Source organism: Leptothoe spongobia TAU-MAC 1115, assembly GCF_018739885.1.
GTDB classification, from domain to species: Bacteria; Cyanobacteriota; Cyanobacteriia; order Phormidesmidales; family Phormidesmidaceae; genus Leptothoe; species Leptothoe spongobia.
The window spans coordinates 1-57671 of the sequence record NZ_JADOES010000026.1 but is presented as its reverse complement, the minus strand read 5'-3'; the positions used below and the strand labels follow the sequence as shown (position 1 = coordinate 57671).

At 43.8% G+C, this 57671-nt stretch carries 28 protein-coding genes and 2 pseudogenes (1 of these 30 running past the window's edge); 22 read left to right on the top strand and 8 right to left on the bottom strand.

Going from position 1 to position 57671, the window contains the following annotated elements; genetic code table 11:
- Positions 1–5213, top strand: partial view of a choice-of-anchor L domain-containing protein gene (locus IXB50_RS13620; RefSeq protein WP_215609524.1) — the 3' portion only. 3754 nt of this gene lie to the left of the window's left edge; only the last 5213 of its 8967 coding nucleotides appear in the window; its start codon lies beyond the left edge, outside the window; its stop codon occupies positions 5211–5213.
- A 75-nt stretch (positions 5214–5288) separates the two neighbouring features.
- On the opposite strand, the gene mobF is transcribed toward IXB50_RS13620, so the two are convergent.
- A complete protein-coding gene (mobF, locus tag IXB50_RS22635; protein WP_215609523.1) occupies positions 5289–8417 on the bottom strand; it encodes a MobF family relaxase in 3129 nt (1042 codons plus the stop codon).
- A 323-nt stretch (positions 8418–8740) separates the two neighbouring features.
- On the opposite strand from mobF, the gene IXB50_RS13610 reads away from it, so the two are divergent.
- From IXB50_RS13610 to IXB50_RS13600, 3 genes are all read left to right on the top strand, one after another.
- The gene (locus tag IXB50_RS13610; RefSeq protein WP_215609522.1) at positions 8741–9871 is read left to right on the top strand and encodes an acetate and sugar kinases/Hsc70/actin family protein; all 1131 of its coding nucleotides are present in this window, start codon (positions 8741–8743) and stop codon (positions 9869–9871) included.
- Positions 9871–10377 (top strand): hypothetical protein, encoded by a 507-nt coding sequence (locus IXB50_RS13605; RefSeq protein WP_215609521.1) that lies wholly within the window; start codon positions 9871–9873, stop codon positions 10375–10377. The genes IXB50_RS13610 and IXB50_RS13605 overlap by 1 nt, the downstream gene beginning before the upstream one ends.
- Positions 10378–10455: 78 nt before the next feature.
- Positions 10456–10845, top strand: coding sequence for a hypothetical protein (locus tag IXB50_RS13600; protein WP_215609520.1), 390 nt, complete (start codon positions 10456–10458; stop codon positions 10843–10845).
- Here the strand turns inward: IXB50_RS13600 and IXB50_RS13595 are convergent.
- Positions 10842–14414, bottom strand: a complete 3573-nt coding sequence (locus tag IXB50_RS13595; RefSeq protein ID WP_215609519.1) for a WD40 domain-containing protein — start codon at positions 14412–14414, stop codon at positions 10842–10844. The genes IXB50_RS13600 and IXB50_RS13595 overlap by 4 nt on opposite strands.
- Positions 14415–14661: 247 nt before the next feature.
- Here IXB50_RS13595 and IXB50_RS13590 point away from each other — a divergent pair, with 247 nt between their 5' ends.
- Positions 14662–14892, top strand: coding sequence for an NfeD family protein (locus IXB50_RS13590; RefSeq protein ID WP_163664565.1), 231 nt, complete (start codon positions 14662–14664; stop codon positions 14890–14892).
- Positions 14893–14941: 49 nt separating this feature from the next.
- On the opposite strand, the gene IXB50_RS13585 is transcribed toward IXB50_RS13590, so the two are convergent.
- Positions 14942–17260, bottom strand: coding sequence for a tetratricopeptide repeat protein (locus IXB50_RS13585; RefSeq protein ID WP_215609518.1), 2319 nt, complete (start codon positions 17258–17260; stop codon positions 14942–14944).
- Between the two features lie 271 nt (positions 17261–17531).
- Positions 17532–17729 carry a hypothetical protein gene (locus IXB50_RS13580; protein WP_215609517.1) on the bottom strand — a complete coding sequence of 66 codons (198 nt, stop codon included), beginning with the start codon at positions 17727–17729 and terminating at the stop codon, positions 17532–17534.
- A 235-nt stretch (positions 17730–17964) separates the two neighbouring features.
- Between IXB50_RS13580 and IXB50_RS13575 the strand changes: the two genes are divergently transcribed.
- Positions 17965–28776: a DUF4114 domain-containing protein gene (locus IXB50_RS13575; RefSeq protein WP_215609516.1), complete on the top strand. Its 10812-nt coding sequence runs from the start codon at positions 17965–17967 to the stop codon at positions 28774–28776.
- 611 nt (positions 28777–29387) lie between these two features.
- A pseudogene (locus tag IXB50_RS13570) lies at positions 29388–30299 on the top strand (transposase).
- A gap of 1258 nt (positions 30300–31557) precedes the next feature.
- Here the strand turns inward: IXB50_RS13570 and IXB50_RS13565 are convergent.
- Positions 31558–31803 carry a hypothetical protein gene (locus IXB50_RS13565; protein WP_215609515.1) on the bottom strand — a complete coding sequence of 82 codons (246 nt, stop codon included), beginning with the start codon at positions 31801–31803 and terminating at the stop codon, positions 31558–31560.
- 643 nt (positions 31804–32446) lie between these two features.
- Here IXB50_RS13565 and IXB50_RS13560 point away from each other — a divergent pair.
- The 7 genes and pseudogenes from IXB50_RS13560 (at position 32447) to IXB50_RS13535 (ending at position 41160) form a co-directional block, all read left to right on the top strand.
- Complete coding sequence (locus IXB50_RS13560; protein ID WP_215609514.1) at positions 32447–32704, top strand: hypothetical protein; 258 nt, start codon at positions 32447–32449, stop codon at positions 32702–32704.
- Between the two features lie 187 nt (positions 32705–32891).
- Complete coding sequence (locus IXB50_RS13555) at positions 32892–34865, top strand: 5'-methylthioadenosine/S-adenosylhomocysteine nucleosidase family protein (protein ID WP_215609513.1); 1974 nt, start codon at positions 32892–32894, stop codon at positions 34863–34865.
- On the top strand, positions 34862–36550 hold the full coding sequence (locus IXB50_RS13550; RefSeq protein WP_215609512.1) for a tetratricopeptide repeat protein: 1689 nt from the start codon (positions 34862–34864) through the stop codon (positions 36548–36550). Before IXB50_RS13555 ends, IXB50_RS13550 begins: the two co-directional genes overlap by 4 nt.
- Positions 36551–36598: 48 nt before the next feature.
- Positions 36599–37915: a tetratricopeptide repeat protein gene (locus IXB50_RS13545; RefSeq protein WP_215609511.1), complete on the top strand. Its 1317-nt coding sequence runs from the start codon at positions 36599–36601 to the stop codon at positions 37913–37915.
- 64 nt (positions 37916–37979) lie between these two features.
- Positions 37980–39449: pseudogene (locus IXB50_RS13540) on the top strand (tetratricopeptide repeat protein); the annotation flags it as partial.
- Positions 39450–39546: 97 nt separating this feature from the next.
- Positions 39547–39702 (top strand): tetratricopeptide repeat protein, encoded by a 156-nt coding sequence (locus IXB50_RS22800; RefSeq protein WP_246564492.1) that lies wholly within the window; start codon positions 39547–39549, stop codon positions 39700–39702.
- 141 nt (positions 39703–39843) lie between these two features.
- Positions 39844–41160, top strand: coding sequence for a phosphorylase family protein (locus IXB50_RS13535; protein ID WP_215609510.1), 1317 nt, complete (start codon positions 39844–39846; stop codon positions 41158–41160).
- Between the two features lie 377 nt (positions 41161–41537).
- Here the strand turns inward: IXB50_RS13535 and IXB50_RS22795 are convergent, their stop codons facing one another.
- Entirely contained in the window at positions 41538–41639 is a 102-nt protein-coding gene (locus IXB50_RS22795; protein WP_456319617.1) for a hypothetical protein, read from the bottom strand.
- 135 nt (positions 41640–41774) lie between these two features.
- On the opposite strand from IXB50_RS22795, the gene IXB50_RS13525 reads away from it, so the two are divergent.
- The 5 genes from IXB50_RS13525 to IXB50_RS13505 all read left to right on the top strand — a co-directional run bounded on the left by IXB50_RS13525 (position 41775) and on the right by IXB50_RS13505 (position 49762).
- A complete protein-coding gene (locus IXB50_RS13525; RefSeq protein WP_215609528.1) occupies positions 41775–42323 on the top strand; it encodes a hypothetical protein in 549 nt (182 codons plus the stop codon).
- Positions 42324–42325: 2 nt separating this feature from the next.
- Positions 42326–43294, top strand: a complete 969-nt coding sequence (locus tag IXB50_RS13520) for an AAA family ATPase (protein WP_215609509.1) — start codon at positions 42326–42328, stop codon at positions 43292–43294.
- Positions 43287–45173 carry a hypothetical protein gene (locus tag IXB50_RS13515; RefSeq protein WP_215609508.1) on the top strand — a complete coding sequence of 629 codons (1887 nt, stop codon included), beginning with the start codon at positions 43287–43289 and terminating at the stop codon, positions 45171–45173. The genes IXB50_RS13520 and IXB50_RS13515 overlap by 8 nt, the downstream gene beginning before the upstream one ends.
- Positions 45174–45244: 71 nt before the next feature.
- A complete protein-coding gene (locus tag IXB50_RS13510) occupies positions 45245–47152 on the top strand; it encodes a 5'-methylthioadenosine/S-adenosylhomocysteine nucleosidase family protein (protein ID WP_215609507.1) in 1908 nt (635 codons plus the stop codon).
- 51 nt (positions 47153–47203) lie between these two features.
- Entirely contained in the window at positions 47204–49762 is a 2559-nt protein-coding gene (locus tag IXB50_RS13505; RefSeq protein WP_215609506.1) for an NACHT domain-containing protein, read from the top strand.
- A 373-nt stretch (positions 49763–50135) separates the two neighbouring features.
- Here IXB50_RS13505 and IXB50_RS13500 read toward each other — a convergent pair whose 3' ends face one another.
- Positions 50136–52370 (bottom strand): tetratricopeptide repeat protein, encoded by a 2235-nt coding sequence (locus IXB50_RS13500; protein WP_215609505.1) that lies wholly within the window; start codon positions 52368–52370, stop codon positions 50136–50138.
- Positions 52371–52585: 215 nt separating this feature from the next.
- On the opposite strand from IXB50_RS13500, the gene IXB50_RS13495 reads away from it, so the two are divergent.
- Positions 52586–55483 (top strand): phosphorylase family protein, encoded by a 2898-nt coding sequence (locus IXB50_RS13495; protein ID WP_281413280.1) that lies wholly within the window; start codon positions 52586–52588, stop codon positions 55481–55483.
- Positions 55484–55545: 62 nt separating this feature from the next.
- Here IXB50_RS13495 and IXB50_RS13490 read toward each other — a convergent pair whose 3' ends face one another.
- On the bottom strand, positions 55546–56478 hold the full coding sequence (locus IXB50_RS13490; RefSeq protein WP_215609503.1) for a tetratricopeptide repeat protein: 933 nt from the start codon (positions 56476–56478) through the stop codon (positions 55546–55548).
- A 195-nt stretch (positions 56479–56673) separates the two neighbouring features.
- On the opposite strand from IXB50_RS13490, the gene IXB50_RS13485 reads away from it, so the two are divergent.
- Together IXB50_RS13485 and IXB50_RS13480 are read left to right on the top strand one after the other, a co-directional pair.
- Positions 56674–57102 carry a hypothetical protein gene (locus IXB50_RS13485; protein ID WP_215609502.1) on the top strand — a complete coding sequence of 143 codons (429 nt, stop codon included), beginning with the start codon at positions 56674–56676 and terminating at the stop codon, positions 57100–57102.
- A gap of 60 nt (positions 57103–57162) precedes the next feature.
- A complete protein-coding gene (locus tag IXB50_RS13480) occupies positions 57163–57633 on the top strand; it encodes a hypothetical protein (RefSeq protein ID WP_215609501.1) in 471 nt (156 codons plus the stop codon).
- Positions 57634–57671 lie beyond the last annotated feature (38 nt).

The following is a 57671-nucleotide window of genomic DNA, read 5'->3' as shown; positions in this document are numbered from 1 at the left end:
AACTCAATGCTGTAGTGGTTCGTGCAGGTGTTGGAGGTGGCATTTTAGGAGAGATTGGCTTTGACCTCGCTAATGATCTTGATGAAGATGGCAAAGTTCGTTTTGCTAGCGAATTTGGTGAAGGTTGCCTATTTGATGTTATGGGTGATCTTTCTGCCAGGTTAAGTGCATTCATTAAAATTGGGTTTGGTCCCTTCAGTTTTAAGAAGCGTAAAACTATTGCAAAAGTTACGCTTCTGGATTTTTCCACTGGGTGTCATAGTTCTGGAATTACCATTGATGGATTCTTCCTGGCAACGCCTGATGAAGATGAACTGCTGCTCAACATTGGAACCAGAGCGAGCGAGCGAGGAGAAGCACCCAATGATGATGTTTCAGAAGTCTTTGCAGTTAGTCTACCTGCTCCTGAGGACGAAGCCAGTTCTGGTCTGTTAAATGTCGCTGCCTTTGGAATTACGCAACAATTTGATTTGGATACTATTTCCTCCATTACTGGCAATGGCGATCGCGAAGACGACACCATTGTTATTGCCGATGATGTTTTGATCGTTGCTGATTTATCAGGAGGTCGTGGCGATGATGAGATTTTTGGGGGTGGCGGTAACGATACCATCAGAGGCAACCGAGATAATGATGCCCTGTTTGGGGGAGCTGGTGACGATCGCCTCTTGGGAGGTAGTGGCGAAGATTACCTTGAAGGTGGACCCGGTGCAGACATTCTTGATGGCGGTAGTGAGCCAGATAAAGGCAGTGATAAAGTCAGCTACATTAATTCTGAGGTTGGTATAGTCTTTCAACCTGATCCAGACCAACCTAACGAATTTATAGGGACAGGAGGAGAAGCAGAAGGCGACCGTCTCAAAAATATTGAATATATTGAAGGTTCCAACCATGACGATGTTTTACGGGGGGATGGCGATAGTAATACCCTCGAAGGACTCAACGGTAACGACATCTTATTAGGAGGAGATGGTAGAGATTTTGTCGTCGGTGGTGGTGGTGGAGACGTGCTCAACGGTGGTGCAGGCCGGGATAGCACTACCTACGTCACATCCTATGGCAACGTTTTCATTGATCTGGCCACAGGTATGGCTTTTGGCGGAGATGCTGAGGGCGATCGCCTGATTTCAATCGAGGATGTTCAAGGGTCAATTTTTGATGACATCCTCAAAGGCAATAATAAACGCAATCGTCTAGGTGGCCTTTTCGGTGATGACAGGCTTGAAGGCGCAGGTGGAAGAGATGAGCTTGCAGGCGACGAAGGCGATGACATATTAATTGGTGGACCAGGGGCAGATACGCTAGATGGGGGTGGTTTCCGTAACATTAACCCTGGCAGTGATTGGGTTTCCTACATTGATTCTAAAGCAGGGGTTGAGGTTAGCCTAAAAACAGGAAAAGGCTCAGGGGGAGATGCCGCAGGAGATGATTTATATTTTGCCAAAATTTTTATTCCAGATACTGATCCAGACGATCTATCAACCTCAGAATATAGCTCCTTTGAGAATTTAGAGGGATCAGCCCATGGAGACAAATTAGAAGGAGATATTGGCTACAACATTCTTAAGGGATTAGCTGGGGATGATGAACTCAGCGGAGGTGATGGTAATGACACACTAATCGGCGGTGCAGGGGCCGATCAACTGGATGGAGGAAACGGTCTGGATTGGGCTGATTATAGTGAGTCTTCATCAGCAGTAACCGTTAACCTGGCAACCGGCATTGGCTCAGGAGGAGATGCAGAAGGCGATAACCTCCTGATTAAAACCTCGGGACAATCTACGATAGAAAATCTGCAAGGTTCAGACTTTGGTGATGTGTTGGTCGGTGATGCAGGTGATAATGAGATCGCACCAGGACTTAGCCGTTTTACCGTGGATAAAGTTGATGGGGGTGAATCTGCTTCTGGAGGAGAGGATAGCGATCGCTTAATAATTGACTACTCTCGTCGAGATATTGGCAATGGAATTATTGGTGGCATTGATGAAGATGCAACAGAATCGGGATCCCTTTCCAGAACAATTGGCAGTAGTGGAGCAATCCTGGATTCTGTTGAATTTTCGAATATCGAGAATTTCCACATCATTGGCACGACCAAAGGCGACACTATCTATGCGGGTGCGGGAAATGACTACCTCTTACCCGGTGGTGGAGATGATGTCATCTATGGTGGCTTTGGGAGTAACCGGATTTTGGCAGAGGATGGAGATGATGTAGTTGTGGATCAGAATGGTAGCGATCGCTCTATTTTGACAGGCTCACCGGGTGATGATTTGATTGACTTGGATGGTGGAACTGGAATTGATACGCTCTCAATTAATCTGTCGGGAAAGCGCGATGCCGTTGGGAACAACCTTAATATTGTTTTGGTTAGTAATAACCCTCTACAAGAAAATCAAAACCAACGGTTTACAGCATCCGATGGAACTGTCGCCATCCGCAATTTTGAAGTTTTCAAAGATATTAAAACCGGAGATGGTCATGATCAGCTGATCCAACTGGGAAAAACCGACAACGTTTTCCAAGCAGGAGGAGGGAATGACATCCTCAATCCTGGCTCAGGTATTGATGTGGTCAACGGCGGCTCCAACCCCGATCAATCCCCAGATAATGATTTACTAATTCTGGATTTTTCAGACGAGGACACGGGAAGTGGTCTGGTTCCCGAAATTGCCTCATTGAATGCATCTTTAGGCGGTATTTATCGTCGCTATGCTAACTCGACAGATTTAACTCCGGTAGACCAGATTACTTTCAGTCAGATTGAACGTTTTCAGATTACCGGAACCCAGAATGCAGATATTTTGATTGGTGGTCAGCAGGAGGACCAGCTTGAGGGACAAGCTGGGAATGATCAAATCTTTGGTCACCGAGGCGACGATAACCTATTCGGTGATGCAGGCAGTGACCTCTTAGTCGGTAATCTCGGCGATGATACCCTAACTGGGGGCAGTGGTAATGATATCCTCGTCGATAATTATCTGGATACCCTTGACGGATTAGCTCAGGGCGGTGGTCAAGACTTACTACGAGGCGGCGGTGGAAACGATCAACTCAATAGCGGTGATGACGATGATCGACTCTTCGGCAATAGCGGTAACGACACCCTAGTAGGCGGTACTGGTAGCGATCGCCTCAATGGCGGTAATGGGGATGATCGTCTGATTGGCACAGAGTTTGCTGGAATTGCTATGCCTCCGGTAGATGTGGCTCCTTTGATTACCGGGGAACAGGATATCCTAGTTGGTGGTGTTGGAGCGGATGAATTCTGGCTGGGGGATAAAACAACAGTTTATTACAATGATAACCTGGACGAAAGTGGTGGTCGTAGAAGCTTTGCTCGGATTACAGACTTTAATCCGACAGAAGGTGATATTCTACAGCTTCAGGGGGCTGGGGAAACTTATAGTCTGGTGACCTTAGATTCTGTTACTGAAATCTACTGGCAGGATGGTTCACATCAAGAACTGATTGGAATTGTTGAAGAATTCTTGGACTTTAGCCTAGATGCTAATTATGTTCATTATGTAGATGCAATTGAATCAGAAACTTTCTTTGAAGTTGCATCTGAATCCAGTGATATTTCTGAATCGCTAACGATCGAGCCGATTTTCCCTGAGTTACGGGAGCCAACAGTTCCCCTTAACTTCCTGACTACTGAACTTCCTTCAGTGCAGGATATTTCCACAATATTATCCCTTCAATCCTCTACATCTATCAACAGTTTGACTAATTTTACAGAGAACTCTCCAACTAGTATTGCTGTTGAGCAAAATAATAATGGTTTTGAACTGCTTAGTCACTTGTTAGGTGGAGAAGATGCCTTACAGGGGATTAATGGGTTGAGCCAATTCCAGGTTGAGTTAATTGGAGATGCTAGAGCTTTCGGCATATTTGAAGGTGATCCCTTCGGGCTCCATTCTGGAGTAGTCTTGAGTACAGGGAAAGTTCAAGACTTGGTAGGAAGTAATAGGATTCATGGTGAATTTACTCCAGAAATAACTGTTCCTCTAACATTTGAGAAACTCGGAGAAGTAGGTGTAGGTCAAGAAGTCTTCGTCGCTGATCTCTCTAAGCTTGACATTGATATAAGTTCAATAAGACTCACTGATAGCAACAGCAGTGAGGGTGGTGGCACAGGATTTTGGAGTGGTTTTGATCTGGATGCTATCGTGCTGAGCAACACTCTTTTCAATCCTGAAACAGACAATCTTGCAGACATTGAAACCATAATTACATCTCTAGATGTGTTTGATTTCAGCCCCGCAGGCACTATTTTTCAGCCAGGAACTCAGCGACCTGGCGGTACACCACCCATAAAAACTGACTTGGAAGGTTCACTGCATAGTGTTGTCGATAATAGAACTGCAACTCTAGGGAAGTTCGATGGAGCATTTTCAGGTGATGAAGGAATTGGAGTTTTATCTTTAGGGGATGGTGGTGAAGCTGGCTTTAATTTAACCAGAACAATTTCTCCAAGCGAAGGTCCGCTTTATCTATATGTCGGCGAAGCAGGATCTTCAGATACTGGTGAGATTATCGAAGGTCTAATTACTGTTTCTAACCAGCCACTTGAAGGACTTAGTGACCTCAGCACTGACTTTGGCTTACCTGGTGCGGAAAATGATTCCATTTCCTTCAACGTTGAATTTCAAGCCGATGAAACAGCTGAGTACCTCTACTTCCAGTTCGTCTTTGGCTCTGAGGAATTTGTAGAATTTGGTGGTGATAGCCTCAATGACCAATTCAGCCTGAAATTAAATGGCATCAATTTTGCTCGTTTAAGTGATGGAGCTACAGCGGCTATTAATAATCTAGTTCCTTCACCAACTGGAATTTATAATCCAGATGTTGGCATCTATCACCCTGATTTTGTTGACAATCGAAGTGAGTCTGATCCTGCCTTCGATCAAACGAGGCTGGATGGATATACTGGAGTACTCACCTTCATGGCTCCCTTAGAATCTAGTGGTAAGAATACTCTAGAAATAACCATTGACGATATCAGAAATGGCCTTTTCGACTCAGCATTATTTTTGAAAGCTGATACGCTGGGGACAATTGAGCCCCTACTAATTCCTACAGAAGGAGTCTCGATTTCAGATAGATTCTCCCCATTAGAGAATGGAATGCCCGGTCTAGAATCTGGTGAGACTGTATTTGGAAATGCCACTATGTTTGATAGCATTAACAGCTTGTCAAGTTTTATTTGAGGGTTAGTGGTATAAGAGGTTTCGATAAAACCCTGTTGTTACCATGAGTTTGATCTATTGCATCAAATCAATTTCTCATTCCAACTCCACTTGCTTACCACGCCTCACTTGATGCAATTGAGTTTTCCGTACCGTCTGACGGCTAATAACTTTCCGCATCGTCTGATTGACATAGAGCATCGCTGGTTGCTTACCCTGATCTTGAATAATTTGCCGTACCATAGAACTACCCGCTGAAAGCATCAGCGCAATATCCTTCTGGGTCTGCCCATCCTTCAAAGCTCGCCGTGCAATCTGGATATCTAGCTTGACAGGATCATTAGCTGTAAGCCCCTGACTATATCGTTGCCAAAGGGCCAAATACTTCTCTTTTGCCGATGGCCGAGTGTTTGAATCAGGCAGAGGCGCTTTAACCCTCAATGGGTTAGACTCTTGCCGAGTAATCTCACTAGGAACAACAACTTGCTTCGACTCTGATGAATCTGTGATTCTTGTAGCTAAAGGCTGCTTAACAACTGGAGAAGCAATGCGACGACTTACCTGTGAGCTGGCTATCTCCTTTTCCATTACCTGGCTTAACGGAACATAGTCACTCGTATTTTCCTTCGCCTTTGATACCTCAGCCCACTGCGATAGCTCAACCTTATCAGCCGTATACAGTGCCAAATGATGCTTGGCTCGAGACACCGTCACATAAAAAGACTCCCGATTTGTCGTCGTGTTATCCATCAATGCCATTACCCGATCCGCCGTCTTACCCTGACTGCCATAGGTCGTACTCACCCAGGCATAGTCCACATACTGCCAACCGCTAAAATCTATCTGCTGTGTATTCCCCTCATTATCAATAAGCTGAGCAGTGCCATCAGGTGCCATTTGCTGAACCGTAAATCGCTGACCATTACGGCGTTTATTCGCCCGATTATTTTTAGTCCATCGCAGCTGATCACCGGGAGCTACCTGAACCTCCTGCCCCACATAAACCGACTTCAACGGACACCGTCTTGGCTCTACACCCATCACTTGCCCACTAGGGGTCTCCACCAATAGCCGCTGGTTTTCCCGATCCACTGAAACCACCGTATACTGCTGCCCTTTCAGTAACCCCTGCTTCTTATAATCCTGCATCGGCACCAGTACGTCTCCTGGCTGGTACACCGTCATATAGCCAGCCTGGGCTTTGGTTATGTTTTTCTGGCGTAGTCCCATAACCGTAAAAGCATCCTGCCCCAAACTTCCTTCAGCCTGAAGCCCAGCCCGTAAGGTTTGAGTCAATGCCAGCCGCTCCTGATTCGTACCTGCCAGAATTAATGTTTGCTCGCGTTTTTCGGGTAATAGTGCCAGATAATCCTGGGTCAATTGTTTACGTCTAAGATCAGCATTCTCAACTTCACGAATACATCCAGCCGCATCAAGAGTATCGATCCCCTGAACCATTTTGCCCTGGGCGATCAGCTGCACGGCTGTCTTCAGTTCCTGCCGCTGCTGTCGTAAGGTTTCATCCAGATAAGCGGTGGTAATACCCCCTGCCTGCAAACTTTTGAATGGGTTGCCCGCCTCAACGGCAGAGAGTTGCTTCGTATCACCTACCAAAATCACTCGGACCTGTTCGACAGTGGCACGGGTTATAAGCGATCGCGCATCTTTCATGCTGAGCAGTCCAGCTTCATCCACAATCCAGATAGCGTTTCCAGTTTCCCGATTTTGAGACGCCAGCAATGCTGCCACAGTTTCCGTCTGAATATCCAATGCTTGACCCAAACCATGAGCCGCTTCGGCACTAGGAGCAAAGCCTCGCACCTGATAGCCCTGGGCCTGGGCAATTTGCTTGAGAGTATTCAGGGCATAGGTTTTACCAGAACCGGCAGACCCTTGCCATGCAATGAACTGATCGGGAGTGGTGCAGGTGAGTTGGATAGCCTGCTGTTGCTCTTGGGTAAGGGTGGAATCGCTAACCGACGATTCCGAAAAGGCTAGCGGTTCAACCTTTTTCCTACCCTGCTGCATGAGTCGGATGGTATTGAGTTCCAGGTTTATGGCAGCTTGGGTTGTGAACTTCTGCTCTTCAACTTTGATGAGTTGGGGATTGGTTGCGATCGCACCCTCCAATTCCTCCCAATTCTGCTCCCCCAAATGATGTTCAAACACAAACCGTTCCAGGTGCGTCTGCCGAAAAACTGCATCTCGCTCACCACAATGTTGAATGGCAGGTTTTAGGTTTGACTTGGCTTTAATGGTTAATTGAGATTCAAGCTGACCAGTAGATGCTGGCGCGATCGCAACCCCCTCCCCCGGCAATTCAGGCAATTCAAACCCCTTCAACTGCACAAACGCTTTCCATCCCTTCAGAAGTCGCTCAGCACTGGTTACTTTTGGTTTATTCTTCCGTGTCTTTAGATTTGCCGCTTCCCTTAGCAGCATCTCCGACTGGATTTCCTTGCCATTGGCTGCAGTGGGTTTCTTCCCTTCAGACTCCCACTCTTCCAGTAAAGACAGAATCTGTTTTCGTCTGGTAGAAAAGGCTTTCAGCAATTCAGGGGCATAGCCTTTCAACTCAAACTGACCGTGGGCCTTGGGTTCAATTTCGTACCCCTGCTGCTTGAGCAAATGGGCTAGTTCATTCTGATAGAGCTGCCCCAGCAGCTTTTTATTGGCAATCGCCTGTTCATTACTAAAACTAAACCAGCGGCCATCAGTTAACTGAGTAGCATTTAGCACTACACAATGACTATGAAGTTGCGGCTCAACCTCCCGACTGGTGCCATGGGTAAAGACAGCCGTGATGAGATTTCCAGTCTTGATCCGCTGCCGTCCAGTATCTGTTGAAATTCTCGTCTGAGCATAGCGTTCTTCTAAAACAGAAAGCGCTTTTGCCACCGCCTGATGATGGGCTTTCACCACTCGCTCATCCTGTTGCACCAGGGCAGCAATGCTGACACTCTTCGGCGCACTAAAGGTAAAGTCCGTAGCTGCTCGACGCTTATCGATATTGACTTTACGACTGAACAAATTCTGACCATCCGGGGTCTGTCCTCGCAACAGCTGTTGAAAAGTCTCTGTATTGACATCGCCAGAGAGATTTAATTTCTTCGCACCATTTCCCAACCAGCGAGATGGGGAGACTCCCTCCTCCTGGCTGTAATAGTCCTCTTTTGAGTAGTAATGGACCGCTTGATGGGCGGAAAGATTACTCGTGGAAAGCACGGAAAGCTTAGTCTAAAACGACACAACAATCGAGCAAAACGAGTAGATGAGGTGAAAAACCTTGAATCCGTTGAGAGATGGGAGTTAGGGGGAAATTGCCAAAATTTTGGCGTCCTGTGTGGCCTCCCCGTGAAGCCCCGGATCGGGGCGTAACGATTTGCTGATTACAGACTATCTGCTCATGACTGACGTGAATCATGATTGACACGATTTGTCACGTAATAGCCAATTTATTTCTGAATTTAGAAATTAAGTTTCACGAATAGTCACGTTATTTGCTGCGATTCTTGCCACAATGGGCGAGTTGATTTAGGAAATTGCGTATGGTGACGTCTTTATGGCCTCCCAAATTGCTTTTGGCCTGCGACCTGGGTAAGTCAGGCGGTAAGTTTTTCTATAAATTGAGTCAGGGGCAAACCCAGGCGCTGTGGATGGATGCGGAAGTGGCGCAGCGGCCTGCTTCGGGCATTGGTCGGATTAATCATGGCGGTCGTCCTCAGGACAATGCTTGGTATCGCCTCGGGGATGAACTCACATTTGTGGGGAAATCAGCTCGTGCCTTTCTGGAGTACAACAGCTTTAAGGAAGATAAGTTTCTGAAGGCACCAGAACGGATTGCGGCAGCGTTGGGTGCGATCGCACATACAGAAAATCTCCCCTCCAAATTCGATGCCGTCGTCTGGATACTTCTCCCCATCAATGAACTGGGTACCCGTCAGCAGATCGCAGACCGACTAATGCAACTCTGCCAGGGCTTCCGATTCCACAATGAGCAGGACTATAAAGTACGCTTACAGCTCAAGTTTCGACCTGAAGGCTATGGCATCTATGTGCAGCGAAAACAGCAGCTTCAGCAGCAAGGCGTTGCCATTACTCAGCGCACCACCTGGGTGGAAATGCTTGGTCATCGCAATGGCACTCAACTCGCCTTTGAAACTGGCACGTTGAATGGGGCTAAATCTACCTCAAAGTTCCCTGGCTTTTGGGAGACCTTTGAAAAAGCGGCGACAGCAGCAGGTGTGTCAGATGCGGACTTTGAGGTTTTGCTAACTGCCTTGGACTCGGAAAATCCCAATCAGTATTCAGTGGCGAAGGGGCAGATGGTGAATTTTAGTGATGCTATGGCCCAGGTGGAAACGGCTTATTTAGCAGCGCTGGACCCTCACTTTAATGACCATTTGATTCCAAGCTTGGCCACAGGCAAGGGCGATGTAGTCTTAGCGGGTGGTGCGTCTTATCTGATGGAGCAAGGACTGCGGCAGTATTTTGAGTCGCGGGGGCTGGCTAATCGGCTATCCTTTGCCTGGGACAATCAGGATAGTCTGAGCCGATTGGTGCGGGAGCAATTACCGGAAACCCATGAGATGGGCTCCATCCCGATGCGGATGACGGACTGTTTTGGGCTGTTCCAGGCCCTGTTGGGTGAGATGACACAACTGCAAGGAGCGGCTTAATGGCGGAGGATAGCAAGTCTGACCGGGTGAAGTTTGTCTACAATGCTCAGTTTCCGGCGTCCACGGCGGTGGTGTTGAACTATCTGATTAATAACGATGTCTTCACCAGTCGCCAGGGTCGGCAGCGGGCGATGGATGCGATCGCAGCATTTTATCGTCCGCTAGCAGAGGAGGAGCGGGGGGAGATGAGTGAGGAGCAGGTGCAGGCGGTGGCCGGTGTCTGTGTGGAGCAGTTGGTAAAGCAGATTGATACGTTGTGCGATCGCTACCAGCTGCCTAATCCCATCACCGGTCGTCCAGGCTCATCGGCTATTTCGGGCGACCGGCTAGAGAGCATTCTGGAATCCGGCTTTCAGACGATTGCTGATGCCATTCGGGGCAGTGGATTATCGCTGGATAGTCCGCTGCCATCTCCGACAGATTTAGAGCAAGGCGTCGTGATGGATGGTAGTGAGCTAGGGGATATTGACGATTATGAAATCGATATCCCTGAGGATGTTTGCTAACGCTTCGTTTGATCAGCCATCCTACAGGGTGGATTTTTTCTAACCCTTTTGCAATAATCTCGTTTTCTCAGTCATATCGTGAGCGATCTACCTAACCCTCCAGACACCCGCACCGAGGCAGCCAAGGCGGCCCGAGAGAGTTACCTTGAGCTGGCGCGACGGGTGATCGGTGAGCCGACGATTGACTACACCCAGCTCTACCAACGGTTTATTCAAAATGAATGGTCTGCGATTAAGTTGGATGATGAGGTGTCGTTGGCGGCACTAAAGGCTGGAAAATCGCCGAAGGATGCCTGTATAGCATTGCTGCAGGGCCCCTATGTGCAGCATCAGGTCTATGTCAAAGATGTGCTTAGAGCTACGATGACTCGCTATGCGAAGGCAACCGTGGGGGAGGCTCAGAAGCAGTTCAAGGGGCGACGGCAGCTACGAATACAGAAATCGATAGAGTCAGAAATAGAACGTTAAGTCACGTTTTCTAAAAGCTCATTTTCATCGATTGCCCCTAGAATTATCATCGAGGTTCTTTGAGCATCCGTTAGACCTTTTACTCCAGTAATATTTGTGCCCTCATAAGGTCGAGGAATTGTGAATGATGCCAGGTTATTGCCTGTTGATACTTCCCAGATTTTAATGCCACCGTCATTGTGGCCACTGGCTAATATTTGTCCGTCAGAGTTCAAAGAGACTGAAAATATGCTGTAGTCTTCTCTCTCAAATATACGGAAATATTGACTTTGCTGAACTTTGAAGTTTTCTTTTGAATAGTCTGATGTGTTTTCCCAAAATAGTTTTCCATAGTTTTTCCCATTAGGTCTAAACATCATTGATTGAACCAGTTGAGAATATTCATCAAAGATGTAATAGCAGTCTCTCTTTTGAATATTCCACAGTCTGATACTGGTATCTTCGCTGCTACTTATGAGAGTTTTGTTATCAGAACTAAAAGCTACTGACCAAACCACAGATTCATGACCTTCAAAAACATGAATACATTTATGCTGCTGAGCATCCCATACTTGAACTTTTCCATCTGCCAAACCAGCAGCAAACATTTTGCCATTAGGGCTGAAGTTTAGTGCTACTATCCAATGCTCTTGCTCTTCAGATATTTTCAGGCACTTACCTCGTTGAATATTCCATAGCCTAATGGTGTAATCCTCGCTACCACTAATCAAAAACTGTCCATCAGGGCTAAAAGCTATTGAGCGGACTTCATTAGTATGTTCCTTGAGAACATGAATACATTCTCTTGTTTGAATATTCCATAGCCTAATACTAAAATCACCACCTCCACTTGCGATCATTTTATCGTCTGGACTAAATCTAACTGTATATATTCGATGATTATGTCCCTCAAAGGAGTACATGAACTGACGCTTTTGAAGATCCCATAACCTAATGACAGTATCTTCACTTCCACTGACCATGTACTTGCTATCAGAGCTGAAATCTGTTGACCAGACTTTATTGGTATACCCTGCAAATGTTTGGACACATTGACGTTTATGAAAATCCCATATTCGAATAGTCAAGTCGCCACCACTGCTAGCTAGAAAACTTCCATCGGGGCTAAAAGCTAACGAACGGACTTCATTGATGTGGTCTTCAATTGCACTTAAGCATTGCTGAGTGGAAAGATTCCATATTCGGATCGTACGATCCTCACTACCACTAACAAGGAAATTGCCATCGGGGCTAAAGGCTAAAGTCCGGATCCAATTAGTATGGCCTTCAAGTTCCAAGATGCATTTTTCTTGCTGAATATCCCATAAGCGAACTTTTCCGTCAAAACCACCACTAGCAATTAATTTATCATCTGGACTAAATGCAATAGATGCAACATCTCGACTATGACCAATCAGGATGGCTAAAAGAGAATGTTTTTGTACATCCCACAATCTAATTGTAGAATCACCACTACCACTAGCCAGTAGCTTGCCATCTGAACTAAAAGCAACTGACCAAACCCAATGTTCATGTCCTTCAAATAAATGACAGCATTGACCATCGTGAATATTCCAGAGCTTTACTAAAGAATCACCACCACCACTAACAAGAAAATTTCCACAAGGGCTAAAATCTAGTGACCACACGTGATTGGTATGCCCCTGAAAACAATGAATACATCGATAATCAGAAAGCTGCCACACGCGAATCATGTTGTCTTCACTACTACTCGCAAGGAGTTCATTGTCTGGGCTAAAGGAAATGGATCTAACCCACGCAGAATGGCCTTGTAACGTGGCTATTAGCTCTCGATTTTTCAGATTCCAGAGTTGAATATTATTTTTACTGTCACCACTAGCTATTATTTCTCCATTAGGGCTAAAACGAACTTGTTGAATCAAACCAAATGTCTGTAGAAAGTAACAATCGATAAGAGCACTATGAGATAAATCTAAAGGATGAGAGGTTATGCCTTTCAAGTAAACCTGTCTTAAAGTTAGTGCTGAGAAATCAGAATAACAGTTATCTAATTGATTCTGGCATACTAGATTGAGAAAGTTTCCTGCAGCATAGTTATCAAACAACTCAGTGTTTGCCCTAATTGCTTTCATATAGGGCTCAATGTTTTTGTTTTTGGCAGTGATATGCACTAAAATCGGATTAACAATTAATCTCAGCTGAGTTTCGCGAACATAGTCTTTCGCTGTAGCCTTCAGAATAGCGTGAGTTTTGAAAATAGAAAGATCACATGTTTTAAGCTCTTCTAAAAGCCTTGAGACAAATTTTTCTGTCACATATTCCATCAGCACATTTTGCAAAGTAAAACCTGAAATACCTCTTTCAATTAAGGATCGTTTTTTAAGGGAACTAAGTACCTCTAGCAGATTTGATTCAGAAATAGAAGCTAATAAATCTTCTCTTAGCACTTTAAGAGATGTGGCTTCTCTGTTAATGGCCAACCAATACATTACCGATTTTTCAAGAACTGATAGTCTCGCAAACTGGCTTTCAAGTAAGTCTTGAATATCCCCAAGAAGGCCAAAATTCTCATTTGAGAGAATCTCTAATCTACCTTCAAACAAGTTTCGAGCTGTATTTACGATAATTTTTAAGGCAAGTGGATTACCACTATAATGACCAATGATTTGGTTCCATTGAGTGGCATCTCCTTTGAGTCCTTCAGCCTTCAAAAAATCATAGCCAGCAATACTATCCAGTCCATTGAGAGATAGTGTTCGTACTGGTCGGTTCAGACCTTCATTTCTTTCTAATCTCTTTGGCTTCTCTCGGCTTGTAACTATTAAACAACTCTGATGACGTGATTCTCCTACACGACTAATCAAAGTACCATAACCTTCATAGCCTTCTAAATACTGCCCTGTGTTAACTCCTCCTTGTAAAATTGATTCAGCGTTGTCCAATACCAGTAAGCAACGAGACTCATTTAAATAATGAATTAACCGGGTAACTGCATCTCCAACAGTTTTGGGCAAATTCACGTCCTGTTGATTAGATAAAAACTTGATGAGATCAGCCAATATCTTTTCAACTGGTGGAGCTTCTCGTAAGCTGCGCCAAATGCAGTAATCAAACTCCTCATAAATGTTTTCCGAAAGCTTGATCGAAAGGGCTGTTTTTCCAATACCACCCATACCTTGAATAAGTATCAATCGGCATCGATCCTGCAGAATCCATTCCTGGAGTGTGGCTAATTCCTCAGTTCGCCCATAAAAAATGGATACATCTACAGCTTCACCCCAATCTACAGGTGTTTTAAGTTGATGATCAGAACTTTCTGGAACTGGGTTGGGCACACTGACTGTGCCTGGTTTTGTATAGTCAGCATCAGTTAGCTCCAGGCTTAGGGATCTAAAAAATCGGTCTAGGGTTTTGCGATCGCACCCCTTTTCCCTCTCCAGCACCTTGGCCACTGTACCTGGATCGAGTCCCGTCTTCTCTGCCAGCTCCTCCAGTGTGATTTTCTGGCCCAGCTTTTCCGTTTGTTCAAGCTCAGTAATAGCAGATTGAAGTTTCTGCTGGCCTTGAGCCGTTAAGATAACGCCACGTCTACGTCTCTGCATGGTCATAATTTAGAAGCACCCGGAAGTTAAGCAGGATTTTCAGGAAGTTAAGCAAGGTTGACCTGATTTTAAGCGAACTCATTTAAGCATTTCTACAAATTCAAGAAACTTCTAATGCCTTATTGCACGAAGGATAGAAGCTCTACATCAAAAAGTTTTCTAGTTTCTTGGCTTATCGTGTCCATTTTCCCTGGCAAGCTATGGCTCAGAATTGCAAAATTTATTCAAGTTACATAACCAAGGAGGCTAAACCATGAGCTTAACCATTTTCCCTAATAAAATTGAAATCTTTCATATTGCTGGTATTGGCAAGGTCTCGAAAACTATTAGCGCTCAGCATATAGGGCAAGTACGCTTCCAAGCAACATATTGGCGTGCGCGTCTTCATCAAACCAAAAGTTGCACACAGATTTTACCTGGCCATGAAATTAGAGTTATTGGTCGTGAGGGATTAACTCTGTTGGTTATGCCACTTGCAAAATGAAAAAGGTATTTAAGAACCCAAATGCAATTCGGTGAAGGAGACACCATGCCTAGGAAATCTCATATTCCCCAGTTATAAACCGTTTCACTTTTTCTATCTGTCTAGGAGCTTCTACTGCATAAAATAATTCTATTGCTTTTCGGAAGCTCGTTTCAGCACAAGTATAGTCACCTTTTTCCTTGTAGGTAAGACCTGCCTGATAATAAGCTTCTGCTAAATCGCAATCAGCTTCTAATTTCTCAAGAAGTTCAATGGACTCTAATACCATTTCTAAAGACTTATCAAGTTCACCTTGAATTCGATAAATTTCTGCCAAGCTATATTTAGCTTTTGCTTCAATCTGAGTAGATTGGCTTTCTTGTGAGAACTGAATTGCCTTCTGTAAAAAAGATAATGAACGTTCTAAACACTTAAAGGACTTATAAGCCATTCCAATAAAAATTAATCCATAGCCTCTTTGCTGTGCTGTCATATTATTTTCTGCAGAAAAAAGATTATAAGTTTCTTCTGCTTCGCTTAATAGTTTCAGTGTTTTAGATTTCGTATCCTCACTTAGATCGTACGCATCAATAAACGCCAAATAATAAAAGCTAATTAACTTTGCTCTTGGGAATTTTGCAATATCAGCGAGCTTGAGAGATTGTTGAAAGCAGTCACGTGCATCCTCAAGCTCCAGTAAGTCTGTCTTACAGATGCCAATTTGTAAGATTGATCTGACATAAGCATATCTCTCGTTCAAATCATCTGCTATTTGCTTTGACGTTTCATGGAAGTCAATTGCTTTTCTTATTTGGCCAAGCCTCCAAAAAGTATCACCTAGGGCATTAAGTAGGTGAATTTTTTGATGTAGATCTACATGGTTTACAATTTTATCTAAAGCATAATTAGCTTGTCTTAAAAGACCTAACCTATGTAGCGAACGAGTTAAATCTTCTTCTCGATCCCATTTGTTAGGTCGCTTCAAGAGAATCACATTACTAGCTTTGTCATAGTTTTGAACTTCAAAATAGTGATAAAAAGATTCTAGCGCAATCAAAGCTTCACCAATATTATCGATGCTTTGAATCGATTCAGTCCAAAATTCGGCAATTTTATGATTTGTGATTTCAAAATCTATGCCTTCTCTCAAATAGCTAATTGCTTCTGCTCTTATCACTGGATGCAACCAATATAAAGTTTCCCTATTTTCAATTAGTGAACGATCCTTCAAAGATTTAATGAGCCGCTTGTGTTGATTTTTGGGTATATCCCAAAGCAACGCAAAGAGTCCTGCCAATGTGATAGTTGAGACATCTTGATATCGGTAGCATCCCATTCGGCATAATAGTTTAAAGGCATCCGAATCTAGTTTTTGCAAACGTTCAAACTGCTCTCTGACCAAATCTTCTAAATCTCTCTCAATAAGTAAATCATCTCGATTCTCCTTCCAATAGATCTCTGTCTTACCTGAAAAATCTTCTGCGATTACGCTGCTGACAATTTCCATAGCTTTAGCATTACCGCCATAAGCATGATGGAGACTAGCTAAAGCATTAGTTTCTAGTGATAAAAGACGAGTTTGGAAAAAATAATTCCAAGCTTCAATATTTAGGCCCTTAAGCGAATAGTTATGAATAGTAAGACTTGATTCCCTTAAACGTTCTCGAGTTGTTATCAATGTTGTTGATTTTACTGCTGGATCTGAAAGCACACGTAGGAGTTCAACATAGCGGCGATGAGATGCAACAAATTTCCCTTTAGAATTTAATGCTGGCTCAAGATTATCTATTAACACTCCTATATTTTCCAATTGAAGTTTTCGCTTTAGCCTATCCAGTGAGATCAAAAACTCTCGCCCTGGGTCTTCCCCTAGCTGACGAAGTTTTTCTTCAAGTAAACTTTCAATCGAAGCAATATCTTTAGTTTCTCTAGCAATTGGAAATTCTAGAACGATATTAAACTCTTGCTGAAGATAGCGACGTGCAAGAGTTGTTTTCCCAGTTCCGCCTCGGGCCTGAATAACAATAATCTTTGCACCTTGGTTTACCAAAGCATTTAGGTCAGCCAAGGCTTCTTCACGTCCTACAAAGCTGGAGTCTATCATTTGGTCTGTTGACCTTTGCTGCGTATCCGATGCAGAATAGTAGTCATTCGCCTCAAGAACTAGACCAAATGATTCAAAACATCTTTTAAGAACACTTCGATCTGACCCACTTTGGTCTAAAACCTTGGTAACCGTTTTAGGGTCTAATCCTGTCAATTCACCTAATTTTTCACGGCTGTAGCGATTACCGTCATTATCTGCTAACTCTTGCTGACGGATTTGCACCTGAAGTTTCTGCAATCCTTCTAGTGTTAATACACGCGCCCGCTTTCGTTTAGCAGCCATTGAGAATAATGCCTTAAATTCAGAACTCTACAGCAAATCTTGGATCATCTGGAAGATAAGCCAATTAATCCTGATTTTAAGCAATCGGGCAAAGATCAATGCAAAAAATTTTGTAAGTTGAAGTCCCTGAATTTATTACAGGTTTGTAGCCAGTGTCTTAATTTCCTGGCCTAACGACCGCTTTTTCCCTGGTGAGAAACTCTGAAATCCTTAGGATGAAGTTAATTCAGCGTTATTGTCAGGAGCGTAATATGCAACTTCATCATTGCAGTTATCCAAATGTAACAACTAATGCCTCTTTAACATTTGCAACGCAGACATTAGCCTCAGTTAAAATTCCAAGCAAACCCATGACACCTCCTCCTAACCATGGAGATAGCCTATTCTGGACCATCATCGCCATTTCCATCTTGGTCAAAGCGATTTTTGCAAAGTAGTCGAGGGTAAGCTTGTATCGACTACTTTGCATAGGCAGCTGGCTTTAATAAAGGTTTAAGGCTATGGCACAAATATGCCCTTGTTCTTGCCTTAATTCACCCTGACTCGCTTCGTCAAAATCGCCATCACCTCATTGCTCAGAACAATGTTGACCTATCCAAAAAGGTATAGGACTTATAGGGCTTTCTCATTCTTTCTTAACACTGATTATCCGGATCATTCAAATTGGTTTTCGATCATTTACTTAGACGTAATCGTGAAATTACGTGGCTAGTGGTGCAGCATCAACGCTTGACCAACTCCCTGTAGATGACAATATGAATGAATTGGATGCGACCTTCTCTGATGAGGGTTTGTTACCGTTGTCAGAGAGTCCTGGTTTGCTAGGGACTACTCAAAAGAATGAGCAATTCAATACTTCAGCACATAGTAATACTGGCTTACTGAATGTGCCGACCTTGGAGCCGTTACCGTTATCCGCGGATGCAATCAGCGATAATCGGTTGACCGAGGCTACTGATGCTATTAATCCACAGACTATTTCTACGTCTAATGGTCCTGAAGAAGACGTACTGACAGGGATTGCCGATGGCAATTTGCTAGCCGATACTACGAATGAAATTGGCGATATCTTTGTTGTATCGGGTGATGTAGGCGAAACGGTAACGCTACGATTTCAGTGGACCTATCGAGACGCTAAACTCAATAACGAGATGGGCGTATTTGCCATTGATGCCAATGGCAAGGTTAATGACTTAGCCCCTGGTGAGGTTGGCTTTGCTCAAGCTGCCCTAAACAGTGGGTCTCGGCAGATACTATTTTCCCATGGACAGCAAACGGGTGCCTGGAAGGAGCTGAATTTCCAGGCTGGAGATAGGCTTGCATTTTATCTGGTCCAAGACAGTAGTACGGCAGACTGGCTGGCCCGTAATCCCAAAAATCAGGCGGATCAAGGTCCTATAGCCTTTTTCTCATTAGATGGGGTTAACCCAGATGGGGTTGATCATGTGCGCAGTCAATCTTTTGGAGAGGGCATCCAGAGCTTTGCTTGGGAAGATTTATGGGGCGGTGGAGATCGCGATTTTAATGATGCTGTCCTATTAGTTAGTGAAGCTGGTATAGGAATTCCTGGAGATATTGGTCAATCCGCGACCCTAACGGTAGATCTGCTAAGTCATTCTGCTCGGTTTCGTAATGAAATGGGCTTTTTCCTGGTGGATGATGCTAGGGGACGCATAGGCACTCTTAAACCTGGGTCCCAGGGATATGCAGCAGCAGCACTATCTCAAGCAAACCGGCAGGTGGTGTTTGCAAAAGGGCAAGATGCTGGTGCGGTTAGTCAATATCAGATTCCGGCAGGTAAGTTCCTCGGATGGTATCTAATCCAAGATGCGACAACCACAGAATTTTTAGCCCAGAATCCTAACAATCAGCTGGATAAAGGTCCCGTTGCGTTCTTTTCCTACCCAGGGGCGAATCCAGATGGACTGAGCCATGTGCACTTCCAGGCCGCTAATGAAATGGTTTGGGAGGATATGACCGGTGTAGGCGATCGCGACTACAACGACCTCATTTTCAGCTACGAACTCAAAGCGCCACAGGTTGCAGGTGAAATTATCCTAGCAGAGGGTGATAACTTCGAAGTCAGCCATCGGCAATCAATCACCATTTCAGATCAGCCTTCGACACTACAGTTTACGCTGGCGGATCTCGCCTTCGACACAACCGATAATGATGCCATTAACGATGCCTTTGAGGCTGCCCTGGTAGATAGCGAGGGGAATTCCCTAGTTCATACCATTACTGATAGTCGAGATGCATTTTTTAATTGGACCGAAGGGGAAACGCCCCAACTGGCCAATGGTGTTAGTCATGATGGACAAACCATCACTGTTAGCCTGGCAGGCATTGCGGCGGGTACTGAGGCCACATTGCTCCTACGACTGGTTAACAATGATGACGACACGACTACACAGGCTCGCATCAGGAATATTCAAACCTTAGCGGCTGATGTGCTGCCGTCAACTGAAAACAACCTTACATCTACACAACAACCAACAGCGGACCTGACAGAATCGTTGATCTTTGATGGGATTCAAGATGTGTCCACTAGCCTTACGGTTGACTATGGTCTAACGTCATTTAATGAAGAGACTGAGACCTTATTTACAGATTTTACGGTAAGTAATACGGGGCAGTATGAGGTTGACAAGCCATTGATTATGGCAGTTGCTAACATCAGCGACCCAACGGTGACGGTGTTAGGGGCAGATGGACTTACCCTCAATGGGCTGCCCTATTATGATCTCTCTGCCGAAATCAACGGTATAGCTCTAGCACCAGGAGAGGAAACTGATAATGCCACTCTTCGGTTTAAAAACCCCAACGAGATTCAGTTTACTTACGATCTTGTCTTTTTGGGAAGCATTGATGATAGTCCTCCTGAGATAACGGCTCAACTGGAAGAGGATACGGGAAGTGATGACACTGATGGATTGACTTCTAATCCGACAATTACGGGACAAGTTGTTAGTGAGCGCCCCATTACAGTATTGGAGGGGAGTTTAGATGACACCAACTTTATTGACATCAGTGACGCTCTTAATGGGGAAGATAACAGTTTTACCCTTTCGCTTGAACAGTATGAGCGGTTAACTGGTGGTTCCATGCCGGATGGGGACTATACGGTGACGCTGCGGGCTACAAATGATGTGAATCTGACGTCTAACCAGGCAGTGGTTACGTTTACGTTTGATCGGACACCACCACCGATTAGTTTTGAACTAGCTCCTGAAAGCGATACCGGAATAGTAGGCGATGGCACTACAACAGAGCGTCTTGTAACCCTGGTAGGTCAGACGGAGCCAGGATTATCTATTACTTTTGATAATGCTCAGCAGACAGTGGTTGCCGATGAGGAGGGGAGCTTTACTATCACGAATGCTGCAATGTCGGCAGCCGGAGCTGTTCCCTTCTCAGTGAGAACGGTTGATGCTGCGGGCAATCAGGGATGGACTCAGGAAATGCTCACCCGTGAGGGCATCAATGGGGCACCGGAGATTACGAGTACGCCAGAGACGACATTTGATGCGGGCCAGCAGGTTACGTATTCCTATCAGTTGGAGGCGACTGACCCGGATGGGGATGAGTTGACCTATTCGCTTATTGAGGGGCCACTGGAAGCAGACATTGATGAGACAGGGTTACTTACCTTTACTCCATCTGGAATATTGCGACCAGACTATGTGTTTACGGTTGAGGTGACGGATGATCGCGGTGGAAAGGATACTCAGAGTTTCACCGTAGTTGATCCGGTCATCAGTGCTGTCACTGGAGAAATTCGTGGGATTAAATGGAATGACTTGAATGCGAATGGTTTTCGAGATACTGAATTAGTTCAGGGTCGTGATCCGGATGTGGTATTCGTTATTGATGTTTCTGGCAGTGCTGATTTTGCCTTTGATGGCTCACCTCTGGGCGATGTCAATGGAGATGGTCTAGCCGATACCCGATTAGATGCGGAAATCGCAGGGTTTATCACGCTCAATGAACAGCTAACTTCGCTAGGACTGGGTGAGCAGGTTGATATTTCGATTGTTGTATTTAGTGGTTTTGCTGCTAATGCAGACATGAACCTGATTGAGGAGGGTCTTCAGTTAACAACTACCTCTAATGCCGATATTGATGGCAATGGCATTTCCGACATAGAAGATATTCTCAAATCCATTCGTTCTGGAGCATTCGGCGTAGGAAATGCGACTGGAACGAACCCGGAAGCTGCTTTACAACAAGTTGAAACAACCTTCGATACTATTGGCACACAAGATGGTGATGGTAATGTAATTTTCTTAACCGATGGTGACCAAAATAGAGGAGGCACTATTTTGGATGAGGTTGATCGGCTGCTGGCCAAGGATGTCAATCTCACGGCTTTTGGTGTTGGGAATGATGCCGCATTAGGCATTATTCAAGCAATAGATCCTGATGGTAGTAATTTTGAGTCAACTGACGAGCTGTTAGATGCATTTGCTGGTCTCATTGGAGGTCCTGATAATTCATTGGAACCTGGGCTACCAGGAGTGAGTGTTTATCTGGATGCTAATGACAATGGAATTCTTGATCCTAATGAACCGATTCAGATAACAGCAGAAAATGATCCTTCTACACCTGACATTGACGAATCAGGACAATATGCTTTTACGAATCTTTTGCCAGGAAACTACGTCGTTCGAGAAGTCGTTCCAGAAGGGTTTGTACAAACTTTTCCAGTGAGTATAAATGCTGCCACAGGAGATGGCTATGCTGACACTGTTTTAGCCTACTTTGACAGTGTAGGGGTTGGTCCTTTAGGAGGTATCGCCCCAGACTTCAATACTCCCGTACAAGCCGAGTCCCCCGTTAGCACAGATGTTGTCCTTGGAAATGATGAGGACCAAGTGGACTTTTTGAGGCTTCCACAGGGCTCATCTATTACGGTTGGATTTACCGATGAAGTTATTATTGATGGCCCAGGGGATGACATTTTTATCGCTGAATTTATCCCTCGTGATGAACAAGCTAATGTGTTTGTAAGCTCTAATCTGACTGACTTCACCTTGTTGGGAGTCGCAGATGGAGGGACAACGACAGCACTGGACCTCAATGACATTGAATTTACTGAGCCTGTTCGTGCAGTTAAGATTGTTGCTTTGAATAACGGAACTGGTTCACCAGGTTTCGAGTTAGCCAATGTTCAAGGTTTACCCAATAGTATTATCAGTCCTGATTTTCATTACGTAACTCTCGAAACGGGTGAAGTTGTTGAAAATATCGATTTTGGAAACTTCTCTGGTGGAATTATTCGTGGGACAAAGTGGGAAGATGCCAATGGTAATGGGCTCAGAGATGCTGGCGAGTTAGGTATCGGTGGTGTCTCTATTTATTTAGATGAGAATAACAATGGCCTACTTGATAGCGGTGATCACGTCCAGATAACAGCAGGAGATAACCCTAACACACAAGATGTAGATGAGACGGGACAGTATACGTTCACTGATCTATTACCGGGGACCTACATCGTTCGAGAAGTGATTCCAGATGGTTTTGTTCAGACTGCGCCTATTCATTCTATTGAAAACCCAACAGGTGTTACAGAAGGAGGTTCATTACAGCTAATTCAACCTGATCCTAATGTGGCAGCAACATTCGTTGGTAAGGCAGGGCTTTCTACAGATGCTTTGGGAACAAATAGTCCTGGCAGTTTACAGGCATTAATCCCTGAAGGCGGAACAATTGAACATGCATTTTTGCACGTTGCGACGACTACTTCACCATCTAATGCACCATCAGAAGTTATCAGTGATACGCCGTTTCGACCTACAACAATTGATTTTGATGGCATTTCTGTTGCTCTAACTTGGTTAGATAATGTTGAAGATAGCAATCATCCATCTGGGCGACTTTTAGATTTCGAAACAGGACGAGCAGATGTGACCTCACTTGTGGCAAATAAGGCTGGTAATGAGGGAGGTATCTTTAATTTCTCAATTGATGAAACTGTAATAGGAAATCCAACGTTTATCAGTGGCACCAGTCTTAGCGTGATATATACGCATCCTGACTTACCTGAACAAACAATAGTTCTTCTGGAAGGAGGATTGACCAATTCCAGCACTAACATTCTTACATTTGATTCACCCTTAAATGTTAATGAGGATAATTTTAATGTCGAAATGGCATTAGGAATACAGGGAGGATATCTGGCAGGAGGACAGTATAGCCTGATTGATATTAATGGGGAACGGCTAACCAGCTCTGCTGGAGACAAAGATGATGGTGTAAAAGCTGAGGGCGCACTGATTACTCTGGGAGGAATAGGCGACTCTAATGCTAATCCTACAAATCCCCTGGCAACTCGCGACTTTGGTGATGATGAGTTGTACGATATCACCTCATTTATTGAAGATGGTGATACGAGTCTTCAGTTAGATACAGTGAATCTTTCGCAGGATGACTCTCTCTTCCTGGCAGCATTTACTATTTCTCAATCTGTCAACTTGAAGCGAAGAGATTTTTATGAAGTGGATTTAGGTGCAGGTGAAGTCATTGAAAATATTGACTTTGGCAATAACAGAGCTACCTCAAACGAGGCGAATTCTTACATTATCTCCCAGCCAAGTACAACAGCAACTACTGGTGTTCCTTATCGCTACGAGGTCATCGCCAGGAATACAGATGGTGATGCGTTAACCTATATTCTAAGTAATGCACCTGACGGAATGACCATTGATAAAAATGGGATCATTACTTGGGAGAATACCGCTGTTGGTAGGTACCTGATTGAAATTCAGGTTATTGATGAAAATAGCGTCATCATAACCCAAAGCTTTGAGCTAGAAATTATAGAAGCCGTTGTCGATACAGAAGCACCTCAGGTGGATCTTGGCTTTACGGGTACTGTATTTAATGTAGGAGATACCCTTGATCTGCAAATACGAGGCTTTGACAATGTTGGTCTAGCGGACCTTGATCTTTCCATTGATAGTAATGCCTTAGCACTTGATCCAGATATTGCAACAAATGGTCTGATTAACAGCACATCAGTCACACTTGATCAATCGGGCCTCTTTGATGTTGTTGCGACAGCTACTGATACCTCTGGCAACATAGATACTAAAACTCTCGCTATTCGAGTTATAGATCCCACCGACGATGAAGCACCGTTTGTTGCCTTCAATGAAGAAGCGCTTGAAGCATTGAGGCCAAAACGTTTAATTACACCGGATGGCAATTTTGTGCCAGTAGAAACAGTACCACCTGACTCCGATTTGCCTGTCTTGTTGTTAGATCCGGTGATCGATGAAGTAACGGACCTGATTGGAACGGTTAGGGATGAAAACTTAGTGTCCTATCGAGTCGAATATGCCCCCGCTAGTTTGGTTAACTTAAGTCAACCTGCCGCCAATGACCCTGACTATATCCTCTTAGCTGAAGGAGATAGCAATCTTGAAGATGGCGTATTCGCCACAATAGATCCGAGGCTCATTGCGAATGATGACTACTTTTTCCGAGTGGTAGCCAAGGATGTGGGAGGCAATATCAACACCCAAGGTGTTGTGCTGGCCGTCTTTAGTGAAAATAAGCCTGGAGAATTCACTCAAACCTTTACGGACTTATCGATTCCGCTAGCTGGGATTCCCATTACCGTAAGCCGGACCTACAGCAGCTTTAATACTCAGCATAGTGATGACTTTGGTTATGGCTGGAATCTGGATATCCAGGATGCCCAAATTCGAGAGTCAGTTCCTGATACCGGTGGTTTCTTCTCAGCCACTCCCTTTAAGGTGGGCTCTCGGGTGACGTTAACTAGTCCAGAGGGTAAGCGTATCGGCTTTACCTTTGATCCACAGCCTAACCCTGTCAGCTTCCTGGGCGCTAATTTCCGCCCTCACTTTACGCCGGATCCTGGCGTTGAAGAGACGTTAGAAGTGGTGGATAATATCCCGCTGACCATCCGTTCTGACGCTACCGTTGGCCTATTTCCCATTAATTTCAACTACAATCCCTCGGAATATATTCTGACTACCAAAGACGGTACCAAGTATCGTTATGACGAGGATGCAGGGCTACAAACGATTACTGACCGCAACGGTAATGTCCTCACCTACACCGAAGATGGCATTACCAGCTCAACTGGGCAATCAATTCAGTTCGAACGGGACGATCAAGGACGAATTGAACAGATTATTGACCCAGAAGGTAATGTCATTGAGTACACCTATGATAACAAGGGAGATTTAATCGCTGTAGAGGATCGCACTGAACACGAGACAGAATTTATATATGACGATCCTGACCGTGCTCACTACCTGACGGGCATCATTAACCCCTTAGGGGATGCCACGATTCGCACTGAGTATGATGACCAGGGTCAAATTGAACGCATTATTGATGCTGAGGGCAATGCTCTTGATCTGAATTTTGATTCAGCCGCCTCCACCCAAACGGTAACGGATCCCTTTGGTAATCCCATCACATTTGTCTTTGACGATAGGGGCAATGTGGTTCGTGAAATTGATGCCCGAGGTGGAGAGATTATTCGCACCTACTATGACGATAACAATCTGGAAAGTGAAACCGATCAGGAGGGTTATACCACCACATATACCTATGATGATCGAGGCAATCGTCTGACGGAAACCAACGGAGAAGAGAAAACAACCACATTTACCTACTATGCAGATAATCGGATAAAAACAGAAACCGATCCATTGGGTAACACGACCACATTTAAGTATGACGATAAAGGCAATCTAACCGAGCGTGAAGATGCTGAAGGGCATATCACCATCTATGACTATGACGACTTTGGCTTACTGCGTAAGCTGATCGATCCGTTAAAGAATGAGACTACATTTGACTATGACCGCTATGGAAATCTTGAACGGATCGTTGATCCAACTGAGGGTGTTAGTACCTTTACCTACGATGCCAACGGAAACCTGAAAACCTTTAGGAACCCATTGGGTTACACCTACACCTACGATGTGGACGATGAAGGGCGGGTCAAATCGGTGACTGACCCTGAAGGTGGGGTTGAAACTACGATTTATAACGGCTTAGGTGACAGGATGACGACCATTGACGCCCTGGGTCGAGAAACCGAATACCGATATAACAACCGAGGTCTGCTGGTTGAGACTATTTATCCTGACAGTACGCCGGAGGACCTATCGGATAATCCTAGTGTCATCAATGATTATGACGCCTTAGACCGACTCATTTCCACCACCGATGAAGCAGGACGCACAACATACTTTATCTACGATGAGCTGGGGCGCGTTGTACAAACCATCTATCCTGACGAAACACCTGATACCTTAGACGATAATCCTCGCACTCGGACGGAGTATTTTGATAATGGTTTAGTCAAGGCTGAAATTGATGAGTTGGGCAACCGAACTGAATTTGACTATGACAAGGCAAGTCGTCTGATTGAGCAGAAAGATGCGTTGGGGCATATCATCACGTTTACCTATGACGATGCCGGGAACCAAGAAACAATTACAGATGCATTAGGCCGAATCACATTATTTGACTACGACAACTTAGGACAGCTGGAAGAAACCCAGTTTGCCGATGGTTCAAAGGAAACTTTGACCTACAATGCCCTCGGCTATTTAGAAACTGAAACCGACCAGGCAGGTAACATAACAACCTTTGACTATGATCCCTTTGGTCGTCTAATCGAGGTAGAGGATGCCCTTGGCCACATTACTGTATACAAGCGTGATCTCCTAGGGAATATCTTTGAACAGATTGATGCAAACGAGCATAAGACAATCTTTAACTACGACAAGGTCGGACAGCGTAAAGGCATGACCTTACCCTTAGGACAAACCTCTACAACCGAGTATGACCTTGCAGGAAATATTTTTCGAACAATAGACTTTAACGGTGATGTCATCACCTATGAATATGATGAGCGGAACCGTTTAGTGGCAAAACGTCTTCCTGATGAGGTAGATGAGCTGTACACTTACACACCAACCGGTCAGCTTGAAACCGTGACCGATGGCCGAGGAGTGACTCTCTACTTCTATGATGAACGAGATCGGTTAATAAGTCGAACGGAACCAGATGGTCGGGTTATTTCTTACACCTATGACGATGCTGGCAATGTAACATCGCTCACTACACCATCTGGCACTATCGTCTATACCTACGACTCACTCAACCGGTTAGAAACTGTCACCGATCCAGACGAAGGCGTTACCACCTACATCTACGATGCGGTCAGCAACTTAAAACAAACCGTATTCCTCAACAGCGTAATTGAAACCCGTGAGTATGATCCCCTTAATCGTCTGGAGTTTCTAGAAAATCGCAACAACGACGAAGTCCTGTCTAGCTATAGATATACGCTTGACCCAGTCGGGAATCGCACTAAAGTTGAGGAGCATTCAGGTCGAGTTGTTGACTATGATTATGACGAACTCTATCGTCTTAAAAAAGAAACGATTACAGATCCAGAGCATGGAAATCGCAGCACGGAATATGTGTTTGATGATGTTGGTAATCGGTTAGAGAAGAAAGACTCTGTAGAAGGCACCACGACCTACACCTATGATGATAATGATCGTCTACGCACCGAAACCTTAAACGGTCTGGTGACCGAGTATCGCTATGACGACAACGGTAACTTGATTACGACTCTAAAAAATGAGGAAAACATCGCTACTTATCAATGGAATGCAGAAGGAGAACTCATTGCCGTAGACATTAATGAAAATGGAGAAACTGGTCGCATTGAATATCAGTATGACCATGAAGGACTGCGGGTGGTGATGACGGTTAATGGTGAAGAAACCCGTTTCTTATTGGATAAGACTCAGCAGGAATATGCCCAGGTCATTGAAGAATACCGTGCCAGTGGAGAAAACCTAGCGTCCTATGTACATGGACTGGATTTGATTTCTCAGGAGCAAGGCAACGATCAATTCTTCTATCAAGTAGATGGTTTAGGCAGTACTCGGATACTGACAGATGTGAATGGGTTATTAACCGATCAATACCTCTATGATGCCTATGGACAGGCGCTAAATCAAACTGGTGATACCTCTAACAATTATCTCTTTGCAGGAGAACAACTTGATCCAGAACTTGCAGAATACTATCTCAGAGCAAGATATTATGACCCAGCGACTGGAAGTTTTGATTCAAGAGACCCATTCGAAGGTTTTGACGATCAACCAATCACACTACAAGACTATTTATATACAGGCAATAATCCTGTCAATTTTATTGATCCAACAGGACATGCTTCTCTTCCACCATACTCTCTTAAAGTAAAAGTTGTTTCTGGAGGCATATTAGGTTCAGTACTAAACTTGAAAAAGTTAGTGATATGCACTTATATTTCTGGCGGGAAGATATCTGGGAGAGATATTTTAGTAAGTCAAGTTAATGGCTTTATTGCTGGATATTTGATAGCTTTAACACTTTCTCTTTTCATTACGCCCACAGTATCTCTTGGAATTTCCGGCGTTCGTAATCAAACAATAGATTTTTGCCAATCACTACCTGGCGTTGTGAGTTAACTGGATAGCCTGATTTCTGTTCTCGTAGATTAGATTACCAAAATCCACTCCAACAGGGCTTACTCTCATCCTACCTAATGATTGAGGATGTTTTTGCGCCTGGATTGGCTAATTTGCGGCAGCCATCCTCTATGCAGTATTGGACTGGAAAGGGAGTATACGCAATTTAAGGTACCTACTCCATCTCATTCATTATCGATGCGCGCGCGGGGTGGGTACAGCCCACCGACACTGTCGCTATCGCTCAAAACCCATGCTCATCAAAATCTGCAGCACTACCTACTGACACTTTTGTAACTTTCCTATTTAGTCCTTAATCAATCATCGCCCTATCCTTATCCTATAGGTTCTCACGCTTGCATCGATCACCCTAAACAGACTATTTTCCTGAGAGGAAAGATATTGAGCCAGAAGAGTTTCTGAAAATAGCTAAACATATAAAAAATAAGGGGTTTGCTTATAGCATAAGTTTTGGTGAGCATTGCCCAATCTACTAGACTCAGAGCAGTGCAATCTCACAACAACATCTTCAAAACCATTAGACATCTCCAAAATATAAATTCGGATAAAAAAAGGTGGTAAAACTCTAAAAGTAGAGCATTACCGACCAAATGAAAAATCCCTACGATTATATCAATCAAAATCCTGAACGTTGTCAGCGTATGTTTGGGATTGGCTATCAGGAATTCAGTCACTTGATTGGGGTATTGGTAAAGCACCAAGCGAGCCAAAAATCCCAGGCATCTCAAACCAAAGTCCGTATCAATGCCCCTGGTGGAGGTTGCCCTCCCAAACTGAGCGATGCGGAGGAAATCAGCCTATGTCTTTTGTATCTCAGACAGCATCCCACCTTTGAGATGCTGGGGTTACACTATGGTGTTTGTGAAAGCACGGCTCATGACATCTATCACGATTGGGTCGATAGATTACGTCAACATCTGCCATCGAGTTGGCTCGAAGAAGTGGCTGACAATCCCGAGAAATTAGCCTTACTTCAGGCTGTTCTGGCAGAGCAAGAGCTATTCGTCGATAGTACTGAGCAACCCCGTGAACGTCCTGGGGATAATGAGGTTCAGAAAGCTCATTATTCGGGAAAGAAGAAGCAACATACGTTCAAAAACCAACTGATTGGCTTGAACACCGGTCATGACATTGTGGATGTGTTGGTGGGAGAACCGGGACCACGCAGTGATCAAAGTTTACTGCGTGAACAGCAGGCCAACTTGAGCGACGAGCAAACGTATGGGGGTGATAAGGGTTATCAGGGGGTTGAGCGCACACGCACCCCACTCAAAAAGCCTCGCAAGAAAGACCTCAGTGCCGAGTAGAAACAGGCTAATAAGGAATTTTCTCAAGGTCAGATTTACATCGAACACCTGATTCGGGTGATCAAAATTTGGCGGATTGCTCAAGAACGATTTCGCCTTGATGCTAGATATTATGACACCGCTATCTTGGTCGTCTGTGGCCTGGTTAGACTACGTTTAGGACGCTATAAATTAGGGCATCTAAACCAAGTTTGAAAAACGTGATAAGGAGGACATTCAGTGGCTACAAAATCTCCTCTAAACTAACAACAATACAGCTCAAAGCTTGAGATTCCGTTGTTTATCCCATTTTGGCAGTTATCATCTTGATAGCTGTACCCATTGTCTACCAAAGCTTTTCAGCTCTGGAGATGTCTATTGACTTAATTATAAAAAAGATGAGATCGCAGACTAGTAGATTTCAAAAATTGATGAGAGATTTTACCCACTCTTTTCCATCTAAGCGATCGCCCTCAACATAAGCAAACCAAAAATATAACAGTCAAGAGCTACTGTCCTAGTAGGGATTATCGACCTGAAGATTTAGTGAATTACGAATATGCTAGGAAACAGCTATTACCAAAACTAACAATGAAATTCCCACCCTGGTAACTTTCTAAATCCCAATCCTAACCACCTCCAGTTCCACCCGACGTCTCACCCATGGTGAGACGTCGGTTTATCTCGTGGATTCCCCCTCCTGCTCCAGCCGCTACATGCACTGGAAAAACAGGAGAATTTACCATGGGTGCGACGATTGACAAAACCATTGACGAGAAAACCATAGGAACGATGACGGGGATTACCCTCATCTTCCTGATCATTGAACTATTGGATGAGCTAGTGGGGGCGTACTAGACCCCGCTTGGCCCCTTATTCGCCATGATTTAAACCTGTCCTATGGGCAGTAGGCATATTGCTAGCGGTCCCTAATATTGCCAGTCAACTCATTGAACCCCTTTTCGGCATCTGGACCGATAGTTCTCTGCATTATCAAGATATTGTAGCCCCAAGGAATTTCTGAAACAGCTTGTTTCAGAAATTCAGATGCATCAACAACGACTCAACCTATTAGTGAGCTTGGGTAATGGTTGACCTCCTCACAAAGCTTCTATTATCAAGGCATTCACTGCGATTGCCCTACTTGGACAACCTTTAAGCTCAAAAAAAGTAAAGTTTAGCTATTGTAATAGCGAGCTTTTCTGCATCAAATCCATTGGCTAATTTCATCGTCAAAGACCCCAAAAAATAGGCTAGCCTTTAGGCCAGTCAGTCTAACGATTTTCTGGAAATAACTGGGGTAGTAGGATTCGAACCTTGAATGACGGGTTTTGGTCCCGTCATTCAAGGTTCAATTACTCTCAACTCAATGGAAGCTCTGGTGTCTAAAATGCTAGCGAGCACTCTCCGTGTTTTGGAAATTGGCTTTAACCAAGCTCAAGGCCATGGGACAAACATGGCCTTATTTTTTACCCTAATCCACCCTGACCCGCTTCGTCAGGATAGCCATCACCTCATTAGGCCGACCTGTGGCCAAAGGACGGCTCCAATCGTTGGGCTCTGCGTAGTTGAGTTTAAACAACAGGGCGATGGTATTTTGCACCGATGTCAGGCTACCGAGCAGCAGGACCCGCACGTCTTCATACTCGTGCTCTGGCAACGTTACGCTGACAAGCTGGTCTGTAGGCGCATCTGCGCCCTGGTCAGTTTCAATAAACATGGACTCTGATCTCCGATAAACGACGAGAAGGAAACCAGAGCCATAAGATAGCCACCCCCTGCATAGGTGCAATCCGGGGTGGCATCAGGTACATTAAACCTGCGTTCCCAGGCTGCTGGTTCAGCTTGGAGGGCGTATGTCATCGGCGTGGTGTTGCTGCACCTGCCGATGGCGCTAAATTATGGGCTCTGTAGTAAGGCCGTGAACAGCCTAAGGCTTAGATTAGCTACAACATCTGACTGAGTCAAGGGGCAATTTGATCAGCAGGTTTAGATTTTTATAGGGGCTGAGACTCAATAAAATCAGTGGTTTTGAGAGCTATGCTGATCAATCAATCAGACATAAGTAGCTAGCTTCCTTACATAGTCACTTTATGCTGACAACTTTGATATAGCATTTCGAAACCCAGGGCATTAGGTGACTTGAGTTCAGACATGTAGGTTAAAAAAAATGACGATCCGCCTATATGAAATATTTAGTCACAAACTAAATTAAGCAATATTTCTTCGTCCGCATATGTTCAGCATTGATCGTAAGATAGGAACTATCAGGACTGCTGAGGATTGGCTGTGATAACAGCGAGAACCTTCTTAAACACATCTGCCGATTTTGGAATTGACCAATAACGGTTAGGAGTAGCGTCATGCTTCTCTTTGCAAGTAAACGTCAAGCAACAGAATGTTTAAATATGAGTGCTTCGACACTCAAGCGCTATCGTCGCAGTGGCGAATGGATTGAAGGTCTCCATTGGGTGCGGATCAACAGTCGTTGTATTCGTTATAACCTTGAGCTGTTAAAGGATTGGTTGCATAACCGAGAAGATCCTGTCGCCCATGGTAGGGCTATTGCGGTTTACCAAAAGTCTCTCTTAAGTAATCAAAAGAGAACACAGAAGAGATAGGATTTCTGCCTTTGATAGTAGTAAGTTTTTGCCAACTTAATCCGTTACTTTTTCAACCAACGAATGAGACAGTAATGGTGGAAAATCGTTCATAGTGGATCAAAAAGCAAAGAAATACCTTAGTCCCTTGGCATTTCAGGTTGAAATCGCCAGAATGGTGGAATCAACCTGACTTGAAATAAAGCCTATGCCCCTTGCTGTAATTTTGACAGCCCTACCGGTTGAGTATCTGGCTGTACGCAAGCATTTGACGGGTCTTAATGAAGAGACGCATCCCCAAGGGACGATTTACGAGCGGGGGCAGTTCGTGACAGATAATCAGCAGTGGGAAGTGGGGATTGCTGAAGTTGGTGCTGGTAATGCTGGTGCTGCGGTTGAAGCTGAGCGGGCTTTGAATTACTTCAAGCCGGATGTCCTATTCTTTGTGGGCATTGCAGGAGGTATAAAGGATGTTGATGTAGGCGATGTCGTCGCTGCAACTGAAGTATATGGTTATGAGTCAGGCAAGGTGGGCGAAAATGGATTTGCGACTCGGCCTGCTGTGGGGAAATCAAAATATGCGGTTATCCAACGGGCTAAATCGGAAGCCAGAAAAGGTGAATGGGTAGAACGGTTACATAATGCTACAAGTACTAAACCTCAAGTTTTTGTAGCCCCTATTGCAGCTGGGGAAAAGGTAATTGCATCCCGTGAGTCTGAGTTATTTCAGTTTTTGCGGGCTAGTTATAACGATGCGATCGCAGTTGAAATGGAAGGCTATGGCTTCCTGCAAGCTGCCTTTGCTTACCCTGGTATTCAGACCCTGGTAATTCGTGGCATCTCTGACCTTATTGAGGATAAAAATGCCGATGACCCAGAGAAAGGCAATGAAGAAAATCGGCAGGAACGTGCTTCACAAAATGCCAGTGCGTTTGCCTTTGAGGTTTTGTCAAAGCTAGAAATGGAGGGTGCTCAGTCTGCTGAACCAGAGGAAACGTCTGTGGAGCCAAATCGACCCAGTTTCTTTGCCTATGACGATGGTTGGGTTGGTCGGGAAAGTTTGATTCAGAATTTAAGCGATCTCATCCGTAGTAATTGTCGATTACTAATGCTATTGGGTATCACTGGCATTGGTAAGACAGCACTCGGAGAACGTCTCTCTATAGAGGTTAGTGATTGGCTGGGTAATGACTGGTCTCATTATCAGCAGGAAAACTTTGATGATGAGCAGCAAAGTTCTGACTTCTCTAGTGTGGCGGCCCGTTGGCTAGAAACGTGGGGTGAACTGATTACCCCTGATGATCGGAAAGACCCACAGCGCCTCCTAAGTCGATTGCTTAACCACATGCGGGAGAATCGCTACCTGGTGCAAATGGACTCGTTAGAGAATATTTTGCAGGGTAATGAAGAGGAAGGTTGGAATGATTTCAAGGATGAATGGTGGCTCAATTTTTTTGAGGCATATCTAAAAGCTGATTCATGCAAGAGTTGTGTCATTCTTACCTCTCAGGATTTACCTGGCAAATTGGAAGAGGTAGGAACACGATATCAAAACTTCTGGTACTTTGAACCCCTAGGTGGCCTGGAGAAAGCTGAGCAAATAGCCTTGTTTGGGAAAATAGAATTGGATGTCAGTCCTAGTTCGGATGGCCGACCTTATTTAGAGCGAATCGGAGCAGCCTATGAAGGACATCCTTTAGCATTACGAGTCATTGCAGGGGAAATTAAGAATAAGCCGTTTAGAGGAAATATCGTTGCTTATTGGAATAAATATGGCAGTGAGGTTGAGGACGTTGAAAAAGCCATAGCTGAAGGTCAAGATGGAAAAACTGTAGGTAAAGATCAGTGGAAGTTAGATAGATTTACAACAACATTGCGAAGAAATGTTCGATCACGACTCAATAAAACATTTACGCGGTTAAAAGAGGATGCTAAATGGGCATATATTTTGCTGTGTGAGTCATCCGTTTATCGATGCCCTGTACAGGAAGACTTCTGGCTCAGTCATTTAGAAGATTGGGATCGCAATGAACATGAGCAAAAAGTAGCCTTAGAGACCTTACGAGAACGGTATTTAGTTGAAGAATCTATTGAGGACAATCGATGTCTTTTAAGGCAACACAACATTATTCGAAGCGTATCACTCAAACACTTAGAGTCTTTAGATGAGTTAGTTGTATGAATCAGAATCCATCTAACAATAGAGAAATACTTCAAAAAATTGGTCTTGATTTAACGGTTACCAAGGGAATAAAACCCCGATGGAAACGTAGCCATTATCGTGCAGCGTACAATTGGCTGCTCAAGTATTCCCCATCTTCCAATCCATCAAATCGAGAAACTATAAAGGGATATATAGAAGCTTTATCCCATATTTGTGAGATTGAGGATTGGGATATTGCAGGTAATTTGTTTATGGAAACAATTAATGCTCCATCCAATGGGCAATTCAAGACTAACAGAATAACAATGTTGCTTTTTGCTTGGGGGTATTATCAAGAACAGCTAGAGCTTTGTGAAAAAGTATCTGGCCATCTCAAAATTGACGGAGAAATGATTTGTCAAAATGATATTGGTCTTGCTCATGAGTACCAATCCAGATATGACAAAGCACTTCAGGCATACATGCGAAGTCTAGAAATTGCTAATGAACTTGATGAAAAGTCCCAAGTATGTGCTTCACTAGGAAACTTGGCAAACATTTATCTACACACAGATAACTACCAAGAAGCAATCAAGTTCAATAATCAATGTTTCCAACTTGCCAAGAACATCAATCACTGGAAATCTGTTGGTAGTAGTTTAGGTGGATTAGGTCTTGCTTATAAAGCTCTAGGAGATTATGAAAAAGCTCTTGATTTTAACAAAAAAAGCCTATTAATTGCACAAAAAATTGGGAATAAATTGGGAGAGGCCACCAATTTAGGTAATATAGGTGAGATCTATTTACAACAAGGTAGCTATGAACAAGCAATTATTTATTATCAGCAATATTTAGAGATCGCTAGAGAAATCAATAATCGACATGGAGAAAGTGATGCTCTAAGTAAATTAGGGGTCGCCCATTTTTATCAAGGAAAATATGATATATCATTCGATCTACATCATCAAAATATAGCCATTTCGAAAGCAATTGGTAGTCGTAGTGGAGAAGCCATTGGCTATGCAAACATAGGTAATCATTTCAATACACTTGGTGATTATCAAAAAGCTATCAACTACTATTCAAAATGCTTAGATATCTCACGCACTATTGGGGATCAAAAAATTGAATCTACAGCTCTATGTGGTTTAGGACATGCCTATGGTTATTTAAAACAATATGAACAAGAAGTCATTTATAAAAAACAGTGTTTAGATATTGTCAAGAGAATTGGTGCCCGTTGGGAAATTGGTGCAGCACTTGGTGATTTAGGGCTTGCATATAGTGATTTAGGCTCTTATTCAAAGGCTATTGACTGTTATGAACAGCATTTAGTCATTGCGCAAGAACTAGGGGATAAAAATGCGGAAGGCAATGCTTTAGGTAATTTGGGAGTTACCTATTTAAAAATGAGAAGAATAAATAAAGCTGAAGCTAACCTTATACATTCCATAGCTATTTTTGAAAAGATCAAGGCACCTAGGAGTATAGCTTTTAATCTATATGAACTGGCTATATTGCACTGTATAAAAGGACAATTTGAGCTGGCTAATGAAGAATGTTCTCAAGCCCTAGAAATGGCTAGTAAACTCAAACTACCTATCGCTTCAAGCTGTGGAATATTACTAAAATGGCTTCGATTACTCCGGGGAAAATACTCTTTGATATTTAGGTGTTTGTCAAAGCTTTTGTTCAAAATCCTGGGAATGCTTAGAATAGCATAAAACTATAACAACTGTTTTGAATGTTGCACGTCTTCTGATTGCAAAATAATGATGTCTACATTATTGCCTCCTGGACAAGTAATACTCCAGAACATTGGCTTAGACCTCAATGTAACTAAATCTCTATATCCTCACTCAAAGCGAACACATTACAGGGCTGCCATCAACTGGTTAAGCAAATATCAACCACCTGAGAATGCTTCTAATTTAGACAAGATACATGGATGTTTAGAAGCTTGTCACCACCTCTTTGAACTAGAAGATTGGGGAGTTGTTGGTAAAATACTTGTTATTCGATTAAATACTCCTACAAAAGAACAGCTATACAATCAACTCAATACATGGGGCTATTACCATATACAGTTAGGGCTATTTACTAACTTGCTGGGAAAGCTAGATTCTGAATGGGAGCTAACCCTACTGAATGGTCTCGGTAGTCTGTATAATTCTCTCAGCAATTATAACAAGGCTATTTATTACCAAGAAAAGCAGTTGAGTATTGCTAGAGAAATTTCTAATCGATACAGCGAAAGCACTGCCCTAAGTCAATTAGGACTTGCTCATCATCATTTGGGAAACTATGATCAATCATTTGATTTTCATGACCAAAGTCTTGCTATTTCGAAAGAAATTGGAAGTCGAGGCGGAGAAGCTGCTAGTTACTCAAACTTAGGAAATCATTTTAATACAATTGGAGATTATGACAAAGCGATTTCTTGCTACTCAAGATGTTTAGAAATTGCCCAAAGTATCAACGAGCAAAAAATTAAAGGCAATGCGCTCTGTGGGTTAGGGCATGCTTATGGATACTTGAAAAAGTATCAACAAGAAATTATTTATAAACAACAATATTTAACTATTGCAAGGAAGATTGATGATCGCTGGGGAATTGGTGCTGCACTTGGTGATTTGGGACTCGCTTACAGTGATTTAGGACGTTACTCAGAAGCTATTGACTGTTATCAGCAGCATTTAGATATTGCACGAGAAGTTGGTGATCAAAACGCTGAGGGAAATGCTTTAGGCAATCTAGGAATCACGTACCTCAAAATGAGGCAGTTAAGTAAAGCAGAAAGACACCTTACACAATCTACAACTATCTACCAAGAAATTGGAGTGCCGAGAGGAATCACTGTAAATCTATATGAATTAGCCATCATACATTGCATGACAGATCGACTTGAACAGGCTAAGGAAGAGTGTTCCCAGGCTATAGAAATTTCTAGCCGCTTGGAGCTTCCTATGACCTCAAGTTGTCAAGCATTAATGTGGGTCATTCGTAAACTTCAAGGGAGATACTCTTGGATATTCAAATATTTATTTAAACTATTGCTCAAATTATTGCATATATTAAAAATCTTTTAACGATCAAGATATATACAAGACAAAAAGCAAGCCCTATGCCATACTCACTCAACCTTAGAAAACAATGTGTGAGTTTTTACCGCCTAGCCAATTAATTCTTCAAAAAGCCAAGTTAGAGTCAAAAAACATAAAATCTCTGCGTCCTCCTTGGAAACGTACTCACTACAGGGCCGCTATCAATTGGTTAAGTAAATATCAACCTTCTGAAAATGCTTCTAATTTAGAAAAAGTTCGTGGATGTTTAGAAGCTTGTCATCATCTATTCGAGCTTGAAAACTGGCAAGTTATTGGTAAAATTCTCGCTATTCGATTAAACACTCCTACTCAAGATCAGCTCCACAACCAACTCAACACGTGGGGCTATTACCATGAGCAGTTAGAGTTGTTTACTAAACTACTAGGAAAGCTAGATTCTGACTGGGAGCTTACCCTGCTGAATGGTTTAGGCAACCTGCATAACTCACTCAGTGAGTATGACAAAGCTATTCATTATCAAAACCAACAGTTAGAAGTTGCCCGAAATATAGGCGATCGCCAAAGTGAAGGATTAGCTCTGGGTAATTTAGGGCTAAATTTCTACTTTCTGGGAGACTATCACCAGTCGATTCAGTATTCTGAGCAAAGTTTGGCTATTGTTCAGGAGATTAATGATCGACGTGCTGAAGGAGCGGCTCTGGGTAATTTAGGGCTCGCCTACAATGCGCTTGGGGATTTCAATAAAGCTATTGAATACCAGGGGCAACGTTTGGAAATCGCCACGGCAATTAACGACCGTCGAGGACAGCGAGAAGTACTAGGTAACTTAGGTTTGGCCCATCAAAGCCTCGGTAACTTTGCTCAGGCTCTTGATTTTCATCAACAGAGTCTGGAAATCTCTCAAGAGATTGACGATCAATTGGGTGAGGAACAAGCATTAGGGAGTTTAGGCCTGAGCTACACCAGCACGGGTAACTATGTTCAAGCTATTGAATGTCATCAAAAGAGTTTAGAAATTGCGAAATCTATTGGAGATCGCAAAGGTGAGAGCAACAGTCTAGCGAATCTGGGCAATATTGCTATCTACACAGGAAATTATCCTGAGGCCATTGAACTACATCAGCGTAGTTTGGTAATCGCACAAAATATTCAAGACCGACGTAGTGAGGCGACTTCACTAGGATGCTTAGGAAGTATCTATGATGCTCTTGGTGACTATGCCACAGCCATTACCTATCACCAGCAGCATTTAGAGATTGCGATAGACATTGGGAATCGAGCTGGAGAGGCGGCTGCGCTAGGTGCATTAGGGAATGCCTTTTATTCCCTTAATGACTACAACCAGGCGGTTAGTTACTATCAGCAATTTTTAGACATCAGCGAAACCATTGGTGATAAGTCAGGTCAGGGCGTTGCTCTAGGTAGCCTGGGCAATCTGTACTTTGCTCTGGGTGATTATCAGCTTGCCATCGAGTATTACCAACAGCGGCTGGGGATAGCTAAAGAAATCGGTGATCGCCGAGGGGAAGCTAATGCTCTCTGTAACCTTGGGGCAGTCTTTATTCGTTCAGAGCAGTATTCAGAAGCCGTGGAATCGCTACAGGCTGCTCTAGAAATTGTAGTGCCTCTCAAAATTCGCCACGGCACTTCAAAACTTGGCGGCAGTTTATCGCAAACTAGAACAATACGAGATGGCCTTGCAGTACTGCGATCGCGCCCTCACCATCGCTACAGAATTGAGGATTCCCCTGGTTCAAGACTGTCAAGAACTTCAAGAGCAGTTGCTTCATAGCCAGTCAAGCGATTCTTAAATCTAAACCTGGTACGTTACTAAAATCTAGTTTTTCAAAAATCGGCCAAAATACCTAAATTAGTACGTTAGTTCCTTGAAATCTGAGGGTAAGGCTGGTCAGAATGGTAAGGCCCCACGTAGTAATTCGCATCCAGTCTTTATGGCCCTTGTTGTAATTCTGACAGCTCTACCAGTTGAATATTTAGCTGTACGTCATCATTTGACCAACCTAAAAGAAGTTATGAATACCCCAGGGACTATTTATGAACGGGGTCAATTCATCACAGATAATCAGACTTGGGATGTGGGCATTGCTGAAATTGGAGCAGGCAATACAATTGCAGCTACTGAAACAGAACGAGCAATTGTGTACTTTAATCCTGATTATCTGATTTTCGTAGGTATCGCAGGTGGTATTAAAGATGTTGATATCGGTTCTGTAGTAGCTGCTACCAAGGTTTATGGGTATGAATCTGGCAAGGTAGATGAAACGTTTTCTACTCGCCCTGCTGTAGGACAATCAACCTATGCCATTCTCCAACGAGCCAAATCCGAAACCAGAAAAGGTGAATGGGTCAAGCGGATACCTGATAGCGATAATGCTAGACCTCAAGCTTTTTTAGGCCCCATAGCGGCTGGAGAAAAAGTAATTGCATCACGAGAATCTAAATTATTTCAGTTTTTGCGGGATAGCTATAACGATGCAATTGCTGTTGAAATGGAAGGCTTTGGTTTCCTTCAAGCAGCTTTTGCCTATCCAAAAATTCAAACCCTGGTTATTCGTGGCATATCTGATCTGATTAAGGATAAAAATGCTGAAGATTCGATTATGGGAAATGAAGAAGACCGTCAAAAGCGGGCATCACAGAATGCTAGTGCGTTTGCCTTTGAGATCTTAGCTAAATTCCAGGTAGAAGAGGAAGTGAGCGATGGATCAGTAGAAAAAGAAGAGGGTTTTACCTTCAAAGAACTAGAGGAATTGCTTAAGGCACGTTCTTGGGAAAAAGCTAATCAGTACACTGATCTCTTAATGTCTGATATATCAATCGCCTCGATAAATAAGAGACTTGGTAGCGATGATGCTTCAATATATGGCCTCGATGGCGGCGTCCAAGGTGCTTTTGATTTTATGGCAGAGAAAAAGCTAATACTATTTCCTCCCTCAGCGTTATTAGAGATTAATCGACTTTGGATAGCATATAGCAGGGGTAGATTTGGCTTTAGTGTACAGAAACGAATTTGCATGGAATGTGCAGGTAAGAATGATGGAAACCTTCCAAGTGATAAGTTATGGAACAAGTTGTTGTGGAATAAGTTTAATAATAAAGTCGGTTGGCGCGTGGGAAGCTGGCTGAGGGGGAGACAGTTACGGTATGACGAACTGGATTTTAGTGAGTTGGCACCATCGGGACATCTTCCTGTGCGCATTTGTTCGAACGGTGGTCTAGCATTTATGTTTTCAAACTACGATCTGTAGCATATGAGCTGTGGGTAGTTTTCAAGCGCAGAGCGATGGTCGTCTTCAGATTGAACCCGCTGTAGAAAGCTGCATCAATGACAAACGTATTCTCCATCTCCCATGCCTCAGCAAACTGGCTCATGAGGGTTCCAAACTGGCTGGCATTACTTTGATTATTGATTACTGTTGTCTACCTTCAACCAAAGCGGCAAGCCTCCATCTGCACTATGAATGAGGGGCACAACAAACTGCTTCAGGTCTGGCCGATGGTCGCGCGAGTAGCTTCGGCTGATCTCCGATAGGCACCTGGTCCAAATCACCCAAGGTAGCCTGAGCATATTCCCCCCTGCACCGAGAATGAGCTCGAATCGAAATGTAGCTATTGGCCACTCACGTCAAAGCGCTCCACCGCTTGTTAAGCCACCTGAAGGAAAAAATGTGCTGGTGCCAAACGCGTACAGCTGGTCAAGCATTTGACCTAGGCGGTCATCATTCAGATGACGAGCTTTAACCCCAGGTCCGAGCAGATGCTCGACTGGCCTACTCTCGAAGAATTCAAAGCCTGTTTATACTCCATCTCAGTACAATCTATATCTGGCAAAATGGCAGATAGCTCTGATTTCGAGGCAAACATGGCTGAGGACCTGGTTTTAGATGTGTGGCTTGCAGAATATGACAAGCTTAAGGATGAGCAAATCCAGCGGATTGGATTTCGGGATAACCTGCTATATGTGACCCTGGGTGTTTTTGGGGCGATTATTTCCTTTGCGGTGTCCAGTTCAGCTAATTACTATGCGTTTTTAGTACTGCCCTGGGCCTGTTTGATTTTGGGTTGGACCTACCTGATCAATGACCAAAAGATTTCCGCCATTGGGCGCTACATTCGGCTGACGCTGGTGGATAAGGTCAAGCAGAAAAGTGGCTATGCGGACCTGGAGGCACTATTTGGGTGGGAAATTGCCCACCGTAGTGATAAACGACGGTCCCGGCGCAAGATTGAGCAGCTGATTATTGATGAGATTACCTTTGTGCTGTCTGGGATTGTGGCGCTGATAGCATTCTGGGTGCTGGTGCCAAAAGCGGCCCTGGTGATCTATTTGCTCAGTGGTTTGGAGTTACTATTACTGCTGGTTCTGGGTTGGGAAATTATTGTCTATGCTGATTTGGCAAAGGGGCGGTAGGTATGGCGCAACAGCAAGCTGAGCAAACGAAGATTCCGGTGCTGCCTTACAGCCTGATTGTGGGACAGGCCTCGTTAAAGTTAGCGCTGGAGCTGGCTTACATCATGCCGCGTTTGGGTGGGGTGCTGCTCAGTGGCCATCGGGGAACGGGGAAGTCAACGGCGGTGCGGGCCTTTGCTCAGATGGTCTATGACGGGGAGCTGCCGGTTACTTTGCCGATTAACGCCACGGAGGATCGGGTGGTGGGCGGTTGGGATGTGCGGGAAATGCTCCAGAAAAATCCCAAGTGGAAGGATGGTCTTTTGCTGGAGGCGACAAATAAGCTGCTGTATGTGGATGAGATTAATCTGCTGGATGACCACATTGTGAACATCATTCTGGATGTGACGGCGACGGGCAAGCTGGTGGTGGCCAGGGATGGCAATAGCGAGTCCTACGATGTGCCGTTTACGCTGGTGGGCACGATGAACCCGGAAGAAGGGGGACTGCGACCTCAGCTGCTGGATCGCTTCGGGCTGATGGTAAATGTGACCACGGAGCAAGATGCAACAGCTCGACTACAAGCGTTGAAAAATGTGCTCACTTTTGAGGATGAATGGGCAAAGCGGGAAGCTGGGGAAAACTCTACGTTTTTGGACAATGCGGAAGCCCAGGGTCGGGAGCTGTTTGACCAGTTAAAATCCGCTCAGGAAGAGATGCGTAAGGTAAATGCGGATAAGATTCTGCCCCTGTGCGTGGCCTTAGCGACGGAGTTTAAGGTGGAAGGGAATCGGGGGGAACGGGTGCTAGCAATGGCGGCTCGTGCCTATGCGGCCAAGGAGAATCAGTCGGAGGTGACGGCGGACCATGTGGCCAAGGTGGCTCCTCTGGCTCTGCAGCATCGGCGTCCGACTATGGCCCAAAATAATGAGGCTGTCTGGAGCCCAGATGATGATGAGCAAGTCCAGCAAGTAATTGAGAAGGTTGGTTAGAGAGCAGGCAAGAACGCAAATTATTCCCTCCCTGCAACAACCGCTGGTGCAGGGGTTAGCCTGTGCTGCACTGCAACCGGGACTACGGAGCATTCTGGTATTTGATAGTTCGCCTGCCATGTTGGAAACCGCTGTGGGGCTATGGGCAGAAATGCTGGCTATCACTACCCAGGGCTCGGTGCAGTCGGTTTACCTGGGGCCAACGGAGACGGAGGAAAGTCTGTGGGGCAGTATGAGTCTTGCCCCTGAGAATAAGACCCAGCCTTTTGTGTGGAAGGCGGGGCTGTTGGGGAATGACTCGGCTGTCAGGATAGTGGTGATTCCAGATTTGTCGCGGCTGAGCTTGTCGGCGGCACGGGCCTGCATTGCTCTGATGGGAACGGAGGTGGCTCAGCTGGAGCGCTATGGGCATCAGGCTCGGTGGCGATCGCAACTGGGTTGGATTGCGGGCTGTCCGCGATCGCAAATAAAATTCCTCTCTCCCCATTTATTAGACCGCTTTGCCCTGCGGCTGTCGGGTCAGGAGTTTCAACGGCGAGATCGCACCACTGCCCTACGGGCCTGGTTTGCCAGCTTAGAAACGCCCCAAACCAAGGAACCCACATTACCAACTGAGCTACGTCAGCAGATTGAAGCTGCCCAGCAGCAGCGACCGGCCTTAACCGATGCTGCCTGTGAACGGGGGCTGGCCTATTTCTCAGATGGTGAAGGACTGCGGCGAGAACTCACACTGTTGCGATTGGCCCAGTCCCAGGCTCAGCTTGATAAGGGCAAGCTGTCGAAGGTGATGCCAAAGCATGTAGACCTGGCTGCCCGCATGATTGGGTTAAAGCTAGTCTCTACGGAGCCGGAAGAACCTGCCTTACCTGAAACTAAGACACTCGAACCTGAAGCTGAGGCTGAACCATTACAGCCAGAATCTTTGCCGGATACGCCCATTGAAGACACTCCATCTCAAGAATCGAGGTCAGAAACGCCTGTTTATAAACCCGATAGCGAAGCTGAGTTTCCGTCGACTCCGGTGGAGTTAAATCCTGTTCAGGAGCCTTACCCAGAGGATCACACCCCTACCGAGCGAGAGTCGGCGTCTTTGCGATTGCCTGCCCGTCGATTTCGCAAGGCGACCATGGGGCGAGGGCCGGTGATTGGGGTGGAGCCTACGACGGTGCCGCAGGATATTGCCTGGGTGAGTACCTTGCTAGAGGCGGCAAAGTACCAGGCGATGCGGACATCGGAGAATGGGGCCGGGTTAACCTTGCAGCCAACGGATTTGCGTCGATATCGGCGGGCGGCGGTACCTGAGCAGTTGCTGACGGTGGTGTTGGACTACACCTGTCTAAAGGAGTGTCAATGGCAGGAGGCGTTGCTGCCCTATTTGCAGTGGGCCTACATTGAGCGGGCGAGTGTATGTTTGGTGCAGGTGGGGGCTGCCACGGCAGGGCAGGAGCTACAGGCCCAGAAGGTGAGTGCGCAGTCGGTGCTGGTGCCTCGGGTGCAGGTGGCGTTGGAACAGGGGGCTGGGTTGGCGACTCCCCTGGCCCATGGGTTAAATTTGGCGCAGCACAGTTTACGGCATGCGCTGCAGCATGGGCGGAGTGCAGTGCAGCAGGCGGTGCTGGTGGTGCTCAGCGATGGTCGGGGGAATGTGCCTTTGGAGGCGAGCCAGATGAATCGGAAGCCGACTTATTTGGTGAACCGTCAGGGGATTGAGGATGCGCTGCAGGAGGCTGAACAGATTCGGCGGTTAAAGCAGGTGGAGGCGGTGGTGCTAAATCCACAGCCGAAATATTATTCGGAATTGCCGATTAAGCTGGCCCAGGCACTGGGGGCAAAAATTGCGGATATTCCAACTCTCAATGTATGGGAGGTGGATCGATAATGGCCGTTAATCTACAACAATCCATCGCCCAAAGTAGACAGCTGAATCAGTCGGGTAAATTACCATCTGCAATGGAGCAGGCGGAGCAACCCAGAACTCCCAACACAGATTGTTATGAGAATATGCCTGGTGGTACCGCCACTGCTAAAGCGGTTATTTTAACTGCTTTGCCAGTTGAGCATACGGCTGTTGAAGCCCATCTTCAGCCGTTGGGTTCAGCAACTCGTTTGACCGAAGATATTCATCCTGAAACGAAAACTATCTACACTAAAGGTCAGTTCAAAACTGATACCTGTATCTGGAATGTAGCTGTTGCTCAAATCAGCATGGGCAATGAAAATGCAGCTTTAGAGGCTGAGCGAGCGATTAGCTATTTGAAGCCAGATGTGATTTTGTTTGTGGGTGTAGCAGGCGGCATTAAGGATGTGGAAATTGGTGATGTTGTTGCAGCATCTATTGTTTACAGATATGAAAGTGGGAAGGTGCTGGCTGATCGGACTTTGCCCAGACCTAAGTTAGGGGAGGCAGACTATGACCTGAAGCAGCGGGCCAGTGCAGAATCACGAAAAGAGTTATGGCAAAAACGGATTCTGCCAGGGTTAGGAAAATCTGAAAAGGCACCTAAGTCTTATGTGAAACCGATTGCTGCTGGGGAAAAGGTGATAGCCTCTCGCAAGACTAAGATTTATGAATATCTGCGAGAATATTATGACGATGCCCTTGCTGTTGAGATGGAAGGAGCTGGCTTCTTAACGGCAACTCAACAGGTTAAAACTGTTTCTGCCATGGTGATTCGTGGCATCTCTGACCTTATTGATGGGAAGAATGATAACTCTGAGGAATCTGAAGATATTCGCCAGGATAGAGCTTCTCGCCATGCCAGTGCTTTTGCGTTTGAGGTATTGGCCAACTTTTATGGGCAGACGGATTCAGAAGAGACAGAAGAAGAAGCAAAATCTTTTGAACTTAATACTGGGAAGACAACAGAGACCAATCAACCCTGCATATTTTTTGAGGCAGTGGAAGAAAACCAATATTATCTTCAAGCCTTTCATGCCCACAATCAACCGCTGAGGACTAAAGGTAGCATTGAACCTATGCTGACTCAAATCACTAAGTTAATCGAGTCGGAACAAGATCCAGCAATCATACTTGACGAGATCGATGAATGTCATGAAAAACTGGAAGAGAATGAAAATTGTCTAATTAGAAAGTTTTTACGATGGCTCGCAGATCAAAGTCTAACAGATGAGTCTGCTTGTTTATTGATTGATGACTGCACGAAACTAAACATTCCTTGGGAGCTACTAGAAGTCGATGAAATACCCCTGGGAGCAAAATTACAAACAATTCATCATAGGAATGTTGTAAAAAAAAGGAAAATCACCTCCTTAAATTCATGCTTTCAAGGCAGGCTATTAGCCTATACCACTAACCAAAACTACAGATGGCAGACTCTGTTCGACTGCCAAAGACATTCAGATTTTTATAATTTCTTAGATGATCTCCAACGTTCTAGCTCTGATTATGACATGGTCTTTATTGATGGGTTTAGTGTACAGGAGCCACTCTCTGTGCGACCAAGATCTTTTATAAGGAGATCGTATCTCCTCAAGCAAGGTGCAAGTGTTGTCTTCATGAATGGCCATTTGAATTTTGATGAATCTGTTGAGTTAAGCCATTCTGATCTTCTAAATTTATTTCTGAAGCATGGTGCTCGAGGTGTAATCGCAACATTTGGAGCCTTCAAGTTTAATATTTCAGAAGATGTGATTGAAAAATTCTTTAAATTACTCAACCAATCAAATCAAGAATCTTCAGTTACAATACCGATTATTTTGAGGCAGATGCGGCAGCAGGCTTATGAATCACTACTGGATAATGTGAGTAAAAATAGAGCCAGCTATCTTGCAACACTCTTATATGTTTACTACGAAGACATTCAAACTGATTTACAGCTTATGTCTGACAGCTCGTGATCAGTTGTATGTAAGCCATCTGAAATCTACAGCCAAACATCCAAGGGCATTATGTTGAGTAATCAAATCTTATCTGTCAAACCTATCATTAATTACCCTAGTCTTGCTCAGATAGGACAAACTTACTTGATGACTATTGATCTACAACCGGAAGAAGATTCTGATTGGCAGCTAGAAGAGGAAGAATATCCGGTCTATTGTTCGGTAAGTAGTGAAGCTTTTGAAAGTAGAGCTATTGGAGAACCTATTATTACTATGCATTGTTTTGGAGGCAGTTATGGTGCAAAATCATTCTTGTTAAAAGCAAATAAAATTGGTCAAGCGGAGGATATCCTAATAACATTTAGGAACAAATGGGGAGCGCCAATTAAATCTATTGAGCTAAAAAAAATACGAGTCATTTCTAAAGTCATTAAAGATCAAGATAGAATACTTCTCGAGAATAGTTTTTTTGACGACAGCAATTATTCTGATGAATCATCAAACCATGCTATTGATTATATATCTGATATCTTTATAGAGTTTGGCTTAACCAACACTGTTACTGCAGTCGAAGGGTTACGGGATCAGGTTTACCAAGCAAGTCAAAAATTCATTGGGATTTACATTCGTAGACATGGATTTGTGAAAATTCTCAGTATGGAAACCCCAGTAAGCATACATAATATTTACACGACGGTTAACATACTTGACGATAGTAATTTGAGCTTTTCAAGTGTATCTGAATTAGAAAGGGCTTACCGTCAAAGTCAATCTCGTAGATTTTCAACACGAATCGATGCAAGAAAAAGTGGTTTTGAAATAGCGAACGAATTTCAGTTTCTAACAATTTTAGGAGGACCAGGCACAGGTAAATCAACATTATTACGGCAAATTGGAATAAAGGCAATTCAAGGAGATAATAAGGTATATAATCATGAACAGATACCTATATTGATCGAACTTAAAAGATTAAGTGAGTCTCCTATAAATCTTCTAAATGAGATAACTAGAGAGTTTGAAGTTGCTGGTTTTCCAAAAATTGAAGAGGCTTTAGTTAATCTTCTAAAAGCTGGAAAGTTATTGATTTTATTAGATGGGTTAGATGAAGTTCCTATCAGGAACTTGGATGAAATCATTAAAAATATTCAAGACTTTGTAGAAGTTTACGATAAAAATCGTTTTATCATTTCATGTCGGACTGCAGCATATCAAAGCAGCTTCAATCGATTTACAGATGTAGCAATAGCGTCTTTTGATGATGAGCAAATCAGTCAATTTATTGAAAATTGGTTTACCTCTAGCCCAAATGAGAAAACAACCAAAGCAAAAGACCTTTGGAGATTACTCCAACAACCTAAGAGCCTAAGTATAAAAGAACTAGCAAATTCACCTCTTTTGCTAACTTTTATATGTTTAGTATACGGTCACACAAATGATTTTCCGATCAACCGAAGTAGGCTATATCAAAGAGCTATTTTTATTTTATTGGAAGAGTGGGCAGCACAAAAAAGGGTTCACGGTGATCCTATTTATGAAGGGCTTTACTCCGATCTTGAATTATACATGTTATCTAAAATTGCATATACTAATTTTAAAGATGATAAATTATTTTTTGCCCGCCAAGAAATTGTGACGCAAATTCAAGAATTTCTAACTGACACCCTTAATGCACCAAAATTTATCGATGGATCTGCTGTTTTAAGGGCCATTGAGATACAGCAGGGTTTCTTGGTCGAACGTGCTGTAAACGTATACTCTTTTTCTCATTTAACCCTTCAGGAATACCTCGCAGCAAAGCATATTATAGATAATGTTCTTATAGAGCAAATGATAGAAAGCCATATCGATGATCAACGTTGGCGCGAAATATTTTTTATCATATCTGAGCTATTGAGTACTCCTGCAGCAATAAACAAATTATTGCTCAATACAGAAAAAAAGATTTTAAGTTATGGTTATTCAGAAAAGCTTAAAACTTTGCTGAATTGGGCAGAGCACATAACCTCTAATGTAGAAGGTGATTATATGAGCTCTGCACGCAGAGTAATTGCTATTTTTGTTGTTCTTTGTATTGACCGGGTTCAGAAACTACAATTGATTCAGCAATCACAATCAATACCTGAAAATGCTGAAGACATAGAGATAGCTAATCAAGTTTTTAAACTTGCTAAAAGACTAGGTTTAAGTTTAAATCTTTCTAGCTTAGACAGCTCTGTTTTCTTGCATTCTCTAAATCTTCAAAATTCTATCGTTTTTCTTTCCGACTTTGCAACTGCAATAGAGGAGGCTTCTATCTTTAACATAGATATAGATCTTGCCTCATTAGGCAATACTTTGACGGCACTTAAAGAGCAAGAGTCAAGAATATATCAACAAGATGACTCATTGTTAAGAAGTCTAGTAAGGCAGGCTTTAGATAATTGGTTTGAAACTATCTCTTTAGAAAGAAACCTTATAAATCTATCTACAGAAGATTATACTGCTCTAAAGCATCTTATATACATGAATTCTCTCATGCTTGACATGAAAACCTCTGCAGAATTTGCAAATCAATCAGATTGGCCAGAGATAGAACAATTAGGTTGGACAGAGATAGAAAAAAGAATTTTCACAGGCAACTTGAGTTAACAATTAAATTTTTCAACAGAAAACACTATTGGAATTTTCTATCTGAGCATCATTCAGCCCTATCAAGATAGAGTTGGAATAACAGCAAATTGGCTGTTTCTTGCCGTTACTTGATCTTGCATATATAAAAAACGCTTCTAAATATCCCTGGGTACATTCTAAGTCATTTGCTTCGCAGATTGTCGTAAGAGAGACATAACCAGTTTTTTGATCGCTGTCATATGGGATCTGCTCGTCGCAGCAAGTCGTTTCCCATCCTTTGACAATACCTACTTGATTTGCGGAAAAAGCTCCCGACCTACAGTCTTTAAATCATACTCCGTTCTCGAATTAATCCTGGAAAGGAGCAGATAACTGAGCGATAGCACCTCACTCAATCCTCCACCTGAGATCGCAAAGCCACTCGTAACTGTCGACATTCCTCCGCCAAAGGCGTCCCTAATGCAGCTGATAGCGCAATAGCCTGGTCAAAATAATTCATGGCCTGCTGACTATCCCCCATCGCCTCATACAACATCCCCAAATACTTATAAGTTGAAGCCTCCACCGCTTGCGCCTGCTGCCCCTTAACAATTTCGAGCCCCGTCTGCAACACTTCCAAAGCCTCATCATACCGCCCCAGCTTAGTCAGCGTCTCACCCAAATTCGACAGAGTTAGCCCCTCACCCCAAGGATCACCAATCTCTCGTGCAATCGCCAATGCTCGCTGATAATTATCAGCCGCCCCATGCCAATCCCCCAACTCACTCTGAGCATTAGCCAAATTAACCAACGCCCCCTCCTCAGCCCGTCGTTCACCAATCCGCCTTGCGATCGCCAAATCCTGCCGATGGTAGTCTATCGCCCGAGCATAGTCATGCATCTGATCGTACACATTGCCAATGCTACCCAGGGTGGCCCCTTCCCCAGCAACATCTCCCATCCGCCGAGTCAACTCCAAGTTTTGCAAATGATACTCCAGCGCTAGCTCATAGTTACCCAGCTTTAGATATACACTGCCCAACTCTCCCAGCGCCCGACTCTCACCCGGAAGATCCCCCAAAGCTTTAGCCAGGTCCCAATGCCGCTGATAATGCTCAAGCGCCTTTTGAAACTGCCCCAGCGCATAAAACAGATTCCCCAAATAGCCAAAAGCATTTGCCTCACCCGGCTTATCCCCTACTTCCCTAGCAATGCTAATCGCCTGTTCAAAACATTCAATCGCCTTGGGGGTATCACCCGTTAAACGATAAACATTCCCCAGATTCCCCAGCGCCTGACCTTCCCGATAGCGATCCCCTATCCGCCGCACAATCACAAGCTGCCGCTCAATCGCCTGCTGTGCCTCCCCATAGTTACCCAAAACATGGTCAACCACCCCCAAATTGCCATGGGCCACACTTTCCCCCATAGAATCTCCAATATCCTGGGCAATAGCCAATTGTTGTCGGTAATAATCAGCCGCCTGCCCATATTGACCAATGGCGCTATAAATATTCCCCAGATCTCCCAGCGCATGGAGAGTACTTTGCTGATGCCCCAGGTTCTGCACAATGGATAGATGTTGGCTGTGAAATTTGAGGGCATTATCATAGTCACCAGTGGCAAAGCACACATTGCCTAGCCCCCCTAACGCATTCCCCTCACTAACCGCATCCTTAATCTCCTGGGCAATCTGGCGCTGCTGTTCAAAGTAGGTTCTAGCCTCACCATACTCGCCTAAACTATAACAAGCACTCCCTAACCCCGTTAACGCATTACTCTCCCCCTGACGATTACCAATCTCCTGGGCCAAATTGAGATGCTGTTGATGATAGTCTCTAGCCTGATCATAGTTGCCCAGAGAATGATAACAACTCCCCAGATTCCCCAGGGCTGTCCCTTTCATCTCCAGATCCGCCATCCCACGGGCAATGGCTAAATGCTGTTGATGGTAATCAATCGCCCTAGCATACTCTCCTTGAGACTCATAAATATTGCCAAGACTTCCCAGGGCAATGCCCTCACCACCACGCACACCCTCCTGCCGAGCAATGACCAACCACTGCTCCTGATGGTCAATGGCCTGGGCATAGTCTCCCTGGGCATAGTAGATATCCCCCAGGCTACTGAGCACCATACCTCGATCTATTTCATTTCCAGCTTCTTGGGTGATTTCTAGGCTGCGAACTGACAAGTCAGCGCTTACGCTATCGCAGCACCGCTTCGCCTCCTGATAATTCCCCTGGGTATAGTGGGTTGTCCCCAAAAAGTGCAGAAACATCCCATTCCACTCAGGGTTCACATGGTCAATCACCGCTTCGTAGAGGTCAATACGTTCTTGGGAATACCCCCAAATCTTTAGCTGATAATGCAAATGAGCATCCGCCGCCGTATTTAGCTTAGTAGAAATCAAACTGGCTGCCCGCTCATGCTCCCCCATCTCACACAGATGGTAAAACGCCTCAAGATATCCCTTAACCTGCTCTAGATTAGTCGCATCCGCCGCTGGTTCATATTTGGTCAACCAGTTCATCACCGCCCGACAGTGGGTACGGCGACTGCGAGGCTCCACGTACCGCACATTGTCAGGCGTAATACCCAACAATTCCAATCGTGGCAACGGTGGTGGAAAAAAGGCATGCGTCATAGTTAACTCTAAAAACAATATTGATCCCTAAAGCTTCCGGGCTTAACATACTACTTTGCTACTTTTATGAAACCCTAAACAATGTCGATATGTTGTTACAGAAATTTGTGAAAACCTTCGAAAGCTAGAAAAGATCAGTAATAAATCTTTGATAAGTGGCAGATGCGGTCAGGAATTGAGAAAATACTATTGATTAGCAATTTCAATAAGCATCTATGCCCCGCGCGATTATTTTGACCTCTTTGCCCGTAGAGTACATGGCAGTTCGTGATCATTTAGATCATTTAAAGGAAGATATTCATCCGGCGGGTACTATCTACGAACGAGGTGATTTTGTAGGTCCAACCAATGAATGGGACATTGGTATCGCTGAAATTGATGCTGGCAATGCACAATTTTCCGTAGAAGCCGAACGAGCAATTGCTTATTTTAAGCCTGATATACTCTTGCTGGTGGGGATTGCCCATGCTCTTCAAGATATAGCGATTGGCGATGTAATCGTTGCAACAGAAATTTATGGATATGAGTCAGGCAAGGTAGATAGTTCTTTTCTAACTAGACCCAAAGTTGGTCAATCGGCTTATAGACTTCTTCAAAGAGCAAGGGCAGAAGCAAGAAAAAAGGACTGGCTTAAGCGAATAAACAAAGTTACTCCTACTAGTCAACCTAGTGTGCATATGAAACCAATTGCTGCGGGAGAGAAAGTTATTATGTCTGCTCAATCGGCAACATATAACTTTCTAAGAAATAACTATAATGATGCCCTTGCAATAGAATTAGGTGGAGTTGGTTTTCTCAATACCGTTCTGGCTTATCCCAATATTGATGCGGTCGTAATTCGAGGTATTTCTAAATTAGTAGTCGCCGATCAATCATTAGAGCCAGAAAAAGAACAGCAACAAATAGCTGCCCATCATGCTAGTGCTTTTGCCTTTGAAATCTTATCTAAGTTAGAACTACCAAGTATTAACCGTACTGAACAACCTATTTATCCAATACATGTTGAAAATGGTACGGTTTACATCGGGGAAAGTCTTAGTAGTTCTGATAGTAAATCATACCCTATCGAAGATCTCACAAAAGAGAACTATCATAATCTTCCTGAGCCCTCTTATAAATCTCTAGTTGGTCGAGACAACGATCTAAAAGATTTGCTTTATCGTATATCACCTGATTTCCATGAAAGAATTATTACTCTTACTGGTATCGGGGGTGTAGGGAAAACATCTTTGGCATTAGAAACTGCCTATGTATGTTTGGCCGCACAAAAAGAATCTAAACCGACTAAGCTTCCAGTTTTTGATGCAATAGTATTCTCTTCTGCACGCTTAACTACTCTTTTGCCACAGGGTATTATTCCAATTCAGCGAAAACAGAAGCCTATTAAAACACTTCAAGATTTATGCGCGGATATTGATAATACTCTAAAAAAATGTGGTTTAAAAGATAGCGATCCTGCTCGTCAAGCTTCTGACCTCCAAGAGTTTCTTAGTAGTGGAGATTATCGAATATTGATTATATTAGATAATCTTGAAGCATTAAGAGCGGAGGACACACATCAAATCATAGAGTTTCTTAAAAGTATTAAGGGTAGTCATATTAAGACTATTATTACAACTCGACACTCAGATAGATATGATATTAATCTGAAAGAACTATCACGAGAAGCTAGTCAGCAAATGATTAGCAACTTATTATTAACTGAGCATCTTGTCTCAGTTAATAATAATAACTTTGACTCTAGGTTATATGAAATATGTGGAGGTGTACCTTTAGCGATTCATTATGCAATAGGATTTTTGCAGCTTGGACATGCTACTCAAACAGTTTTAGATAGATTGGCTAACCCCCAAGGAGATCTCTGTAGATACTGTTTTGACAAGTTAACTTCACATATAGAGGAGCAAAATCCTATTGGTTTTCGCCTATTTCTGACGCTATCGATTTCTTCTTATGGATTGACGTGTGAGAATTTGTTTACTATCGCTGGCATTAATCTACATCAGCGAGATGAAGCAGAATATGCATTGAATATGCTTGACCGTTGCTCGCTAGTTTTTTATGCAGATGGTCGCCATAGAATGCTGCCATTAACTCGTAGATATGCCCTTTCTAAACTTGAAAGTAATGCCGATATGCACTCTCAAATAAGGGAAGAATGGATCAATCGATATCTTGATATAGCCATTGAACATGGTAGAGAAGATAAAGGAGAATGGCATGAGAAGTATGATGCAATTAACAATGAATGGGGCACTTTCAAAGAGGTCTTTACATACTGTCAAGCACATCAAAAGTATGAAGTAGCTCGTCAATTATGGCGAGCACTCAGTAGGTTCGCTTACTTATATAGCTATTGGATAGATCGGTTAGAATGGTCAAGCTGGTTAATGGACGTTGCTCAATATCAAGGAGACAGTGCCTTTTTAGCTGAGCTTAAGTCTGCTTCTGCTTGGCTTGCATTATTAAGAGGTGGAGACGAGAATCTCAAAAAATCAGAAGAGTTACTTAAAAGTGCCTGGTATCTAAGTGAAAAGGCAGATCTTTACGTTAAAAATACTATCGTAATTAATTTGGCTACTCTTTATTTGCGGAAACCAGACTTTAAGAAATCACAGAAATATTTCATCAAGTCAGTGGAGCTGCGTCGTTCTATTAGAGGTCATATAGATGAATTTAGAGAAACAAGATTAAAAATTCGATTTCTCTTCTATCAAGGCGAAAGTTTCTATCGTCAAGAGGATTATCGTATTGCCAAAAAACTTTACAGTCAAGTAATCAAAAAAGCAGAAAACATTCATTGGTTACGACTTAAAGTGAAAGCCTGTGAGCGATTAGCCTATATTGCGATCTTAGAAAATGATTTAAAGACAGCAGAAAATCTACTCAACGATTGGTATGCTGTCACTGCTCGCAACCATGATTATCGACGCTTAGCTTTCTTCGAAAGAGGTTATGCAAAACTAGAGTTTAAGAAAAAGAATTACCAAAAGTCAAAAGAGTGGGCAATGAAAGCTTTGAAGCGATTTAAGGATCTCAAAATGTTGGTTAGGGTCAACAAAATGGAACACCTTATAGACCGATGTGATGCTTACATTGGAGAACACTTCTAGGGGCTGTCTAGAAATATGTTCGTTTGAGTAGTTAACCGTAAGGACAGTGTTTTTGCACAACATCAATATTGATTCTGTTGCACTATATCTAAGTGCTGTTGATTGCAAACAATAGCTGCATTATAGTCTCCTAATTTTGTATATAAATCCCCAAGAGTTATAAGAAGTGAAACTTCTTCTTGGGAGTTTTTATTGCTTCTGACGATGGACAATACTTTCTTGTAATATTCGATAGCTTTAGGATAATTTTTCCATGCAAGATAAGCAGCAGCTATTCCAGTTAAATTAAGTTTTTCAGGGGCCGCTACACCATTAAAGTAGACATGCTGAGGATGAATATTTCCAGAATCTGGCACTGAATGTAAAACTGTTTTACTGACAGCTAAACTCTTATGATAGTAATCAACTGCCTTTTCATAAGCGCCCCAGACATAACAGGTCATTCCAAGTGATGCGAGTGACATGCTTTCTCCCCAAGGATCGTCAACTTCACGAAGAATCTCTGCGCTACGTTGTTGATAATCAAGGATTTCTAGATAATCTTTCTCATGCATATTTGTCAATTTTGTCTTTCGGATATAATCTCCCCATTTTCGATAAGTTTCTCCTAGTTCTCGCATGAGATTTTTCTCTTGACGTATATCGCCAATATCTTTTTTGATAGCAATCACTTTTTGCTGGCAATCAATCGATTGGGCAAAGTTTTGCATAGTAGCATGAATTTCAGCTATGAACGTTGTAGCTTTGCTTTGCATTCGCTGGTTGCCAATGATTATTGAGATTTCTAAGCTACTCTGAAAGTAACTAAGCGCATTTTGATATTTACCACGAATTTTCGAGAGTTCGCCTAAACTATTCAAGATATCAGAACACTCTCTCAGATTGCCGATTTCTTGAGCTGTTTCTAGGTCAGAATGTAGCCATACAAAAACATCTGTATCATTAATATTTTGAGCGTTATTTTTAGCTAAGGCTAACAGAGCTGAACGCTCCAATGAACTATTGTCAGATTTTCTCGCAACGTCTAAACTTTTGAGGAAATATTCATTTGGGTGCGGCTCTTTTATGATGACATAATGTAATGAAGTGGAAAGGTTTTTAGCGAATATTTTTGTTGTGTAGCGATGTTGTTGGGTTACGTATCTAGTATTGAGACGATAGTCCCAATATCGTGCATGAGACTGCTGCCCATGGTAAGTTCTACTGCTGACTCCCTAGAACAAGATGTGTTGAGGTCGGCTAACGAGCAGTATGCCGTCTTACAAAATTACTTAATGTCAATTGAATCCCAGAGTTTAGAGCATGGAGACATCGAGTCGTATGTGCAGCACGAAGGTACAGAGCTGTTAAGGCGATTATTCCAAGCGCATCTGGACTTGCGAGGGGTAATGGAAGAGCGCCAACGGGATGTCATCGGTTCAGATGAGGAAACCCGACCTCATCTGCGTCAGCGGTGTCAACGTCAAATAGAGTCGCTATTTGGGGAGGTGGTAGTGACCCGTCTGGGCTATAGCACCAAGACACCGGGTGTTAACACTCTTTATCCGTCAGACGGAACGATGAACTTATCGTTGGATAAGTATTCGGATGGGCTGCGCCGTCGAGCCCTTAGTGTCTAATCAGCACCTGTTAGAGATAAGCTAGTCTAGGCAAGACATCCAGTGGACTGGCAAAGCCTAATGAGCAAGCAACCTCGACATCGTCCTTTGCGACATTTCCCAAACGCAGAGCGCAAGATTATCGAATGTGATTTTCAGGAATGCCTCCATTGTGGTGTGCCCTTAGCTGCGGGTCAGAGCTGGCATATGAGCAAAACGGTGCAAACCTTGAGTGGTCCGATTTTTGTGGCAGGAAAAAGTAAGATATGTCTGAATCCTGAGTGCCGCCACTTTGAGAAAAAGTACCATGCCAGTGGGGTATTGAAGTATAGTCTTCCGCATAGTACGTATGGACTTGACGTGTTGGCGTTCATTGGCTGGGAGCATGAGCAAAAGCATCGTCAACTCAAAGAAATTCATCACGATCTAAGTGAGCGTGGGGTGTTGATCAATGAACGGAGTGTGGGCAGACTCTACCGACAATTTCTGGCCTTATTGGGCGGCACTCAGGTCCCCTTAGTGTCTAATCAGCACCTGTTAGAGATAAGCTAGGCTAGGCAAAACATCCAGTGGACTGACAAAGCCTAATG

What these genes read in the sequence shown, in the direction of transcription:
- IXB50_RS13550 (WP_215609512.1), top strand. Translation starts at nt 34,862, where the DNA reads ATGAATCAGAATCCATCTAACAATAGAGAAATACTTCAAAAAATTGGT.
- IXB50_RS13495 (WP_281413280.1), top strand. Translation starts at nt 52,586, where the DNA reads ATGCCCCGCGCGATTATTTTGACCTCTTTGCCCGTAGAGTACATGGCA.
- IXB50_RS13480 (WP_215609501.1), top strand. Translation starts at nt 57,163, where the DNA reads ATGAGCAAGCAACCTCGACATCGTCCTTTGCGACATTTCCCAAACGCA.
- IXB50_RS13545 (WP_215609511.1), top strand. Translation starts at nt 36,599, where the DNA reads ATGATGTCTACATTATTGCCTCCTGGACAAGTAATACTCCAGAACATT.
- IXB50_RS13510 (WP_215609507.1), top strand. Translation starts at nt 45,245, where the DNA reads ATGGAGCAGGCGGAGCAACCCAGAACTCCCAACACAGATTGTTATGAG.
- IXB50_RS13590 (WP_163664565.1), top strand. Translation starts at nt 14,662, where the DNA reads ATGAGCTTAACCATTTTCCCTAATAAAATTGAAATCTTTCATATTGCT.
- IXB50_RS13535 (WP_215609510.1), top strand. Translation starts at nt 39,844, where the DNA reads ATGGCCCTTGTTGTAATTCTGACAGCTCTACCAGTTGAATATTTAGCT.
- IXB50_RS13520 (WP_215609509.1), top strand. Translation starts at nt 42,326, where the DNA reads ATGGCGCAACAGCAAGCTGAGCAAACGAAGATTCCGGTGCTGCCTTAC.
- IXB50_RS13500 (WP_215609505.1), bottom strand. Translation starts at nt 52,370, where the DNA reads ATGACGCATGCCTTTTTTCCACCACCGTTGCCACGATTGGAATTGTTG.
- IXB50_RS13525 (WP_215609528.1), top strand. Translation starts at nt 41,775, where the DNA reads ATGGCTGAGGACCTGGTTTTAGATGTGTGGCTTGCAGAATATGACAAG.
- IXB50_RS13565 (WP_215609515.1), bottom strand. Translation starts at nt 31,803, where the DNA reads ATGTTTATTGAAACTGACCAGGGCGCAGATGCGCCTACAGACCAGCTT.
- IXB50_RS13555 (WP_215609513.1), top strand. Translation starts at nt 32,892, where the DNA reads ATGCCCCTTGCTGTAATTTTGACAGCCCTACCGGTTGAGTATCTGGCT.
- IXB50_RS13560 (WP_215609514.1), top strand. Translation starts at nt 32,447, where the DNA reads ATGCTTCTCTTTGCAAGTAAACGTCAAGCAACAGAATGTTTAAATATG.
- IXB50_RS13610 (WP_215609522.1), top strand. Translation starts at nt 8,741, where the DNA reads ATGGTGACGTCTTTATGGCCTCCCAAATTGCTTTTGGCCTGCGACCTG.
- IXB50_RS13585 (WP_215609518.1), bottom strand. Translation starts at nt 17,260, where the DNA reads ATGGCTGCTAAACGAAAGCGGGCGCGTGTATTAACACTAGAAGGATTG.
- IXB50_RS13505 (WP_215609506.1), top strand. Translation starts at nt 47,204, where the DNA reads ATGTTGAGTAATCAAATCTTATCTGTCAAACCTATCATTAATTACCCT.
- IXB50_RS13595 (WP_215609519.1), bottom strand. Translation starts at nt 14,414, where the DNA reads ATGACCATGCAGAGACGTAGACGTGGCGTTATCTTAACGGCTCAAGGC.
- IXB50_RS13605 (WP_215609521.1), top strand. Translation starts at nt 9,871, where the DNA reads ATGGCGGAGGATAGCAAGTCTGACCGGGTGAAGTTTGTCTACAATGCT.
- IXB50_RS13580 (WP_215609517.1), bottom strand. Translation starts at nt 17,729, where the DNA reads ATGCAAAGTAGTCGATACAAGCTTACCCTCGACTACTTTGCAAAAATC.
- IXB50_RS13485 (WP_215609502.1), top strand. Translation starts at nt 56,674, where the DNA reads ATGGTAAGTTCTACTGCTGACTCCCTAGAACAAGATGTGTTGAGGTCG.